The 54,807-nt window shown below is 74.5% G+C and carries 57 protein-coding genes, 2 pseudogenes and 1 riboswitch (1 of these 60 only partly in view); of the genes and pseudogenes, 25 read left to right on the top strand and 34 right to left on the bottom strand.

Annotated features, from left to right (window positions below; genetic code table 11):
- Positions 1–24, top strand: the end of a protein-coding gene (locus tag ACI784_RS13465) for a hypothetical protein (RefSeq protein ID WP_457013850.1). It extends 141 nt beyond the left edge of the window; only the last 24 of its 165 coding nucleotides appear in the window; the start codon falls outside the window, past its left edge; the stop codon is at positions 22–24.
- A 33-nt stretch (positions 25–57) separates the two neighbouring features.
- Positions 58–429 (top strand): lipopolysaccharide assembly protein LapA domain-containing protein, encoded by a 372-nt coding sequence (locus tag ACI784_RS13460; protein WP_457013811.1) that lies wholly within the window; start codon positions 58–60, stop codon positions 427–429.
- Positions 430–439: 10 nt separating this feature from the next.
- Here ACI784_RS13460 and ACI784_RS13455 read toward each other — a convergent pair whose 3' ends face one another.
- From ACI784_RS13455 to ACI784_RS13445, 3 genes and pseudogenes are all read right to left on the bottom strand, one after another.
- Positions 440–640, bottom strand: coding sequence for a hypothetical protein (locus tag ACI784_RS13455; protein ID WP_457013810.1), 201 nt, complete (start codon positions 638–640; stop codon positions 440–442).
- Positions 641–710: 70 nt separating this feature from the next.
- A pseudogene (locus ACI784_RS13450) lies at positions 711–1,046 on the bottom strand (DUF2182 domain-containing protein); the annotation flags it as partial.
- A gap of 226 nt (positions 1,047–1,272) precedes the next feature.
- Positions 1,273–1,872: a DUF1326 domain-containing protein gene (locus ACI784_RS13445; RefSeq protein ID WP_457013809.1), complete on the bottom strand. Its 600-nt coding sequence runs from the start codon at positions 1,870–1,872 to the stop codon at positions 1,273–1,275.
- A gap of 180 nt (positions 1,873–2,052) precedes the next feature.
- Between ACI784_RS13445 and ACI784_RS13440 the strand changes: the two genes are divergently transcribed.
- The 3 genes from ACI784_RS13440 to ACI784_RS13430 all read left to right on the top strand — a co-directional run bounded on the left by ACI784_RS13440 (position 2,053) and on the right by ACI784_RS13430 (position 4,496).
- Entirely contained in the window at positions 2,053–3,891 is a 1,839-nt protein-coding gene (locus ACI784_RS13440) for an acyl-CoA dehydrogenase (protein ID WP_457013808.1), read from the top strand.
- 173 nt (positions 3,892–4,064) lie between these two features.
- A complete protein-coding gene (locus tag ACI784_RS13435; RefSeq protein WP_456922331.1) occupies positions 4,065–4,280 on the top strand; it encodes a hypothetical protein in 216 nt (71 codons plus the stop codon).
- A gap of 24 nt (positions 4,281–4,304) precedes the next feature.
- Positions 4,305–4,496 (top strand): hypothetical protein, encoded by a 192-nt coding sequence (locus tag ACI784_RS13430; protein ID WP_456922330.1) that lies wholly within the window; start codon positions 4,305–4,307, stop codon positions 4,494–4,496.
- 61 nt (positions 4,497–4,557) lie between these two features.
- Here ACI784_RS13430 and ACI784_RS13425 read toward each other — a convergent pair whose 3' ends face one another.
- Positions 4,558–5,931, bottom strand: a complete 1,374-nt coding sequence (locus tag ACI784_RS13425) for an MFS transporter (RefSeq protein WP_456922329.1) — start codon at positions 5,929–5,931, stop codon at positions 4,558–4,560.
- Between the two features lie 95 nt (positions 5,932–6,026).
- On the opposite strand from ACI784_RS13425, the gene ACI784_RS13420 reads away from it, so the two are divergent.
- On the top strand, positions 6,027–6,782 hold the full coding sequence (locus ACI784_RS13420; protein ID WP_456922328.1) for a 3-hydroxybutyrate dehydrogenase: 756 nt from the start codon (positions 6,027–6,029) through the stop codon (positions 6,780–6,782).
- 16 nt (positions 6,783–6,798) lie between these two features.
- On the opposite strand, the gene ACI784_RS13415 is transcribed toward ACI784_RS13420, so the two are convergent.
- Positions 6,799–6,963, bottom strand: coding sequence for a hypothetical protein (locus tag ACI784_RS13415; RefSeq protein WP_456922327.1), 165 nt, complete (start codon positions 6,961–6,963; stop codon positions 6,799–6,801).
- A 67-nt stretch (positions 6,964–7,030) separates the two neighbouring features.
- Between ACI784_RS13415 and ACI784_RS13410 the strand changes: the two genes are divergently transcribed.
- Both ACI784_RS13410 and ACI784_RS13405 read left to right on the top strand, forming a co-directional pair.
- Complete coding sequence (locus ACI784_RS13410; RefSeq protein ID WP_457013807.1) at positions 7,031–7,957, top strand: 3-methyladenine DNA glycosylase; 927 nt, start codon at positions 7,031–7,033, stop codon at positions 7,955–7,957.
- Positions 7,954–8,784 carry a tyrosine-protein phosphatase gene (locus ACI784_RS13405; RefSeq protein ID WP_456922325.1) on the top strand — a complete coding sequence of 277 codons (831 nt, stop codon included), beginning with the start codon at positions 7,954–7,956 and terminating at the stop codon, positions 8,782–8,784. The genes ACI784_RS13410 and ACI784_RS13405 overlap by 4 nt, the downstream gene beginning before the upstream one ends.
- Positions 8,785–8,787: 3 nt before the next feature.
- Here the strand turns inward: ACI784_RS13405 and ACI784_RS13400 are convergent, their stop codons facing one another.
- Positions 8,788–10,848: a diguanylate cyclase domain-containing protein gene (locus ACI784_RS13400; protein ID WP_457013806.1), complete on the bottom strand. Its 2,061-nt coding sequence runs from the start codon at positions 10,846–10,848 to the stop codon at positions 8,788–8,790.
- Between the two features lie 215 nt (positions 10,849–11,063).
- Between ACI784_RS13400 and ACI784_RS13395 the strand changes: the two genes are divergently transcribed.
- The gene (locus ACI784_RS13395; RefSeq protein ID WP_457013805.1) at positions 11,064–11,558 is read left to right on the top strand and encodes a DUF4396 domain-containing protein; all 495 of its coding nucleotides are present in this window, start codon (positions 11,064–11,066) and stop codon (positions 11,556–11,558) included.
- 63 nt (positions 11,559–11,621) lie between these two features.
- Here ACI784_RS13395 and ACI784_RS13390 read toward each other — a convergent pair whose 3' ends face one another.
- Positions 11,622–11,804: a hypothetical protein gene (locus ACI784_RS13390; protein WP_457013804.1), complete on the bottom strand. Its 183-nt coding sequence runs from the start codon at positions 11,802–11,804 to the stop codon at positions 11,622–11,624.
- A 97-nt stretch (positions 11,805–11,901) separates the two neighbouring features.
- Positions 11,902–13,614, bottom strand: coding sequence for a phosphoenolpyruvate--protein phosphotransferase (locus ACI784_RS13385; RefSeq protein WP_456922321.1), 1,713 nt, complete (start codon positions 13,612–13,614; stop codon positions 11,902–11,904).
- Positions 13,615–13,773: 159 nt separating this feature from the next.
- Here ACI784_RS13385 and ACI784_RS13380 point away from each other — a divergent pair, with 159 nt between their 5' ends.
- Genes ACI784_RS13380 through ACI784_RS13365 form a run of 4 tightly spaced genes read left to right on the top strand, consistent with a single transcriptional unit; the run spans position 13,774 to position 18,037 of the window.
- Complete coding sequence (locus tag ACI784_RS13380) at positions 13,774–14,541, top strand: DeoR/GlpR family DNA-binding transcription regulator (protein ID WP_456922320.1); 768 nt, start codon at positions 13,774–13,776, stop codon at positions 14,539–14,541.
- Positions 14,538–15,599: a 1-phosphofructokinase family hexose kinase gene (locus ACI784_RS13375; RefSeq protein WP_457013803.1), complete on the top strand. Its 1,062-nt coding sequence runs from the start codon at positions 14,538–14,540 to the stop codon at positions 15,597–15,599. Before ACI784_RS13380 ends, ACI784_RS13375 begins: the two co-directional genes overlap by 4 nt.
- Before the next feature lie 22 nt (positions 15,600–15,621).
- Positions 15,622–17,733, top strand: coding sequence for a PTS fructose transporter subunit IIABC (locus tag ACI784_RS13370; protein ID WP_456922318.1), 2,112 nt, complete (start codon positions 15,622–15,624; stop codon positions 17,731–17,733).
- 43 nt (positions 17,734–17,776) lie between these two features.
- Complete coding sequence (locus tag ACI784_RS13365) at positions 17,777–18,037, top strand: HPr family phosphocarrier protein (RefSeq protein WP_456922317.1); 261 nt, start codon at positions 17,777–17,779, stop codon at positions 18,035–18,037.
- A gap of 79 nt (positions 18,038–18,116) precedes the next feature.
- Here ACI784_RS13365 and ACI784_RS13360 read toward each other — a convergent pair whose 3' ends face one another.
- The 5 genes from ACI784_RS13360 to pdhA form a co-directional block, all read right to left on the bottom strand.
- Complete coding sequence (locus tag ACI784_RS13360; protein WP_457013802.1) at positions 18,117–18,584, bottom strand: SRPBCC family protein; 468 nt, start codon at positions 18,582–18,584, stop codon at positions 18,117–18,119.
- A gap of 75 nt (positions 18,585–18,659) precedes the next feature.
- Positions 18,660–19,826, bottom strand: coding sequence for an AGE family epimerase/isomerase (locus ACI784_RS13355; protein WP_456922315.1), 1,167 nt, complete (start codon positions 19,824–19,826; stop codon positions 18,660–18,662).
- Positions 19,827–19,830: 4 nt separating this feature from the next.
- Positions 19,831–21,330 (bottom strand): dihydrolipoamide acetyltransferase family protein, encoded by a 1,500-nt coding sequence (locus ACI784_RS13350; RefSeq protein ID WP_457013801.1) that lies wholly within the window; start codon positions 21,328–21,330, stop codon positions 19,831–19,833.
- 2 nt (positions 21,331–21,332) lie between these two features.
- Positions 21,333–22,310, bottom strand: coding sequence for an alpha-ketoacid dehydrogenase subunit beta (locus ACI784_RS13345; protein ID WP_457013800.1), 978 nt, complete (start codon positions 22,308–22,310; stop codon positions 21,333–21,335).
- Positions 22,307–23,449: a pyruvate dehydrogenase (acetyl-transferring) E1 component subunit alpha gene (gene pdhA, locus ACI784_RS13340; protein ID WP_457013799.1), complete on the bottom strand. Its 1,143-nt coding sequence runs from the start codon at positions 23,447–23,449 to the stop codon at positions 22,307–22,309. Before pdhA ends, ACI784_RS13345 begins: the two co-directional genes overlap by 4 nt.
- Before the next feature lie 214 nt (positions 23,450–23,663).
- Here pdhA and ACI784_RS13335 point away from each other — a divergent pair, with 214 nt between their 5' ends.
- Both ACI784_RS13335 and ACI784_RS13330 read left to right on the top strand, forming a co-directional pair.
- The gene (locus ACI784_RS13335; RefSeq protein WP_457013798.1) at positions 23,664–24,137 is read left to right on the top strand and encodes an Lrp/AsnC family transcriptional regulator; all 474 of its coding nucleotides are present in this window, start codon (positions 23,664–23,666) and stop codon (positions 24,135–24,137) included.
- 257 nt (positions 24,138–24,394) lie between these two features.
- Positions 24,395–25,606: a DUF222 domain-containing protein gene (locus tag ACI784_RS13330; RefSeq protein WP_457013797.1), complete on the top strand. Its 1,212-nt coding sequence runs from the start codon at positions 24,395–24,397 to the stop codon at positions 25,604–25,606.
- Positions 25,607–25,724: 118 nt separating this feature from the next.
- Here ACI784_RS13330 and ACI784_RS13325 read toward each other — a convergent pair whose 3' ends face one another.
- Positions 25,725–25,976 carry a DUF3253 domain-containing protein gene (locus ACI784_RS13325; RefSeq protein ID WP_456925550.1) on the bottom strand — a complete coding sequence of 84 codons (252 nt, stop codon included), beginning with the start codon at positions 25,974–25,976 and terminating at the stop codon, positions 25,725–25,727.
- A gap of 222 nt (positions 25,977–26,198) precedes the next feature.
- Here ACI784_RS13325 and ACI784_RS13320 point away from each other — a divergent pair, with 222 nt between their 5' ends.
- Both ACI784_RS13320 and ACI784_RS13315 read left to right on the top strand, forming a co-directional pair.
- Complete coding sequence (locus tag ACI784_RS13320) at positions 26,199–27,269, top strand: M42 family metallopeptidase (RefSeq protein WP_457013796.1); 1,071 nt, start codon at positions 26,199–26,201, stop codon at positions 27,267–27,269.
- Between the two features lie 87 nt (positions 27,270–27,356).
- Positions 27,357–27,875, top strand: coding sequence for a hypothetical protein (locus tag ACI784_RS13315; protein ID WP_456925548.1), 519 nt, complete (start codon positions 27,357–27,359; stop codon positions 27,873–27,875).
- Between the two features lie 13 nt (positions 27,876–27,888).
- On the opposite strand, the gene ACI784_RS13310 is transcribed toward ACI784_RS13315, so the two are convergent.
- From ACI784_RS13310 to ACI784_RS13300, 3 genes are read right to left on the bottom strand one after another with little or no spacing between them, the layout of a single operon-like run.
- Complete coding sequence (locus ACI784_RS13310) at positions 27,889–29,214, bottom strand: serine hydrolase domain-containing protein (RefSeq protein WP_457013795.1); 1,326 nt, start codon at positions 29,212–29,214, stop codon at positions 27,889–27,891.
- Positions 29,215–29,265: 51 nt separating this feature from the next.
- Positions 29,266–29,592 (bottom strand): DUF3817 domain-containing protein, encoded by a 327-nt coding sequence (locus ACI784_RS13305; RefSeq protein ID WP_456925546.1) that lies wholly within the window; start codon positions 29,590–29,592, stop codon positions 29,266–29,268.
- A complete protein-coding gene (locus tag ACI784_RS13300) occupies positions 29,589–30,185 on the bottom strand; it encodes a hypothetical protein (protein ID WP_457013794.1) in 597 nt (198 codons plus the stop codon). The genes ACI784_RS13305 and ACI784_RS13300 overlap by 4 nt, the downstream gene beginning before the upstream one ends.
- Positions 30,186–30,212: 27 nt before the next feature.
- Here ACI784_RS13300 and ACI784_RS13295 point away from each other — a divergent pair, with 27 nt between their 5' ends.
- Positions 30,213–30,758, top strand: coding sequence for a hypothetical protein (locus ACI784_RS13295; protein WP_456925544.1), 546 nt, complete (start codon positions 30,213–30,215; stop codon positions 30,756–30,758).
- Here the strand turns inward: ACI784_RS13295 and ACI784_RS13290 are convergent.
- Positions 30,736–31,113, bottom strand: a complete 378-nt coding sequence (locus ACI784_RS13290; RefSeq protein WP_457013793.1) for a DUF2568 domain-containing protein — start codon at positions 31,111–31,113, stop codon at positions 30,736–30,738. The two genes, ACI784_RS13295 and ACI784_RS13290, sit on opposite strands and share 23 nt — an antisense overlap.
- 177 nt (positions 31,114–31,290) lie before the next feature.
- Entirely contained in the window at positions 31,291–32,346 is a 1,056-nt protein-coding gene (locus ACI784_RS13285) for a C40 family peptidase (RefSeq protein WP_457013792.1), read from the bottom strand.
- Between the two features lie 15 nt (positions 32,347–32,361).
- Positions 32,362–32,508: riboswitch (cyclic di-AMP (ydaO/yuaA leader) on the bottom strand.
- 199 nt (positions 32,509–32,707) lie between these two features.
- Here ACI784_RS13285 and ACI784_RS13280 point away from each other — a divergent pair.
- Positions 32,708–32,887: a hypothetical protein gene (locus ACI784_RS13280; protein WP_456925541.1), complete on the top strand. Its 180-nt coding sequence runs from the start codon at positions 32,708–32,710 to the stop codon at positions 32,885–32,887.
- Between the two features lie 28 nt (positions 32,888–32,915).
- Entirely contained in the window at positions 32,916–34,472 is a 1,557-nt protein-coding gene (locus tag ACI784_RS13275; protein WP_457013791.1) for a phytoene desaturase family protein, read from the top strand.
- A 49-nt stretch (positions 34,473–34,521) separates the two neighbouring features.
- Here the strand turns inward: ACI784_RS13275 and ACI784_RS13270 are convergent, their stop codons facing one another.
- A complete protein-coding gene (locus tag ACI784_RS13270) occupies positions 34,522–35,334 on the bottom strand; it encodes a mycofactocin-coupled SDR family oxidoreductase (RefSeq protein WP_456925539.1) in 813 nt (270 codons plus the stop codon).
- Between the two features lie 381 nt (positions 35,335–35,715).
- Between ACI784_RS13270 and ACI784_RS13265 the strand changes: the two genes are divergently transcribed.
- Positions 35,716–37,011: an ROK family protein gene (locus ACI784_RS13265; RefSeq protein ID WP_457013790.1), complete on the top strand. Its 1,296-nt coding sequence runs from the start codon at positions 35,716–35,718 to the stop codon at positions 37,009–37,011.
- A gap of 62 nt (positions 37,012–37,073) precedes the next feature.
- Here ACI784_RS13265 and ACI784_RS13260 read toward each other — a convergent pair whose 3' ends face one another.
- The 5 genes from ACI784_RS13260 to ACI784_RS13240 form a co-directional block, all read right to left on the bottom strand.
- Complete coding sequence (locus ACI784_RS13260) at positions 37,074–38,162, bottom strand: Gfo/Idh/MocA family protein (protein WP_456925537.1); 1,089 nt, start codon at positions 38,160–38,162, stop codon at positions 37,074–37,076.
- A complete protein-coding gene (locus tag ACI784_RS13255) occupies positions 38,159–39,145 on the bottom strand; it encodes an ABC transporter permease (protein ID WP_456925536.1) in 987 nt (328 codons plus the stop codon). The genes ACI784_RS13260 and ACI784_RS13255 overlap by 4 nt, the downstream gene beginning before the upstream one ends.
- Before the next feature lie 3 nt (positions 39,146–39,148).
- Positions 39,149–40,693, bottom strand: a complete 1,545-nt coding sequence (locus ACI784_RS13250) for a sugar ABC transporter ATP-binding protein (protein WP_456925535.1) — start codon at positions 40,691–40,693, stop codon at positions 39,149–39,151.
- Positions 40,694–40,702: 9 nt separating this feature from the next.
- The gene (locus tag ACI784_RS13245; RefSeq protein ID WP_456925534.1) at positions 40,703–41,884 is read right to left on the bottom strand and encodes a substrate-binding domain-containing protein; all 1,182 of its coding nucleotides are present in this window, start codon (positions 41,882–41,884) and stop codon (positions 40,703–40,705) included.
- A 99-nt stretch (positions 41,885–41,983) separates the two neighbouring features.
- The gene (locus tag ACI784_RS13240) at positions 41,984–42,814 is read right to left on the bottom strand and encodes a sugar phosphate isomerase/epimerase family protein (RefSeq protein ID WP_457013789.1); all 831 of its coding nucleotides are present in this window, start codon (positions 42,812–42,814) and stop codon (positions 41,984–41,986) included.
- Positions 42,815–42,894: 80 nt separating this feature from the next.
- Here ACI784_RS13240 and ACI784_RS13235 point away from each other — a divergent pair.
- Positions 42,895–43,731: pseudogene (locus ACI784_RS13235) on the top strand (YhjD/YihY/BrkB family envelope integrity protein); the annotation flags it as partial.
- 23 nt (positions 43,732–43,754) lie between these two features.
- Here the strand turns inward: ACI784_RS13235 and ACI784_RS13230 are convergent.
- From ACI784_RS13230 to ACI784_RS13200, 7 genes are all read right to left on the bottom strand, one after another.
- Positions 43,755–46,178: a transglycosylase domain-containing protein gene (locus tag ACI784_RS13230; RefSeq protein WP_457013788.1), complete on the bottom strand. Its 2,424-nt coding sequence runs from the start codon at positions 46,176–46,178 to the stop codon at positions 43,755–43,757.
- Positions 46,179–46,292: 114 nt separating this feature from the next.
- A complete protein-coding gene (locus ACI784_RS13225) occupies positions 46,293–46,967 on the bottom strand; it encodes an acVLRF1 family peptidyl-tRNA hydrolase (protein ID WP_457013787.1) in 675 nt (224 codons plus the stop codon).
- Positions 46,964–47,383: a rhodanese-like domain-containing protein gene (locus tag ACI784_RS13220; protein ID WP_456925530.1), complete on the bottom strand. Its 420-nt coding sequence runs from the start codon at positions 47,381–47,383 to the stop codon at positions 46,964–46,966. The genes ACI784_RS13225 and ACI784_RS13220 overlap by 4 nt, the downstream gene beginning before the upstream one ends.
- 7 nt (positions 47,384–47,390) lie before the next feature.
- Positions 47,391–48,605, bottom strand: a complete 1,215-nt coding sequence (locus ACI784_RS13215) for an MFS transporter (protein WP_456925529.1) — start codon at positions 48,603–48,605, stop codon at positions 47,391–47,393.
- Positions 48,606–48,789: 184 nt separating this feature from the next.
- Complete coding sequence (locus ACI784_RS13210) at positions 48,790–50,595, bottom strand: phosphoenolpyruvate carboxykinase (GTP) (RefSeq protein ID WP_457013849.1); 1,806 nt, start codon at positions 50,593–50,595, stop codon at positions 48,790–48,792.
- A 235-nt stretch (positions 50,596–50,830) separates the two neighbouring features.
- Positions 50,831–51,349: an SRPBCC family protein gene (locus tag ACI784_RS13205; protein ID WP_456925528.1), complete on the bottom strand. Its 519-nt coding sequence runs from the start codon at positions 51,347–51,349 to the stop codon at positions 50,831–50,833.
- Positions 51,346–51,675 carry an ArsR/SmtB family transcription factor gene (locus ACI784_RS13200; protein WP_456925527.1) on the bottom strand — a complete coding sequence of 110 codons (330 nt, stop codon included), beginning with the start codon at positions 51,673–51,675 and terminating at the stop codon, positions 51,346–51,348. The genes ACI784_RS13205 and ACI784_RS13200 overlap by 4 nt, the downstream gene beginning before the upstream one ends.
- A gap of 73 nt (positions 51,676–51,748) precedes the next feature.
- On the opposite strand from ACI784_RS13200, the gene ACI784_RS13195 reads away from it, so the two are divergent.
- The 3 genes from ACI784_RS13195 to ACI784_RS13185 all read left to right on the top strand — a co-directional run bounded on the left by ACI784_RS13195 (position 51,749) and on the right by ACI784_RS13185 (position 53,358).
- On the top strand, positions 51,749–51,988 hold the full coding sequence (locus ACI784_RS13195; protein ID WP_456925526.1) for a hypothetical protein: 240 nt from the start codon (positions 51,749–51,751) through the stop codon (positions 51,986–51,988).
- 77 nt (positions 51,989–52,065) lie between these two features.
- Entirely contained in the window at positions 52,066–52,308 is a 243-nt protein-coding gene (locus ACI784_RS13190) for an acyl carrier protein (protein WP_456925525.1), read from the top strand.
- 90 nt (positions 52,309–52,398) lie between these two features.
- Positions 52,399–53,358, top strand: a complete 960-nt coding sequence (locus tag ACI784_RS13185; protein ID WP_456925524.1) for an NAD(P)H-dependent flavin oxidoreductase — start codon at positions 52,399–52,401, stop codon at positions 53,356–53,358.
- Here ACI784_RS13185 and ACI784_RS13180 read toward each other — a convergent pair.
- Complete coding sequence (locus ACI784_RS13180; RefSeq protein ID WP_456925523.1) at positions 53,355–54,059, bottom strand: DsbA family oxidoreductase; 705 nt, start codon at positions 54,057–54,059, stop codon at positions 53,355–53,357. The two genes, ACI784_RS13185 and ACI784_RS13180, sit on opposite strands and share 4 nt — an antisense overlap.
- Before the next feature lie 124 nt (positions 54,060–54,183).
- Entirely contained in the window at positions 54,184–54,561 is a 378-nt protein-coding gene (locus tag ACI784_RS13175; RefSeq protein WP_457013786.1) for an FKBP-type peptidyl-prolyl cis-trans isomerase, read from the bottom strand.
- Between the last annotated feature and the right edge of the window lie 246 nt (positions 54,562–54,807).

Genomic DNA, 54,807 nt, shown 5'->3' with positions numbered 1-54,807 from the left:
AGCGAGCCCGACGCCGGGCGGTGACGTACACCGGGGGACGGCGGCAGACTCCTCGGCGTGACGTTCCCCGGTTCCCCCGTCGACCCCCTGGCCACCTCGACCGGGGCCGGTGCCGGCACGCCGGGCACCAGCTCCGGGACCACCGGCGCGCCGGGCGGCTCCCCGGCGCCCGCCGCTGCCGACCGCTCGACGCCCGCGCGCAGCACCGGCCGGACCATCGGGCGCACGCTGGCGCTGGCCCTCCTGCTGTTCGTCACCGTCATCCTGGTGCTGTTCGTCGTCTTCAACACCCAGACCGTCGACGTGAGCCTCGTCTTCGGCAACGTCGACGCCCCGCTGGTCGTGGCGCTGCTCCTCGCCGCCGTCCTCGGCGGGCTGGTGGGGTGGCTGAGCAGCCTTGTGCTGCGCGCCCGGCGGCGCAACCGCTGACCGGCCGGCGTCAGGAGCCCATGGCCGGCATCTCGCCGGCCATGTCGCCGCCGGGCACGGTGAGGGCCGGGACCACGTCGGGGGCGGCGAGCACCAGCACGCCGAGGGCGAGCAGCAGGGCCGCCGTCCCGTAGGTCGCCGTCCGGCGCCACGGCAGGGTCTTCTCGATCGCGATCAGGCCGGCGACCACCGCCATCCACACGACGCTCATGACCCCCCAGGGCGAACAGCGAGGCCATCAGCGCCCAGCAGCAGCCGACGCACCAGGCGCCGTTCTTCGCGCCCATGCGGAGCGCTCCCGACCGCCCCTCCCGCCACGAGCCGAGCAGGAAGCCGAGCGGGCTCCGGCACTTCCCGAGGCAGACGTCCTTGAGCGGGGTCAGCTCGTAGACGGCCGCGACGACGAGCGTGGCGCCCGCGACCCACCGACCCGCGCGGTCGAAGGCGAGCACGTCGCCCAGGAGCCGGTCCAGGGCGGTCAGGAGTCCGAACGCCACCAGGCCGGCGGCGGCCCACGTGAGCAGGTAGCCCGCCGTGATCAGCAGGGGCGAGAGCGGGGACCGCTGCCGGGTCATGCGCGAGTACGGGGCGACGGTCGGTGCGACCGACGGGAACATCATCGCGGCCATCATCACGACCCAGACCGCGAGGAACCAGCCCAGCGTCCCCAGACCGGTCCAGGGCCCGTCGTCCATGCCCCGCATCTGCCGGACCGTCCACCACCAGCCGACGCCGGCGAGGGCGAACAGCACGGCGACGAGCCCGACCCGGGCGCGGACGGCGGCGAAGGCGGGCGCGAGGCCGTCGCCGGGAAGGCGTTCTCGCGCCTCGACGCTCATCGGATCAGGCGGACCAGGAGAACTCGGCGGTGGACGGGCCGGTCTTGCCCTCGTACGAGATGCCGAAGGCATCGATGCGTGACCGCGCCTCTGCCGCCACCAGGTTCGACGCGACCGGGTGGAATGCGCCGTCGAAGCGGACCGGGCGCCCGTCCTCGGACCCGAAGGGGACGATGTCCTCGATCTCGAAGTCGATCGCGTCCCCGACGCGCACGCTGTGCAGCAGACCGTCGTCGCGCATCTCGATCGCCGCCCGCTCGACACCGACGACCTCGCCCACGAGCGGGGCCATCGCCGCCATCGGGCCACCGAGCTGACCCCCGAAGACCTTGACCAGCTCGTCGAACTGCTCGTCGCTGGCCTGGTCGTCGACGAACATCCCGAGCCGCCAGTTGCCGTCGGTCATGACCTCGGGGGTGTCGATGATCAGCACCACCCTGCGGCCCCGGACGTCGGTGCCGTCGACCTCGCCCTCGCGGATGTCGAAGCCGAGCGTCGCCCGGCAGTAGTCGTACGTGGCCCCGTGGTCGAACGAGAGGTTGCAGGGGCACATCAGCTCGCAGGAGCAGGTCTCGGCGTAGCTGCCCTTCAGGCTCCATGCCATGGCAGGTCCCCCTCCACGAGGCGGCCAGTGTCCAGCCGCCCGGAGGGAGGGGGTCAACCACCTCGTGAGCGGCTCGCGGGCACCCTCCGGGTGGAGTTGCTTGCTCCGGTTACCGGCCGGTAATACCGTTTGTTACCCGCGGGTACGAACCCGTCGGTCACCGACACGGGAGCACGACACATGGGCCACTACACCGCGAACCTGCGGGACCTCGAGTTCAACCTCTTCGAGTTCCTCGACACCAAGGAGCGGTTCGGCACGGGCCCGTTCGAGCAGATGGACGCCGAGACCGCGCGCGGCGTCCTCGCCGAGATCCGCCGGCTGGCCGAGGGCCCGATCGCGGCCTCCTTCGCCGACGCCGACCGCAACCCGCCCGTCTTCGACCCGGCGACGCACTCCGTGACCCTGCCCCAGTCGTTCAAGCAGTCGGTCCAGGCCCTGCACGCCGGCGAGTGGTACCGCCTGGACCTCTCCGAGGAGCTCGGTGGCTTCGGCGCCCCCGCCGCCCTGACCTGGGGCGCCTTCGAGATGGTCCTCGGCGCCAACCCCGCGGTGTTCATGTACGGCTCCGGCCCGGCCTTCGCCCAGACGCTGTTCGACCTGGGCACCGAGGACCAGAAGCAGCTGGCCCGCCTCATGATCGACCGGGGCTGGGGCGCCACGATGGTGCTCACCGAGCCCGACGCCGGCTCCGACGTCGGCGCCGGCCGCACCAGGGCGGTGCAGCAGCCCGACGGCTCCTGGCACCTCACCGGCGTGAAGCGGTTCATCACCTCCGCCGAGCACGACCTGTCGGACAACATCGTCCACCTGGTGCTGGCCCGCCCCGAGGGCGCCGGGCCGGGCACCAAGGGCCTGTCGCTGTTCGTCGTCCCCAAGTTCCACGTGGACCTCGCGACCGGCGAGCTCGGGGAGCGCAACGGCGCCTACGTGACCAACGTCGAGAAGAAGATGGGCCTCAAGGTGTCCACCACCTGCGAGGTCACCTTCGGCGACGGCCCGGTGCCGGCGAAGGGCTGGCTCGTCGGCGACGTGCACGACGGCATCGCGCAGATGTTCAAGGTCATCGAGTACGCCCGGATGTTCGTCGGCACCAAGGCGATCGCCACCCTGTCGGCCGGCTACCAGGTGGCCCTCGACTACGCGAAGACCCGCGTCCAGGGCGCCGACCTGACCGCGACGTCGAAGGACGCACCCCGGGTCACCATCACCCACCACCCCGACGTCCGCCGCTCGCTGATGCTGCAGAAGTCCTACGCGGAGGGCATGCGCGCGCTGTACCTGTACGCCGCCAGCTTCCGCGACCAGGTGACCGAGGCCGAGGCGGCGGGGACCGCCGGCAGCGAGGCCGCCACCCTGGCCGCGCGGGTCAACGACCTGCTGCTGCCGGTGGTGAAGGGCTTCGGCTCCGAGCGGGCCACCCAGCTGCTCACCGCCGAGTCGCTGCAGACCCTGGGCGGCTCGGGCTTCCTGCAGGACTACCCGATCGAGCAGTACATCCGCGACTCCAAGATCGACACGCTCTACGAGGGCACCACCGCGATCCAGGGTCAGGACTTCTTCTTCCGCAAGATCGTGAAGGACGGCGGCGTCGCGCTCACCTGGCTCGCCACGCAGATCAAGGCCACGGTCGAGACCGGCGACGACCGGCTCAAGGAGGAGCGGGCGCTGCTGGGCGCCGCCCTCGGCGAGGTCCAGTCGATGCTCACGGCGATGTTCGGCCACCTGACCGCCGCCCAGCAGGACGTCACCAACCTCTACAAGATCGGCCAGAACACCTCCCGCCTGCTCCTGGCCACCGGCGACCTGGTCACCGCCTGGCTCCTGGTCCGCCAGGCCGAGGTGGCGCTGACCGCCCTGGCCGGCGAGGTGGGCGAGAAGGACAGGCACTTCTACGAGGGCAAGCTCGCCGCCGCCCGGTTCTTCTGCAGCCAGGTGCTGCCCCGGCTGGCCTCGGACCGGGTCGTCGTCGAGCAGACCGACAACGCCCTCATGGAGGTCGACGAGGCCGCGTTCTGAGCACTTCGTCGTCCTCCGGACGACACCGCGGCCAGGTGCCGTCCCCGACCGCCGTGGAGCCGCGGCCCGTGTCCCGGCGGCCGTCGTCCCCCCGGACGGCGGCCGCCGGTCGTTTCGGGTGCTCGGCGACGGGCAAGGCTCCGGGTGACACCGCCGTCGCACAGGAGGCCACCGTGAGCGACCCACAGGGCAGCGACCGGATCCAGCAGGACGTCCCGACCGCGTCGGGCACAGGGGACAACAGCAGCACCGGGTCCGGTTTCGACGACGTGCCCCTCACCCGCGAGGAGGCGGTGGAACGCGACGCCGCGCAGCCCGACGACCTGCCCGCCAAGGCCGACAGCGACCCGGCGCGCGCCGAGCGCGGCGGGCCCGGCGGCAGCGTCTGAGCCACGACCACCAGGAGGAACAGCATGAGCGCACCCGACCCGACCGGCTACCACGAGGGCGACGACATCTCCGACGGCCCGAGCAGCGGCAACCTCGTCGACGGCGTCCCCGGCGAGGACCGCCCCGACGGCGGCGCGCAGGACACCACGCTGACCACCGACGAGGAGGCCCAGCGCGACGACACCACGGCCCGGCCGGGCAACGCGGCGTCCTGAGCCGCCGGCTCCACCCGGGCCGGCGCGCCGCCGTGGCGGCGTGCCGGCCCGGCCCGCGTCGTCAGACCGACGTGCCGGAGCGGTCCTTCACGACGACGGCCTTGTCCGCGGCGAGGTCGCGCCGGCCCGTCTCGCCGTAGGTGGCGACGGCGAGCAGCGTGACGACCGCGCAGGCGACGATGTACAGCGCCACGGCGAACTCGTTCGGGTCGTCGAAGCTGCCCAGCAGGGCCAGGGCGATCAGCGGAGCCGGAGCGCCGGCCACCAGGGAGGCGAGCTGGGCGCCGATCGAGACGCCGGTGTAGCGCGCCTTGGTGCCGAACAGCTCCGAGAAGAACGCCGCCTGCGGCCCGTACATGGCGCCGTGGAACAGCAGCCCGACGGTGATCGCGACGACGGCGAGGAAGAAGTCGCCGGTGTCGAGCAGGCCGAAGAAGGCGAACGCCCACACCCCGACGCCCAGGGCACCGAAGAGGTAGACCGGCTTGCGGCCGATCCGGTCCGACAGCGCCCCCCACAGCGGGATGGTCACCAGGTGCACGGCCGAGGCGATGAGCACCGCGTTGAGGGCGAATGAGGAGTCCATCCCCTCGACGTTGGTCAGGTAGGTGAGGCTGAAGGCGGTCAGCAGGTAGAAGGAGACGTTCTCGGCGATCCGTGCCCCCATGGCGGTGAGCACCTCGCGCTTGTACCGGGTGAGCACGGTGACGATCGGCGCCTTCTCGGCCACCCCGCTAGCGGCGGCCTTGGCCTCGGCCTCCCGCTGGGCCTCGAGGAAGACCGGCGACTCGCTCACCGTCAGCCGCACCCACAGGCCGACCAGGATCAGCACCGCGGAGAGCAGGAACGGGATCCGCCAGCCCCAGGCCTCGAACGCCTCGTCGGACTGGAAGGTGGCCAGCAGCGCGAGGACGCCGGTGGCCAGCAGGTTGCCCGCCGGTGCGCCGGCCTGCGGCCAGGAGGCCCAGAAGCCGCGGTTCTCGGGCTTCCCGTGCTCGGAGACGATGAGGACCGCGCCGCCCCACTCGCCGCCGAGGGCGAAGCCCTGGACCAGCCGCAGCGCGATGAGCAGCACCGGCGCCAGCACGCCGACGGAGCCGTAGGTGGGCAGCAGGCCGATGCAGAAGGTGGCCCCGCCCATCATCATCAGCGAGATCACCAGCAACTTCTTGCGGCCGAGCCGGTCGCCGAAGTGGCCGAAGACGAGCGCACCCACGGGACGGGCGAAGAAGCCGACGGCGTAGGTCGCGAACGCGGCGAGGACGCCGACGAAGTCGTCCTGCTCCGGGAAGAAGAGCGGGCCGAAGACGAGCGCGGCGGCCGAGCCGTAGAGGAAGAAGTCGTACCACTCGACGGTCGTGCCGATGATGCTCGCACCGACCACCCGGGCGAAGTTCGAGCCCGAGGGTGCGGCGGACTGCGCGGGCGCGGACATGCGGTCTCCTCGTCGTGCAGTTCCGGAACGGTCGGGATCGACGCTAGGGCCCCGTGACGTGGCCCACCATCCGAGGCTGTGCCACGGTGACGGTCATGGAGGCGACGGGCACGCTGGCGGGACGACGGGCACTGGTCACGGGAGGGGCGTCGGGCATCGGCCGCGCCTGCGTGGAACGACTGGCCGCGGCAGGGGCGTCCGTCGTCGTGCTGGACCGGGACGCCCAGGCGGCGAAGGACGTGGCCGCGACGGTCGGCGGCACCGCGCTGGCCGCGGACCTGACCGACCTGGACGGCATCGACTCCCTCGACCTGGACGTCGACGTCCTGGTCAACAACGCGGGCCTCCAGCACGTCGCCCCGCTGCACGAGTTCCCCGTCGACCGGTTCTCGCTGATCATCCGGCTGATGCTCGAGGCGCCGTTCCGGCTGGTCCGCGGCGCGCTCCCGCACATGTACGGCCGCGGCTGGGGCCGGATCGTGAACGTCAGCTCGATCCACGGGTTGCGGGCCTCGGCGTACAAGAGCGCGTACGTCACCGCCAAGCACGGCCTGGAGGGGCTGTCGAAGGTCATCGCGCTGGAGGGCGCCCCGCACGGGGTCACCTCCAACTGCGTGAACCCCGCCTACGTCCGGACGCCGCTGGTGGAGGGGCAGATCGCCGACCAGGCGAAGGCACACGGGCTGAGCGAGGACGAGGTGGTGGAGCAGGTGATGCTCGCCCCGGCCGCGGTGAAGCGGCTCATCGAGCCGGCGGAGGTGGCCGAGGCGGTCGCCTACCTGTGCTCCCCCGCGGCCGCCTCGGTCACCGGCAGCTCGCTGGTCATGGACGGCGGGTGGAGCGCCCACTGACGAGGGGCGCGCCGGGTCACCCGCCGACGAAGCCGGGCGGGACGCCCTCGGTCGTCAGGTGCCGCTGCCGCCCGCACGACCGACACACCTGGTGGTCGGGCCCCTCGGCGCGTTCCCCCGGCGGGTGCCGGCGGACGTAGGCGTGGAAGCCGAACCGGCAGCGGAGTGGCTTGGTCGCCATGGGTCGAGGGTCGGCGTGGCCGCGTGAGCCGGACAGGGGCGAAGGGCTCCCCGCCTACCCTGGACGGGTGCGCCCCGAGCCCGTCCACCTGCCCCCCGAGGTCTGGCAGGAGCGGGCCCGGGTGCACGCGGAGCGGGCCGACGCGCTGACCGCCGGCCACCGCGCCCGCCGGGTGACCGGCCAGCGGCACGCGGTGGAGGACTTCCTCTACGAGTACTACGGCACCCGCCCGTCGGTGCTGCGCCGCTGGCACCCCGGCGCCGGCACCACCCTGGGGCCGTCGGACGGCGTCCCCGCTCCGCATGCGGCGTGGCGCTGGTACCGCACCGACGACGACGGGGCCGCCACCCTCGACGGGACGGCGTTCCTGGCCGACCGCGGGGACACCGTCGGCTTCGTGCACCGGCTGCTGGCCGCCACCGCCTCGCGGCCGGCCCACTCCGGCTGCTTCGGGCTGCACGAGTGGGCGATGGTCTACCGGCAGGAGCAGCACCGGCACCCGCTGCCGCTGCGGCTGGGCCAGGCCGGTACGGACGCCGTGGTGGAGGCGCACCCGGTGCGGTGCACCCACTTCGACGCCTTCCGCTTCTTCACCCCCGCGGCGGTGGGCCTCAACCAGCTCACACCCACCCGCGCGACCCAGCCGGAACTGGAGCAGCCGGGGTGCCTGCACGCGAACATGGACCTGTACAAGTGGGCCGCCAAGCTGGGTCCCGCCGTCCCCGGCGAGCTGCTGCTGGACTGCTTCGAGCTGGCCCGGGACGTGCGCGAGCTGGACATGCGCGCCTCCCCCTACGACCTGCGCGGCTACGGGCGCGCGCCGGTCCGCATCGAGACGCCGGAGGGGCGGGCGGAGTACGCCGCCGCCCAGCGCGGGTTCGCCCGTCGCGGCGCGGTCCTCCGCGAGCGGCTGCTGGGCGTCACCGCGGCGTTGCTCGCCGTCCCCGGCGGTGTCGCCGCGGCGTCCCCGGCGGGTCGTACCGTCGGGAGGTGACCACCACGCGCACCGACCGCTGGCTGCGGCTCGACGGGACGACGAACACCCGCGACCTCGGCGGCCTGCCCACGCACGACGGCGGGACGACACTGCCCGGGCGGGTGCTGCGCAGCGACAACCTGCAGACGCTGAGCGACGCCGACGTCCGCCGGCTGGTCGACCAGGTGCGGCTGACCGAGGTCATCGACCTGCGCACCACCGCCGAGGTGCTGCTCGAGGGCCGCGGCCCGCTGCGCGCGCTGCCGGGCGTCACCCACCGGCACTTCACCCTGCTGCCCGAGCGTGGGCACCACACCGACGTCTTCGCGGTGGAGGAGGCCGAGGTGCCCGACCTCCCCGCGGACTGGGCGGAGTCGCTCCTGCCGCGCCAGGTCGCCGAGCACGACGCGGACGAGCCGCCGGCGGTGCGCTCCTACCTCGGCTACCTGGCCCACCGGCCGGAGAACGTGCTGGGTGCGCTGCGCGCGCTCGCCGCGGGCACCGGGGGCGCCGCCGTGGTGCACTGCGCGGCGGGAAAGGACCGCACCGGCGTCGTGTCGATGTTCGCGCTGGCCGCGGCCGGCGTCCCCCACGAGGAGATCGTGGCCGACTACGCGCTGACCGCCGAGGTGATCGACGCCCTCGTCGCCAAGCTGGCCGCCTCGCCCACGTACGCGGAGGACATGACCCGCCGCGACGTCGCCGTCCACACGCCGCGGGCGGAGACGATGGACCGGCTGCTGTCCCTGCTCGACGACCGGCACGGCGGCCCGCTGGGCTGGCTCACCGAGCACGGCTTCGGGCCGGAGGAGCAGGCGGCGCTGCGCGCCCGGCTGCGGTCGTAGGGCTCAGCCCTCGGAGTCGTCCGCGCGGGCCCGTCCCGCGTGCTTCTCCCGGTACATCGCCGCGTCGGCGTCGCGCAGAAGCGCGTCGGGCCGGCCCCACTCCCCGCTGTGGACGGCGACCCCCACGCTGGTGCCGACGGCGACCTGGGTGCCCTCCAGCCGGAAGGTGTCGTCGAAGCAGCGCAGCACGCGGGCCACGACGCGGTCGGCGTCCTCGGGCTGGGCGAGGCCGGGCAGGAGAACGGCGAACTCGTCGCCGGAGAGCCGGCCCACGGTGTCGCCGGGGCGGACCGCCGCCCGCAGCCGGGCCGAGACCTGGCGGAGCAGTTCGTCGCCGGCGGCGTGACCGAGCGAGTCGTTGACCGCCTTGAACCGGTCGAGGTCGCAGAAGAGCACCGCCGCGTGCTGGTCGGGGCCGGTGGCGGCCAGCGCGCTGCCCAGCCGCTCGAGGAAGAGCACCCGGTTGGGCAGGCCGGTCAGCGCGTCGTGGGTGGCCTGGTGTCGGACGGTCTCCAGCAGCCGGGCCTTCTGCAGCGCCGTCGAGGCCTGGTCGCCGACGCCGCGCAGGCGGGCGAGCACGTCGCCGTCCAGACGCGCGGGGTGCCGGCCGGCCGCCCAGCCGGCGGTGGCGACGCCGAGGAAGGTGCGCCCGGCCAGGAGTGGGACGGCGACGACGTGGGTGACGCCGAGCCCGTCCAGCAGCGCGCCCAGGCCGGGGCTGCAGGCCGCGGCGTCGAGCACCAGCGGCTCCCGGTCGGTGAGCATCCCGACCAGCTCGGGGGTGTCCTCCGCGCGCAACGTGCTCGCCAGCAGGAGCTCGTCCCCGCGCCCGAGGTGCCCGGTGGCCGCCGCCGGCACGAGTGAGCCGCTCCCCGGCTCCCAGAGCAGCATGGCGCCGCTGTCGGAGCCGACGATGCGGGGCAGAGCCTCGGCGACGACGGTGCAGACCGCCGCGGCGTCCTCCGTGCCGGCCAGCTCGTGGGCCAGCGTCAGCAGCGCGCCGGCCCGGTGCGCCTCCCGGCGGGTGTCGTCGAGGGCGAGCAGCAGGTCCAGCGCGGCCGCGGCGTGGCCGGCGTAGGCGGCGAGCATGTCGCGCTCGTGCCCCAGGGCGCCGTCCCCGGGCGGGAAGACGGCCGCGAGCCGGCCGTGGGTGCGGCGGGCCGAGGCGACGTCGACCGCCACCACGTTCGGCCCCGGGGCCGCCCCGGACAGCAGCACGGCGGTGAGCGCGTCCACCTCGTCCGGCGGCAGGCCGGCGCTGTGCACCAGGCCGGGGCCGCCGGTCGGGTCGGCCACCGCGAGCACGTAGCCGGGGGCGAGCACCGCCTCCGCGGCCCGGCTGACGATGCGGTGCAGCACGGTGGCGACGTCGTCGCTGGCCACCAGGTCGGTGGCCGCGGACTGGAGGATGCGCAGCTGCCCGCGCAGCGCCTGCAGCTCGGAGGCGACCTCGGACGCCCGCCGGCGCCGGCGCCACCGCCGGCGGTGTGCCCAGGTCAGGTGGTAGACGCAGGCGGGGTGACCGTCGGACTCGCACTCGTCGTGCAGCACCTCCGCCGGGGCGTCCCCGAAGATCGTCGGCACCATGCCGATGAGGCCGCGCGCGTAGTCGCAGTCCAGCCGCGAGTGGGCGTAGCCGGGGTTCAGGGTGTAGCGGATCGTGGCGTGGCCGGGGCCGATCTCGACGATCTCCATCGTGGAGGTGGTGGAGAACTTCGCGACCGCGCGCGGCAGCTGCCGGTAGACCTGTTGCGGCGAGCCCATGGCCCGGACCACGAGGACCAGCGCGGGGTTCACCCCGTGGGCGAGCGCCTCACGCCCGACCCGGAACATGGTGTCGGGCGCACCGAGCACCTCCGTGGCGGCCACGAACAGGCGCACGCGCGTGGCGTAGCTGGTCCAGTGGGCGGCACTGGAGAGCTGCTCGGCGGTGGACGTGACCCCCGCCCGGCGCAGGACCTCCTGGACCGCGGCCTCGCCCGCGCGGGTGCGGACGTACCCGAGCAGGAGCCCGGTGGTCGCCCCGGAGGTCTCGCGGGCCTCCGGCGGCGGGACGACGCTCATCGGGCCCCCGCCGGCGGGCGGCACCCTGCGGCGCGCGTCCGGCGCCGGCCTTCGGTCCTCACAGGTGGTCGATCGGCACCCCGGCGCCGGCGGTTGAGGGGGACGACCCGAAGGGGGGAGGCGCTTCCTCTTGCCCCGCCGTCCGGCCGGGAGTACAACGGTTGATACCCCATGGGGGTATGAACCGACCGACACGGACGAGGAGGTGGGTCTCGATGGAGACCGCCCCGCACCACCACTCCGACCAGCAGGCCGCCGGGCAGGACCACGGGTCCGGCGCCTCCTGGGCGATGGCCGCCTCCGCGACGCTGCACTGCCTGACGGGGTGCGCCATCGGCGAGGTGCTCGGAATGGTCATCGGCACCTCGATCGGCCTGCACGACGGCGCCACCGTCGCCCTGTCGGTGACCCTGGCCTTCGTCTTCGGCTACGCCCTGACGATGCGCGGGGTGCTGCGCGCCGGCCTGCCGTTCCGCCGCGCCCTGCGGATCGCCCTGGCCGCCGACACCGTGTCGATCGCCGTGATGGAGGTCGTCGACAACGCGGTCATGGTCTCGGTGCCCGGCGCCATGGACGCCGGCGTCACGAGCGCCTTCTTCTGGCTCACGCTGGCCGGCTCGCTGGCCGTCGCGTTCGTCGTCACCCTGCCGGTGAACCGCGCCATGATCGCCCGCGGCCGGGGGCACGCCGTCGTCCACGGCGTGCACTGAGCCCGGACAGCAGACGACCCCGGTCTCCAGACGGAGGCCGGGGTCGCGTGTGTCGCGGCTGGTTCAGCGGGCGTAGCCGCTGCCGTTCGCCATCGTCAGCAGCTCGTCGCGCATCGACGGGCTGCTGCTGCGCGCGAGGGCACGCTCCAGCGCCCGGCGCGTGCGCGCCACCTGCCGACGCCGCCGCCAGCTGGAGGTCACGGTGTTCATCGCCTGGTGCCTTCTCTCGGTGTCGGGGTCTGTCACCTGTAGTAAAGCAGGTAGTAGCCAGAGTATTCCGACGATCCGTAGGAAGACGGCGTGACACGGTGACGGATCATCACCCGCCGGGGTGATGTCGCCCTCACTCCACGGTCAGCACCGCCCGCGCCGCGGCCCGCGCCGCCTGGGGATCGTCGGTGGCCAGCGCCGCCTCCGCGGCCCGCCGGCAGGTGTCGAGGTCGACCGTGGCCAGGCGGGCACCGACGCCCGCGATCGACGACGCCGCGCACGACAGCGAGGTCACGCCGAGGCCGACGAGGACGCACCCCAGCAGCGGATCGGCCGCCGCCTCGCCGCAGACACCCACCGACCGGCCGGCACGGGCCCCGGCGGCCGCGGTCAGCCGGACCAGCTCGAGCAGCGCCGGCTGCCAGGGGTCGGTGAGGTCGGCGAGGTCGGCGGAGAGCCGGTCGGCGGCGAGCGCGTACTGGGACAGGTCGTTGGTGCCGATCGACAGGAAGTCCACGTGCTGCAGCAGCCGGTCGGCCTGCAGGGCCGCCGACGGCACCTCGATCATCACGCCGGGGACGAGCCCGCGGTCGCGGACCAGCCGGGCGAACTCGGCCGCCTCCGGGACCGTGGCCACCATCGGCGCCATCACCCAGGGCTCGGCGCCGGTCCGCCGGGCGGCCTCGGCGATCGCGTCGAGCTGCCGCTCCAGCAGGCCGGGGTCGCGGCGGGCGACGCGCAGCCCGCGGACGCCGAGCGCGGGGTTGGCCTCGTCCGGGGCCGTGGCGAAGGCCAGCGGCTTGTCCGACCCGGCGTCCAGGGTGCGCACGACGACGCGCCGCCCCTCGAAGGCGGCGAACACCTCGGCGTAGCCGCGGGCCTGCTCCTCCACCGAGGGCTCCTCCGCGCGGCCGAGGAAGGCGAGTTCGGTGCGGAGCAGGCCGACACCCTCGGCGTGGGCCTCGACGGCGGCCCGGGCCCCGGCGCCGTCCTGCACGTTGGCCAGCACCTTGACCGCCACGCCGTCCCGGGTCGCGCCCGGACCGCGGTAGCCGGCCAGCGCCGCGGCCGCCGCGCGGGCGGCCGCCACCCGACCGCGCGCCTCCTCGGGGTCGGGGTCGACGGTGACCGTGCCGTGCTCGCCGTCGAGCAGGACGGTCGCCCCCGCGGGGACGTCGTCGAGGCCGCCCACCGCGACCACGCAGGGCAGGCCGAGCTGGCGGGCGATGATCGCGGTGTGGCTGGTCGTGCCGCCCAGGCGGGTGGCCAGTCCGATCACGCGGGTCGGGTCGAGGCCGGCGGTGTCGGCGGGCGCCAGGTCGTCGGCGAGCAGGACCGACGGCACGGCCGGGCTCGGCACACCCGGCTCACCCTGCCCGGTGAGCGCGGCGACGATCCGGTCGCGGATGTCGCGGACGTCGGTGACCCGCTCGGCCATGAGCCCGCCGAGGCCGGTGAACAGGTCGACGAACTGCTGGGCGGCCTGCACGGTCGCCACCGCGGCCGGGGTGCCGGCGGCGATGCGCTGCTCCACGGCCGACAGCAGCCCGCGGTCCCGGGCCAGGCCGGCGGTGGCGGCCAGCACCTCGGCGCTCACGCCGGTCGCCCCGGACGCGCGCTCGGACAGCCGCTCGGCGACCAGGCCCGCGGCTGCGGTGAAGCGCTCCTTCTCCCCCGCGCGCTCCTCCTCGCGGACGACCTCCCCCTCGTCGGCGGGCAGGAGCACCGCACCGGAGGGCCGTACCACGGGGCCGTACGCGACGCCGGGGACGACGGGCGTACCCGGGAGCACGGTGGGCCCGCCGGTGGGCGAGGGGGTGACGGTGGTGGGAGCGGTGGTGGACATGGGTACCTGCCTTGGCGGACGAGGGGACAGGAGCGCGGCGGCCGGAGCCTTCTGGTGACCACGGTCACGGAAATGTGTTGACTTGTCAATGGATCGGACGTAGAACAACACCATCACAACCGCAAACCCACACAACCGGGCACGGAGAGGAGGCGGGTCGTGTACGCAGAGGAACGGCAACAGGCCATCGCCGGGCTGGTCGCCGATCGTGGCCGCGTCGCGGTGACCGCGCTCGCCGAGGAGTTCGGCGTCACCACCGAGACGGTGCGCCGCGACCTCGCCGTCCTCGAGCGGGCCGGGATGCTCCGCCGCGTGCACGGCGGCGCCGTGCCGACCGGGGCGCTCACCTACGTCGAGACGGCGCTCGGGGAGCGGCACGGTACCCGCAGCGAGCAGAAGCGCAAGATCGCCGCCGCCGCCCTCGACCTGCTCCCGGGCGCCGACGGCAGCCTGCTGCTCGACGGCGGCAGCTCCACCGCCGCGCTGGCCGAGCTCCTGCCGAGCGACCGGCGGCTGTTCGTGGCCACCCACTCGGTGCCCATCGCCGCCCGGCTGGGCACCATGCCGGGCCTGTCGCTGTACGTCGTCGGCGGCCGGGTCCGGGGCATCACCCAGTGCGCGGTCGGCGAGCAGGCCGTCACCACCCTGGCCGACCTGCGGGTCGACGTCGCCTTCCTGGGCACCAACGGCATCTCCCCCGACCACGGCTTCTCCACCCCGGACGAGGCCGAGGCGTCGGTCAAGCGGGCCATGACGCGGGCCGGGCAGAAGGTCGTCGTCCTGGCCGACAGCAGCAAGCTGGGCCGGGAGCACCTGGTCCGCTTCGCCACCCCGGCCGACGTCGACGTGCTGGTCACCGACTCCGACGCCGACCCCACCGCGGTCGCCCGCCTGGAGGACGCCGGCGTCGAGGTCGTGGTCGCATGAGCGCCCAGCTCGCGCGGCCCGCCACGGGCCCGGTCGCCGGCCGGATCGTCACCCTGACCGCGAACCCGAGCCTCGACCGCACCCTCGCGCTGCCCGGGCCGCTGGAGCGCGGCAGCGTCGTCCGCCTCGCGCCGAGCTCCACCGAGCCCGGCGGCAAGGGGGTCAACGTCGCGCGGGCGGTCGCCGCGGCCGGCGCCGACGTCGTGACCGTGCTCCCCGCGGGCGACGACGACCCGATCGTGGCCGCGCTGCACCGGCTGGGCCTCCCGCTGGCCTCGGTGCCGATCGGCAGCCCGGTGCGCACCAACTACACCCTCGCCGAGCCCGACGGCACCACCACGAAGCTCAACGAACCCGGCGCCGAGCTCGACGCCGGCACCCGGGCCGCGCTGGCCGCCGTCCTGCACGAGCACGCCGCCGGCGCGCGCTGGGTGGTGCTGTCCGGCTCGCTGCCGCCGGGCACGCCGGTCGACTGGTACGCCGACCTGGTCCGCTCACTGCGCGACACCGGCGCCCGGATCGCCGTCGACACCTCCGAGGCCCCGCTGCTGGCCCTGCTGGCCGCGGGCCCGGACGCCGCTCCGGACCTGCTCAAGCCCAACGCCGAGGAGCTGGCCCAGCTGGCCGGGGCCACGGAGGCGGAGCTGACCGCCGACCGGGACGCCGCCCTGGCCGCCGTCGCCACGCTGCACGGGCGCGGTGTCGGGGAGGTGCTGCTGACCCTGGGTGCCGACGGCGCCCTCCTCTCCGGTGCCGAGGGGGTCTGGTCGGCGACCCCGCCGCCGATCGCCGTCCGCAGCACCGTCGGCGCCGGGGACTGCAGCCTCGCCGGCCACCTGCTGGCCGACCTGACCGGCGCCCCGGCGGACGAGCGGCTGCGCTCGGCCGTCGCCTACGGGGCGGCCAGCGCGTCGCTGCCCGGGTCCGCCGTCCCCACCCCGGCCCAGGTCGACCGTGCCGCCGTCGCGGTGCACGCCGTCCGCGGCCCCGCGTCTGCTCCCGTACCGCCCGGCACGTCCCGCACCACCGTCCCGGCCGCCGGCCGCGACGTCCGCTGAGGCCCTCCCGGAGAGGCAAGCCATGCCCGACCTGATCACCCCCGACCTGGTGGCACTCGACGCCGATCTCGGCGCCGACAAGCACACCGTCGTCCGCCGGCTGGCCGCGCTGGTAGCCGATGCCGGCCGGGCCACCGGCGCCGACGCGCTCGCCGACGACGCCCTGGCCCGCGAGGCCCAGGCGGCCACCGGCCTGCCCGGCGGCATCGCCATCCCGCACTGCCGCTCCGAGGCGGTGACCGAGGCGTCGCTGGCCTTCGCCCGGCTCTCGCCCAAGGTCGACTTCGGGGCGCCCGACGGCCCGGCGGACCTGGTCTTCCTGATCGCCGCCCCCGCCCACGGGGACGCCGACCACCTCACGCTGCTGACCGCCCTGGCCCGGGCGCTGGTGCGGCCGGAGTTCGTCGCCTCGCTGCGTGACGCGGGCTCCGACGCCGACGTCGTCCGTCTGGTGCAGGAGGTCGTGGCCCCCGAGCCGGCCGCCGCGCCCGTCGGGTCCCCGGCCGGCGCCCCCGCGCCCACCCCGGCCCCGGCCGCCCAGCCCGAGGCGGCCGCCGCCCGGCGCAGCGTGGTCGTGGTCAGCGCCTGCCCGACCGGCATCGCGCACACCTACATGGCCGCCGACAAGCTCACCGCCGCCGCCGAGGCCGCGGGGGTGGACGTCCACGTCGAGACCCAGGGCTCCTCGGGCTCCACGCCGCTGGCGCCCGACGTCATCCGCGCCGCCGACGCCGTGATCTTCGCCGTGGACGTCGGCGTGAAGGACCGCGAGCGGTTCGCCGGCAAGCCGCTCGTCCAGTCCGGCACCAAGCGGGCCATCAACGAGCCCGACGTCATGATCCGCGAGGCGCTGGCCGCCGCCGACGACCCCAACGCCCGCCGGGTGCCCGGTGGCGCCGCGGCCGGCGCGGACACCGGCGCTGCGGCGGCCGGGAAGCCGAGCACCGCCGCGGAGATCCGCCGCTGGCTGCTCACCGGCGTGAGCTACATGATCCCGTTCGTCGCCGCGGGCGGCCTGCTCATCGCGCTGGGCTTCGCCCTCGGCGGCTACCAGATCGTCAACGACAACCCGGACGTCGAGGGCCAGAGCTACGCCCTGAGCTGGGTGCTCAACAACTCGCTGTTCGACCTCCCCGTCGGCTCGAACACCGAGGAGCTCCGCTTCGGGATCCTCGGCTACCTGGGCGCGGTCTGCACGGTGCTCGGCCAGGCGGCGTTCGGCTTCCTGGTCCCGGCGCTGGCCGGGTACATCGCCTACGCGATCGCCGACCGGCCCGGCATCGCGCCGGGGTTCGTCATCGGCGCGGTGTCGGTGACGGTGGGCGCCGGCTTCCTCGGCGGCCTGGTGGGCGGCATCCTGGCCGGCCTGGTGGCGCTGTGGATCAGCAAGTGGAAGCTGCCCGCCGGCGTCCGCGGCCTGCAGCCGGTGGTCATCATCCCCCTGCTGGCCACACTCATCTCCAGCGGGATCATGGTGATGGTGCTCGGCCGCCCGCTGGCCGCCGCCCTCGTGGGCCTGGGCAACTGGCTCAACAGCCTGACCGGCACCTCGGCGGCCCTGCTCGGGATCATCCTCGGCCTGATGATGTGCTTCGACCTCGGTGGCCCGGTGAACAAGGCGGCCTACCTGTTCGCCACCGCGGGCCTGGCCTCGGCGACCACCGGCTCGTTCGTCATCATGGCCACGGTCATGGCCGCCGGCATGGTCCCGCCGCTGGCGATGGCGCTGAGCACCGCGATCCGGCCGAAGCTCTACACCCCGGCCGAGCGGGACAACGGCAAGGCGGCCTGGCTGCTGGGTCTGTCCTTCATCTCCGAGGGCGCCATCCCGTTCGCCGCGGCCGACCCGGTCCGCGTGATCCCGTCGATGATGCTCGGCGGCGCGACGACCGGCGCCATCGTGGCGGTCCTGGACATCCAGGCGCGGGCTCCGCACGGCGGGGTGTTCGTGTTCTTCGCGATCAGCAACTTCCTCCTGTGGCTCCTCGCGATCGCCATCGGCGCCGTCGTGGGCGGCATCGCGGTCACTATCGCCAAGAGCATCGGCAAGTCCGACGCCGAGGAGGCGCCGGAGGACGCCGTCGACCTCGAGCACGCCCACGCCGCCGTCCACACCCAGCCGGCCCGCGCCTGACCGGGCACGCTAGTCCTGACCGCCCCAGCAGCGAGGAGATCTCATGCCCAGTCAGACCGTCACCGTCGGATCCCGCGTCGGGCTGCACGCCCGCCCGGCCGCCCTCATCGCCGAGGCCGTCGGCAAGGCCGGGGTCCCGGTCACCCTGGCCACCGAGGGCGGCATGCCGGTGGACGCCGGATCACCGCTGATGATCATGACGCTCGGCGCCAAGCAGGGCACGTCGGTCGTCGTGACCACCGACGACCCCGCCGTGCTGGAGCAGATCGCCGGCCTGGTCGCCCAGGACCTCGACGCGGAGTAGCGGCCGGCGGCCCCACGAACGACGGCGCCCGTCCCCTGCAGAAGGGGGCGGGCGCCGTCTCGTGCTGTGGGGCGGACTTCTACGGCTGGTCGGGCCGCGAGACCTCACCGCGCCAGGCACCGGTCTCGGTGCCGCGGCTCTCGATGAACTCCTTGAACCTCTTCGCGTCGGCCTTCACCTGGCGGTCGTCGAAGCCGAGCGCCGCGCCTGCCTTCTCGACGATCCCGGTCGGCTCCCAGTCGATCTGGATTATCACGCGGGTCTTGGTGTCGTCGAGCCGGTGGAAGGTCACCACGCCCGCGTGCTTGGCCTCGCCGCTGGTGCTGGTCCAGGCCACCCGCTCCTCGGGGCGCTGCTCGGTGATCTCCGCGTCGAACTCGCGCTTCACGCCGTCGATGCTGGTGACCCAGTGGGTGTGCCGGTCGTCGAGCTGGGTGATGCGCTCCACCCCGCCCATGAACTGCGGGAAGGTCTCGAACTGCGTCCACTGGTCGTAGGCCACGCGGATCGGCACGTCGACGTCGATGGCTTCCTGCACGCTGGCCACTGTCAGCTCCTCTGCTCGGGTACTGGTCGCGTCCGACCTACCCGCGGGAACCGGACGGGACACGTCCGTCTCGGTTCAGCGCAGCGCGGCCGTGACGCTTCCCCGCACCGGCCGGCCCTCCGCCAGCAGCAGCATCTGCACGAGGTGGTAGGCGTCGGGCTGGCCGTCCCAGGTGCCCGAGGCGACCTCTCCCGCCGGCGTCAGCTCGTGGTGCCAGCTGCCGGTGACCGGGTCGGCGAACCGCTGCTCGCCGTGCGCCCGCCACCGTCGCGCCAGCTCCCCGTAGCGGGGCTCGCCGGTGACCGCGGCCAGCGCCGCCGCGGCGGCCACCGCCTCGCAGACCACCCAGTGCATGCGGGCACCCACGACCGGCCGGTCGTCCCAGTCCAGCGTGTACGGGAAGCCGTCGTGCCCGTCGGCGGCCCACCCGCGGGTCGCCGCCGCGTCGAACAGCGCGACGGCGTCCTCGAGCAGCCAGGACGGCGGGTCGGGCGTGACCGCGGCGAGGTGCAGCGCGAGCCGGGACCACTCGAACTGGTGCCCGATCGTCACGCCGTACGGGCGGAAGGGGTGGGCCGGCTCGTCGCGGTTGTAGCCGGGCAGCGGCGTCCAGTCGGCGGTGAAGTGCTCGGGCAGCCGCCAGTCGCGCTCCCGTGCCTCGCCGTGGACCAGCCGCTCGGTGGCGCGCAGGGCCTGGGCGCGCAGCCGGGTCGCGCGCGGGTCGTCGCCCAGCGCGTCGGCGGCGGCGAGCGACGCCTCGACGCCGTGCATGTTGGCGTTGGCGCCGCGGTAGTCCGACAGCGTCGTCCAGCCGGCGTCCCACTCCTCGACCGCGAGGCCGGCGTCGTCGTCCCAGAAGCGGGTCTGCCAGACCTCGAGCGCGTCGTCGAGCAGCTCCCGGCCGCCCGGGGCGCCGACCGCGGTCGCCGTCGCCCCGGCCAGGACGACGAAGGCGTGCACGTAGGCGGACTTGGTGTCGTCGTCCGCCGTGGCGTACCAGCCCCCGCGCGCGGCGTCCCGCAGCGGCCCGTCGGTGAGGGCCTCGACGCCGTGCGCCACGAGGGCGGCCGCCCCGGGCCGTCCCAGCAACTGGGCCAGCCCGAAGACGTGCGTCTTGCGGGCGGTGATGAAGGTCATCAGCGGCCGCTCGGCGAGGACCTGCCCGTCCCCGCCGAGGAAGCCGAACCCGCCGGGCACCGCGGAGCGCTCGGCGAAGTCCAGCAGCCGCTGCAGGTCGGTCATGCGCTCAGAACGCCAGCGCGGTGCCGGGGTCGGAGAGCAGCGCACCGACGTCGGCGAGGAACCGGCTGCCCAGTTCGCCGTCGATGACCCGGTGGTCGAACGACAGCGCCAGCTGCGTCACCTGCCGCGGCCTGACCTTGCCCTTGTGCACCCACGGCATCTCGCGGACCGCCCCGAAGGCCAGGATCGCCGACTCCCCCGGGTTGAGGATCGGCGTGCCCGTGTCGACGCCGAACACCCCGACGTTGGTGATCGTGATCGTGCCGCCGGCCATGTCCGCGGGGGCGGTGCGCCCCGCGCGCGCGGTCTCGGTCAGCTCGGTGAGCGCGCCGGCCAGCTCGGGGAGGCTCAGCCGGCCGGCGTCCTTGACGTTCGGGACGACGAGCCCGCGCGGCGTGGCGGCGGCGATGCCGAGGTTGACCTGCCCGTGGACGACGATCTCCTGCGCGGCCTCGTCCCAGGAGCTGTTCACCATCGGGTGCCGGCGGGCCGCCAGCAGCAGCGCCTTCGCGACGAACAGCAACGGGCTGACCTTGAGCCCCGCGAACTCCGGCCGGGCCGCCAGCCGCGAGCGCAGCTTCGTCATCCGGGTCACGTCGACGGTGAGGAACTCGGTGACGTGCGGCGCGGTGAACGCGCTGGCCACCATCGCCGCGGCGGTGTGCTTGCGCACGCCCTTGATCGGGATCCGCTGGGCCAGGCCCGCGCTGCCGGTGTCGAAGGCTCCCTGGAGCGCGGCGGCCGCCTCCTGCGCCGGCGTCGTCGGGCCGGCGGCCGCCGCCTCGACGTCCGCGCGGGTGATGACGCCGCCGGGTCCACTGCCGGTGAGCGCGGTGAGGTCGACGCCGAGGTCCTTGGCGAGCTTGCGCACCGGCGGCTTGGCCAGCGGGCGCGGCCGCCCGCGACCCGGTGCGGCGACCAGCGCGGTCGCGGCCTCCTCCGCGGCGGCATGCGCCTCGGCGGCCCGGCCGACCTCCAGCCCGCCGTGCCGCACCGGCTTGGTGCGCGCGTCGGGTGCGGTGGTCAGCAGCGGGGTCCCGCGCGAGCCGTCGTCGGCCGACCCGGCCAGCGAGGTCGGCACGGGGGGCGCGTGGACGGCACGCCGCGGGCGCCGGCGGGCCTCGGTGGTGCGGGGGCCGTAACCGACGAGGACCGCGGTCCGCCCGCCGGGCGCGGCGCCGCCGATCAGCCCCGCGGCCGGCTCGCCGGCGGGTTGCGCGGCGGGCGGGGCGGTGTCCCCGGCGGGAGCCGGCCCGTCGCCCCCGACGTCGATGGTGATGATCGGCGTGCCGACGTCCACCATGTCGCCCGCCTCGTGCAGCAGCGCGGTGACCGTGCCGGCCCACGGCGAGGGCAGCTCGACGGCGGCCTTCGCCGTCTCCACCTCGCACAGCGGCTGGTTGACGGTGACCGTGTCACCGACGGCGACCAGCCACTGCAGGATCTCGCCCTCGGTCAGGCCCTCGCCGACGTCGGGCAGCTTGAACTGGCGCAGCTCACCCATCCTCAGAACCCCATCGCGCGGTCGACGGCGTCGAGCACCCGGTCGAGGTCGGGGAGGTACTCCTCCTCCAGCTTCGACGGCGGGTACGGGGTGTCGTAGCCGCCCACCCGCAGCACCGGCGCCTCCAGCGAGTGGAAGCAGGTCTCGGTGACCCGCGCGGCGATCTCGGCACCGAGGCCGAGGGTCACCGGCGCCTCGTGGACGACGACGCAGCGCCCGGTGCGCCGCACGCTGTCGTACACCGGCTCCAGGTCCAGCGGACTCAGCGCGCGCAGGTCCACCACCTCCAGCGAGCGGCCCTCCTCCGCGGCCGCCTCCGCCGCCTGCAGCGCCGTCTTCACCATGGGCCCGTAGGCGAGCACGGTGACGTCGTCCCCACCGCGCACGACGCGGGAGGCGAACAGCGGCTCCGGCGAGGCGTCGGTGTCGACCTCGGCCTTCTCCCAGTACCGCCGCTTGGGCTCGAGGAAGACGATCGGGTCGTGGTGGGCGATCGCCTGCTGGATGCCCCAGTAGGCGTCGACCGGGTTGCTGACCGCGACCACCTTGAGGCCGGGGGTGTGCGCGAAGTACGCCTCCGGGCTCTCGCTGTGGTGCTCGACCGCGCCGATGCCGCCGCCGAAGGGGATGCGGATGACGATCGGCATGGTCAGCTTCCCGCGGGAGCGCGCGTGGATCTTGGCGACCTGGGTGACGATCTGGTTGTAGGCGGGGAAGACGAAGCCGTCGAACTGGATCTCGCAGACCGGCCGGTAGCCGCGCATGGCCAGGCCGACCGCGGTGCCGAGGATGCCGGCCTCGGCCAGCGGGGTGTCGACGACGCGGTCCTCGCCGAAGTCCTTCTGCAGGCCGTCGGTGATGCGGAAGACGCCGCCGAGCCGGCCGATGTCCTCGCCCATGAGCAGGACCTTGGCGTCGTCCTCCATGGCCTTGCGCAGGCCGAGGTTGAGCGCCTTGCCGATGGTGAGCGTCTGCGTCATCGCTCCTCGCCCCCCTCGAAGCTCGCCTGGTACGCCTCGAACTCCGCCTGCTGGGCGGCCAGGTGCGGCGTCTGCTCGGCGTAGACCTGGTCGAAGATGGCCGAGCCGGGCGGGTCGGGCATCTCGACGGTGCCGCGGCGGATGCGCACGGCGAGCTCGTCGGCCTCGGCCTCGACCGAGTCGAAGAAGGCGGCGTCGGCCGCGCCGGAGCGCGACAGGTACGCCTTGAGCCGGGCGATCGGGTCGCGCAGCTTCCACTCCTCCAGCTCGCTGGCCAGGCGGTAGCGGGTGGGGTCGTCGGAGGTGGTGTGCGCGCCCATGCGGTAGGTGAACGCCTCGATGAACGTGGGGCCCTGCCCCTCGCGGGCGGCCTGCAGGGCCGCCCTGGTCACGGCGAGGACGGCGAGGACGTCGTTGCCGTCGACCCGGACGCCGGGGAAGCCGCAGCCGGCCGCCCGCTGGTAGAGCGGCACCCGCGACTGGCGCTCCAGGGGCACGCTGATCGCGTACTGGTTGTTCTGGCAGAAGAAGACGACGGGGGCGGAGAAGCTGGCCGCCCAGATCATCGCCTCGTTGACCTCGCCCTGGCTGGTCGCGCCGTCGCCGAGGAAGGCGATGGTCGCGGTCTCCGCACCGTCGCGCTGCAGGCCCATCGCGTAGCCGGTGGCGTGCAGGGTCTGCGCGCCGATGACGACGGTGTAGAGGTTGAAGCCGGTGGCGACCGGGTCCCAGCCGCCGTTGTCGACGCCGCGGAACAGGCTGATGACGTCCAGCGGGTCGACCCCGCGGGTCCACGCCACCCCGTGCTCGCGGTAGGTGGGGAAGGCCATGTCGTCGGGCTGCAGCGCGCGGCCGGCGCCGATCTGGGCGGCCTCCTGGCCGAGCAGCGAGGCCCAGATGCCCAGCTCGCCCTGCCGCTGCAGCGCGGTGGCCTCGACGTCCCACCGGCGGACCAGCACCAGGTCGCGGTAGAGGCCGCACATCTCGTCGGGCGCGAGGTCGAGGGAGTACCCGGGGTGCTCGACCCGCTCACCCTCCGGCGTCAGGAGCTGCACCAGGTCGGGCTGCTGCGGCAGGTGGGGCGCCTCGGCCCCGGGGACGGGGTCGACCACCTCGGTGGTCGCGCTCGACACGCTCACGCACTCACTCCTCCGTCGACCGGGCCGCCGGGGTCGCCGGCCGTGCTCGGTGGTGGACGCCTCGTGGCACCGGGGTGTGGCGCCACTCACACATCGTGGCACGTCCCCCGCCCTGGCGAGAAGATCACCGCTCCGCCGGGATGCGCAAGGGGCGTCCCACCTGGTGCGCAGATTGCTCGGTACTAGGACGTCCTCGCATGTCAGACTGAGCACCGTGCCGGTCCTCGACGCCACCGACGCCCGCCTGTTGCGGGCCCTGACCGAGGACCCCCGCGCCACCGTCATGGCGCTCTCGCAGAAGCTCGGCCTCGCGCGCAACACCGTGCAGGCGCGCCTGGCCCGGCTCGAGAGCAGCGGCGCCCTGGCCCCGTTCGACGCCCGGGTGCAGCCCGAGTCGCTGGGCTACCGGCTCGGCGCGTACGTCACCGTCCAGGTGGTGCAACGCAGCCTGGCCGACGTCGGGGACGCGCTCGCCCACATCCCCGAGGTGCTGGAGGTGACGGCGCTGTCCGGGGTGGCCGATCTCCTGGTGCGGGTCGTGGCCACCGACGCCGACGACCTGTGGCGGATCACCGAGCGGGTGCTCGCCATCCCGGGCGTCCAGCGCACCGACACCGCGCTCGCCCTGCGCCGGCTGGTCGACCACCGGATGGCCCCCCTGCTGGACCGGACCGCCGGCGCCGACTGAGCCTGCCGGTCGTCACCCCGCACCCCGGGACATCCCGCACTCGCCCGGCCACCCGCTTCGCATCGCCGACAGGCGCCCCGGTGAGACGTTCCCGCCGTGCGCCGCACCTGACTTCGCCTCTGGAGGCCAGCCGATCGGCCCCACTTGCGCAAGGGGGCTCCGCGATCTGTGGACAGCGCTCTGAACTGGGAATTCAGGTGGTTAGGGGTCTCCTGCGGCGGTAGACTTCGAACATCTGATCGAAGGTGAGAGGTGTCGTGGACGGCTTGCCGTCGGTGCTCGACGCCGTGGTCGGTGAGGAGCTGGCGCCGCTGGGCGCGGCGGAGTTGCTGGACCGGCTGCGCGGGTTGCTGGCTGCGTCGAACCGGCTGGCGGCGGAGGTCGCCCGCACCGTGCGGGCGTGCGAGGTGAGCGGGGCGGCCGAGCACGACGGGCTGAAGAGCATGCAGTCGTGGCTGCGGGGGCACGGGCGGTTGTCGCCGGCCGAGGCCGGGCGGGTGGTGCGCAACGGCCGCGCCCTGGTCCAGCTGTCGGCGGTGGCCGCGGCGTGCGCCGACGGGCACGTCAGCGCCGAGCAGGTCGCCGTCATCGCCCCGATCACCAAGGACGACCGGCTGGCCGCCGCCGTCGAGCAGGGCGTGGACCTGGCCGAGGTGGACGGGGTGCTGGCCGGGGTGGCCGCGGGCCGTCCTTACACCGTGCTGCGGCGGGTGGTCGGCCACTACCTGGCCCGGCTGGAGCCCGACGGGGCCGAGCCCGATCCCACCGAGGCCCGCGCGGTGTGGCTCGCCCGGCACGCCGACGGCGGCCTCACCGCCCGGGTCGAGCTCGACGCCGTGGGCGGGGAGAGGTTCTGCACCGCGCTGGAGGCCCTGGTGCAGGCCGGCCGCGGCGCCGGGGATCTGCGGACCCGCGCCCAGCAGCTCGGGGATGCGCTGGTGCAGCTGTGCGACCTGCAGCTGGCCACCGGCGGGCTGCCGGTGCTGCGTACCGTCAAGCCGCAGGTGATGGTGCGCATCGACCTGGCCGACCTGATTGACCCGAAGGCCGCCCCCGGCGCCGGGGAGACCGGCTTCGGGACCGCGATCTCCGCCGCCCGCGCCCGGTGGCTGGCCTGCGACGCGGCCGTCTCCCGGATCGTGATGACCCCCGACGGCACCCCACTCGACCTCGGCCGGGACAAACGCGTCGTGCCCCCACACCTGCGCAAGGCGGTGGAGGCCCGCGACCGGGGATGTGTGTTCACCGGCTGCCAGGCGCCCACCTTCTGGTGCGACGTCCACCATGTCGTGGAGTGGATCAACGGCGGCGAGACGTCACTGCAGAACTCCGCGTTGCTGTGCGAACGCCACCACACCAAGGTCCACCACGGCTTCCGCGTGCACCGCCAACCCGACGGCCACTGGCGCACCTGGCGACCCGACGGCACCGAGATCGTGATCGGCCCACCCCTGCTCACCGCCGCATGACACCGCCGACGCGGACAGCGCCAACCGGCGTGCCCCGGCACGGGTCGGGCGCCGGGAGACGAGGCGCGGCGCTGGCGGTGCGGGCTCGAGGCAGTACCCCGGGATCCGCCGCGGCGGACTACTGCGGCCGGCGCACCCGCACGGGTCCGCGGGCGGTGGCGACCTCCACGACCGCGCCGCCCTGGGTCACCTCCGCGCGGCCGGCGGCGGCCAGGCGGCCCGCGGCAGCCCGGGCGGCGGGCATGAGGTCGCGCCAGCCGGCGGCGTCGACAGCGCGGGCGGCCTCCGAGGGGCAGATGGAGGCGCCGGCCCGCCGGGCGTCGAGCAGGTCCTCGATCGTGCGTTCCAGCCGCGCGTCGACGTCCTCCACACCGGACAGCGTGCGGGGCGATCCACGCCTCCGCCACTGGCCGACGAGGGTCACACGCGGGACGCTGCCGTCGTGCGCCGCGCGACGACCTGCTGCTCGCGGCCATGGTGCTGCTCACGACCGGGTGGGTCCTGGCCGCCCGGCGGCGGCGCCCCGTACGACGACTACCCGGACGAGGGACGGGGGTAGGAGGGCGGGCCCGTCGCCGCCCCGAGGAGATCCGTGTCCCCCGCTGATCGTGCCCTGCTCCAGGACCTGCTCGCCGCCTACGGACCCGGTGGTCAGGAGGACGAGGTCAGGGAGGTCTGCCGGCGGTCTCTGGAACCGTTCGTCGACGAGCTGACGGTGGACGCGGCGGGCAACCTCGTCGCGCTGCTGCGCGGGACCGGCGGGCAGGACGCCCCGGTCGTGCGCGTCATGGCGCACATGGACGAGCTCGCGATGATCGTCAAGCGCGTGGAACCCGACGGCACCCTGCGGCTGTCCCAGCTCGGGATCATGTACCCGGGCAACTTCGGTCTCGGCCCGCTCACCGTGCTGGGGGACACCGAGCAGTTCACCGCCGTCCTGCTGCTCGGGTCGGAGCACACCACCCAGGAGACACCGAAGGTCTGGCAGACCAAGCCCGACGGCGGCGACCGGGCCATGGAGTGGACCGACGTGCACGCCTTCACCGGCCGCGACGTCGAGTCGCTCCAGGCCGCCGGGGTGCACCCGGGCACCCGCGTCTGCGTGCACTCCAGCCGCCGCAGCCTCGTGGGGTTCGGCGACTTCGTCGGCTCGTACTTCCTCGACGACCGCACCGCCCTCACCGCCCTGGTGGGCGCCGCGCGGCTGCTCCGGGAGCAGGACCGGCGCCCGCCGGCGGACGTCTACCTGGTCTGCACCGTGGGTGAGGAGATGGGCGGCATCGGCGCCGCCCACGCCAGCCGCACGCTCCCCGGCGACGTCACCCTCGCCCTGGACATCGGTCCGGCGGAGGCCGAGTACCAGGTGCCGGTCGACTCGGGGCCGGTCGTCGCCTACGCCGACGACGCCGTCGTCTACGACAAGGCCATCAGCGACCGGCTGATGGCGCTGGGACACGAGCTCGACCTCGCTCCCCGCGCGGCGGTCTGGGAGTCCTTCGACTCCGACGCCTCCCAGGCACGCAGCAGCGGCCAGACCGCCCGCGCCGCCCTGCTGTCGCTGCCGACCCTGAGCACCCACGGCTACGAGGTCCAGCACACCGAGACGGTGGGACGCTGCGCCCGCCTGCTCGCCGAGTTCCTGTGCCGGCCGGTGGCCGGCTGACCGGCCGTCGGCCGGTGGCCGGCGGCTGCCCCCTCGCCGCCCGCCGGCCTGGTGTGGCCGCCGGGGGCCCGCGGGTAGGGCGCAGCCATGGCGAAGCGCACCCCGGTGGGGACGATCGGCAAGGGCCGGCGCGGCATCAGCGTGCTCGGCTGGGCGCTGCGGGGGGCCGCCGCCGGCGCGGCGGGCAGCACCGCCCTCAACGCCGTCACCTACCTGGACATGGCGGTGCGCGGCCGCGGCAGCAGCTCCACGCCCGAGCAGACCGTGGAGACCCTGGCCGAGAAGGCGCACGTGCCCATCCCGGGGGACGACGAGACGCGGCAGAACCGGGTGCAGGGCCTGGGCCCGCTGACCGGGCTGGTCGCCGGGATCGGGGTCGGCGTCGTCGTCGGCCTGGTGCGGGCGGCGGGCTTCCGGTCGCAGCCGGTGGTCGGCACCCTGCTCACCACGGCCGGCGTCCTGGTGGCCGCCAACGGGCCGATGACCGTGCTGGGCATCACCGACCCGCGCACCTGGTCGGCCACCGACTGGGCCAGCGACCTGGTGCCGCACCTGGTCTACGGCGCGGTGGTCAAGACGACGATGGACGCCTTCGACCGGCCGTGACCCGCGGGGCGGCTCAGTGCCGCCAGCCACCCTCGTCGACGCCGCCGGGCACCGGACCCATGGGGTCGTAGGGGGTGCGGGTGAACACGAAGGTGCCGAGGTCCAGGTGGTCGGCGGCGATGGTCAGCGGCTCACCGGCGTAGTAGCCGTCCAGCCCGACCCAGCTCCCGTCCTCCCGCCGTGCGAAGCGGCTGGCCCGCCCCGCCCGCCCGGGCATCGGCCCGAGGTGCAGCAACCCGCCGGGCAGCGCCCGCAGCACGTGGGGGGCCGGGCCCCAGAACCAGATGCCGAGGTCCTCCAGCGGCACGGGCGACGGCGCCGGCTGCCAGGGGTCGACGATCCGGGGCTCGGCCGCGCGCAGGTCGGCCAGCAGGCCGAAGACGACCGGTTCCGGGCCGCTGGTGGCGTTGGCGAGGGACACCGCACCGGTCCGCTCCTCGCGGTCGACGAACACCCCGGCGAGGAACCCGGGCATCGACCCGCCGTGCCCGACGAGCGTGCGCCCCTCGACCCGCATGACCTGCAGCCCGAGGCCGTAGGCCGACCAACCCGGCGCCGAGGAGTCCACCCCGGCCGGCACGGTCATCTCCTCCAGCGTCGCCGGGTCGAGCACGTCGCCGGTGTCGCCGAGCAGGAAGACCGCGAACCGGGCGAGGTCGGCCAACGAGGCCCACAGCTGCCCCGCGGCGGCCATCACCCCGGCGTGGTGCTCGGGCTCCGGCAGGACGACGTCGGCCCACGGGTACACCGCGTGCCCCTCGGCGGCCGGGGCCATCGGACGCGGGGTCGTGCGCGTCATGCCCAGCGGCGCCAGCACCTCGTCGTGGACGACGTCGTCCCACGGGCGGCCGCGCAGCCGGGCCACCAGCTCACCGAGCAGCCCGAAGCCGAGGTTGGAGTAGTGGAACCGGCGTGCGGCGCCGAGGACGGCGTGCTCGTCGGCGAGCCCCAGATCCTCCAGCGACCCGCCGGGCGTGCGCTCCCACCAGCCGCCCGGGCTCTCCGCGGCGGCCCCGCCCAGGTGGGCCAGCAGCTGCCCGACGGTGCGCTCCCCCACCGGCGTCCCCGGCACGTGCAGCTCCAGCGGGTCGTCCAGCGCCAGCCGCCCCTCGTCGCGCAGCCGCAGCACCGCCACGGCGGTCACCGTCTTGCTGATCGACCCCAGCCGGTACTGGACGTCGGTGTGCGGCTCGGGGACGTCGCCGCGCCCGGCCGACCAGGCCAGCCCGTCCTCCCGGACGACGCCGGCGACCAGGCTGGGCGCGCGGCCGTCGCGCTGCACCCGCGCGACGCGGGCGAGGAGGGTGCGGGCGGTGGAGGGCAGGACCGGTTCGGGCACGACCGCGAACCTAGACGCGCCCGCCCGGGGCGCGGGCGGGCAGGGCTCGCGTCAGGCGCTCGGGACGGGCTCGGGCAGCGGCAGCCGCTCGGTGCGGGTCGCCCAGCGGTCGAACCACAGGGTGGCCAGCGGCGGCACCGATGCGGCGAGGGCGAACAGCGTGGTCAGCGCGTTCCAGCGCAGCACGCGGGCCGCGAGGAGCGAGACCAGCACGTAGGCGACGAAGATGCCGCCGTGGATCGGCCCGAAGATCTGCACGCCGCGCTCGGAGGACGCGAGCACCCACTTCACGAACATGCCGAACAGCAGGCCCACCCAGGAACAGGCCTCGGCGAGGGCGACGGCACGGAAGGCGAGGGCGACGGCGCGGGGGTTCATCGCCCCCCATCCTCCCCGATGCGCGGCCCGAGGTACGCCGCGCCCCGCGGGGAGAGCTCGTAGCCGACCGCGAGGCTGCGGGTCAGGCCCAGCTCCTTCAGCCGGCGGACGTCGCGCTTGAACGGCAGCGCCTCCCGGCCCAGGACGGCGGCGAGGTCGGGCGCCCGCACCCCGGGGCGTTCCGCGATCAGGCGCAGCACGGTGCGCGTCCACGGTCCGGCGGCGCGGGCGGCGTCCCACCGGTCGAGGCACGCGTCGAGCTCGGCCCGCTCCGCCGCGGAGAGGGCCCCCTGCTCACGCAGCGCCACCCGCGGGTCGGCGCCCGCCCCGCGCACGTGCATCCGGTAGACGTGCGTGCCGGGGCGGCGGTCCAGCAGCCGGAGCAGCCGGTCGCGGGAGGGGACGCCGGCGGCCACGGCGTCCGCCTCGGTGATGTCGGCGGGGTCCACCTCGGTGACGTCGACGACCTCGACCACCCCCGCCGCCGTGCGCTGGGTGCTGCCGGGGCGCATGCGCGGCCGGTCCCAGCGGCGGAACGCCAGCGTGACCACCCCCTCCATGATCGCGGCGGCGGTGGCCGGTGGGATCAGCACGGCCGGATGCTGGCAGGGTCGACGCCCGTGCGGGGACTGGCGCGGCGGGAGTTCTGCCTCGTGCTGCTGCGGCGGATGGCCGACCTGCGCCCCGACCTGGTCGCGGAGGCGCTGCCCCGGCTGGGGGCCACCCGCGCCGAGGCGCACGCCGCGCACACCCGCTGGCAGGCGCTGCAGCACTCGCCGCGGGCCCCGCGGGGGCTGGCGCTGCGCAGCGCCGTCCTCGGGCCGCCGGACGAGCTCGAGGACCGCCGGTTCGGCGACCTCGACGTCCAGGTCCGCCGGTGGCCGGTGCCGCTGTGGCCCCACCTCTACTGGGAGGTGCTGTCCGGTCCCGGCGGGTCGGTGCTCAACGAGCACCTGGTCCGGGCGCCAGGCTCACCCGTCCCACCCGCGTCCGCGGCGCGGCTGCTGGTGTGGGAGCACGTGCTCGACGACGTCGTCGGCCTGCCCGGGGCACGCAGCGTCGACCCCGGCGTGGTCACCCGCTGGGAGGTCGCGCTGCCCGGCGGGGCCCGGGCGCGGTTCGTGTGGGGGCTGCTGCAGGAGGTCAGCGGAGGGCCGGGGCGCTGACGGCGTCCGCCGACGCCGGGGAGGTGAGGGGCCCGGAGAGCACGGTGCCGAGCACGGCCGCCGCGGCGAGGACGACGGCCAGCCGCGGCGAGCCGCTGACCAGCAGCGCGGCCACCGCGCCCCCGAAGACGACGACCTTCACGAGGACGGCGAGCGCGGCCACCTGCACCACGGCCTGCGGCGCAGCGAACACGCCCCACAGGACGGCCACCCCCAGGGGTAGGCCGAGACCGAGGAGCCAGCGGCCGGCCGTCGTCGCGCCGGCGGTGGCGCCCCAGTACCCGAGCGCACCGAGCGCGCCGAGCTCCGCGGCGAACGCGACGCCCGCCCAGGCCCACTGCCATGCCTGCGCCATACCCACCTCCTGTTGTGAACAGTGCTCTCTTTCGAGATCAGTGTTCACGAGCGCGTCGGCGCGGTCAAGGTCCGGAGACGCGCGGAGCCCCGGTCGCGTCGTGCGACCGGGGCTCCGGGATGACCCCGTCCAGGGCACCGCCCCGAGCAGGCGAGGGGGAGAGGACGGGGCCCTTTCTCAGCCGGCGATGCGGTTGAACCGCGGCGTGGCGCCCATGGCGTCGACGCTGGCGACCTTGACGACGTCGCCGGAGGTCGGCGCGTGCACCATCTGGCCGTTGCCGAGGTAGATGCCGATGTGGCTGACCGGGCTGTAGAAGGCGACCAGGTCACCGGGGCGCGCCTCGGCCCGGGACACCTGGGTGCCCATGGACGCCTGCATGCGGCTGGAGTGCGGCAGGCTGATGCCGGCGGCCTTGAAGGCGTACTGCACGAGCCCGGAGCAGTCGTAGGAGCCCGGCCCGGCCGCCGCCCAGACGTAGGGCTTGCCACGCTGGGCCATGGCCGTGTCGATCGCGGTCTGGACAGCCCCGCTACCGACCACCACCGGCGCGGAGGCCGCGGGCGCCGGCGCGGAGCGCTCGGCGCGGCTGGCGCGCTCGGCCCCGCCACCGTGGGCGGTCGCGGCCGCCTCGAGGGCGGCCCGCCGCTCGTCGGCGGACAGCCGGGCGTAGTCGGCCTGGTAGGCGTTGATCTGCTCCTGCAGGTCGGCCTGCTGCGCGGCGACGGCGTCGTACTGCGCCTGGGCCTCGGTGGCGGCGCGGTCGGCCACCGCCTGGGCCTCCGCGGCGACCTCGCCGGCCGCGACGGCCTGGTCCAGCAGCACGTTCTGGTGGCCGGCGACGGTCTCCAGCAGCGTGACCCGGTTGACGAACTCCTCGGCCGAGCCGCTGGTCATGAGCGCCTGCAGCGAGCCCATGCTGTCGCCGGTGAAGGCACTGCGGGCGATGCCGCGGACCTGCTGCTGGGCCGCGGTCACCGCGCCCTGCGCGTCGGTCACCGCCGCGGCGGCCTGCTGGGCGGCGGCCTGCTGGGCGGCGAGGGCCTCGCGGGCCTCGTTGAACTCCTCGGTGACGACCTCCAGCTCGTGGCCGCGGGCCGCGACCAGGGCGGCGGCCTCCTGCGCGGTGGCCGGCTCCTCCGCTTCGGCGGACGACGGCACGAGGGTGATGCCGAGGGCGCCGGTGACGGCCAGGACGAGGGCAGCGCGGCGGGCGGTGCGAGGGGACGCCATGGGGCGGCGGCACTCCGTTTCTTCCACGGCCGCCTACCGGGTTAGCTGACGGGTTCGGGCGGGAAGGCGCCCGGCGCGCCGGCCACGGCCGTGCGCGCTTCACCCCAGTGCTGCGGTGGGTCCCCGGCCCCGCGCCCCCGGGGAGGAGGGCGCGTGCTCGGCGGCGTCCTCGGGGTGTCACCCAGGTTGGTGACGGAGCGCCCCGCCGGACACACACACCGTAAGGGCCGTGACGCTGCCGTGACAATTACCTGGATGTGATTTGGTGGACTCTCGACTCCATCCGCCACACACGCGGGACCGGTGGGTCCGGTGGTGCCGGTGGGGTTTGGCGACCGCTCCCCGCGAGCACGTCCAGCGCATGGACCTCAGACGCCCCCTGGCCGCCCTCCTCCTCGCCGGGGTGCTCGCCGGGTGCAGCAGCACCGAGACCGGCGGGAACACCGACGTGAACCGCAACGAGCAGGACTGCGGCACCGCCGAGCAGGCTCCCGGGCAGGGCTGCGAGGAGAGCGAGGACGCGCCCGCCGAGGGCAGCTGACGGTGCCGGCACCGGCTACGGTCCGCCGGTGAGCGGAGCGGGCGCGTACGACGCCGTCGTCGTCGGTGGTGGGCACAACGGGCTGGTGGCCGCGGCCTACCTGGCCAGGGCCGGCTGGTCGGTGCTGGTGCTCGAGCGCCGCGAACGGGTGGGCGGCGCCGCGGTCAGCGAGCAGGTGTTCCCCGGCGTCGACGTCCGGCTGTCGGCCTACTCGTACCTGGTGAGCCTCCTGCCCGACCGGATCGTCGCCGACCTCGACCTGGAGGTGACCCTCGCCGACCGCGCCGTGGCCTCCTACACCGCCGTCCCCGGGGGCGCGGGGCTGCTCGTGGAGCGGGACGAGGGGCCGGCCACGGCCGCCTCGTTCCGCGCGCTGACCGGCTCAGACGCCGAACTGGCCGGCTGGCAGCGCTTCTACGGCCGCCTGGCCACGCTGGCCGAGGACCTCGCCCCCACCCTCATCGAGCCGCTGCTCTCCCCTCAGGAGCTGGCCGGCCGGCTGCGCGACCCGCAGCTGTGGCAGGACCTCCAGCAGCGCCCCCTGGCCGACGTCGTGGGCGACCACCTGACCTCGGACGTGGTGCAGGGCGTGGCACTGACCGACGGGCTCATCGGCACCTTCGCCGACGTGCACGACCCCGGCTCGGCCGCCGGCCGCTGCTTCCTCTACCACGTGGTCGGCAACGGCACGGGGCGCTGGCGGGTGCCGGTGGGCGGCATGGGCGCGGTCACCGGCGCCATGGCCGCCGCGGCCCGCGGGGCCGGCGCCGAGCTGGTCACCCGCGCCACGGTGACCGCGCTGGAGCCGCGCGCCGACGGCGTCACGGTGCACTGGACCGACGACGACGGCACCGAGCGCGCGGTGGACGCCGGGCACGTGGTCTGCGGCGCGGCGCCCGCGGTGCTCGACCGGCTGACCGGCGCACCGCCCCGGCCCACCACCGACGGCGCCCAGCTCAAGGTCAACATGGTGCTGGCGCGGCTGCCCCGGCTGCGCTCGGGCGTCGACCCCGCCATCGCCTTCGCCGGCACCTTCCACGTCGACGAGGCCGCGGGCCAGCTCGACGCGGCCCACGCGCAGGCCGCCGCCGGCCGGCTGCCCGACGTCATCCCGTTCGAGGTGTACTGCCACTCGCTGTCCGACCCCTCGATCCTGGGGCCGGCCGAGCAGGCGGCGGGGTACCAGACGCTCACCCTGTTCGGCCTGCACACACCGGCGGCGCTGTTCCGCGACGACCCGGTGGGCACCCGCCGGGAGGCGGTGCGGCGGGTCGTCGCCCAGCTCGACGCGCACCTGGCCGAGCCGCTGCTGGACTGCCTGGCCCGTGACGGCGACGGCGAGCTCTGCCTGCAGGCGGCGTCCCCGCTGGACGTCGAGGAGTCCCTCGCGATGCCCGGCGGCCACATCTTCCACGGCGACCTCGCCTGGCCGGTGGCCGCGACCCCGGACGAGGTGGGCACCTGGGGCGTCGCCACGGCCCACCCGCGGGTGGTCGCCGCCTCCTCGGGGGGCACGGTCCGCGGCGGGGCGGTCAGCGGCCTGGGCGGCCACGCGGCGGCCCGCGCCCTGCTGGACCGCCGCTGACCCGGCCCGCCTTCCGCACGGGCGGAACGGCGGGCCGGGCTCGCGTCGGCTACTTGAGCATGAAGCCGGCGTCCACCTGCACAGTCGAGCCGGTGATCCACTTGGCCTCGTCCGAGCAGAGGAAGGCCACGACCGCCGAGACGTCCGCCATCGGCATCGCGTCGACCGGCATGAGGTTGAACCGCATCGCGTTACCGAGCTCCTCGTGCTCCTCCAGCCACTTCGGGAAGTAGTCGTTGTTCGACATGGGGGAGTCCACTCCGGTCGGGTGGAGGGTGTTGACGCGGATCATCTCCGGCGCGAGCTCCCGGGCCAGTGTGCGCATGAGGCCGACGATGCCGTGCTTGGCGGCCGTGTAGTGCGTGCAACCGGCGACACCGCGGAGCCCGGCAATGGACGACGTGATGATGATCGATCCACCGTTGCCCCCGGCGCGCATGTGCGGGACGACGGCTCGACAGGCCTTGAACACACCCGTCAGGTTGATGTCGATCATGTCGTCCCACTGCTCGTCGGTGAGCTCCCAGGTGCTGTCCGACAGGCTGAGGATGCCGGCGTTGGCGAGCAGGAAGTCGATCCGACCGAACTCGCTCATCGCCGTGTCGGCGAGGCGCTGCATGTCCGCGGTGCTGCGGACGTCGGCCTCCAGGGCGACGCAGCGACGGTCCAGCTTCTCGACCTCCGCGACGGTCTCCTCCATGTCGCCGGGGCGCCCGGTCTCGAACGGCACCGAGCCCACCTGCTGGGTGATGTCACAGATGACGACGTCGGCACCCTCGCTCGCCAGCCGCACTGCGTGGGAGCGGCCCTGGCCGCGCCCGCCCCCGGTGATGACGGCGACCTTGCCATCCAGCTTGCCCACGTGGGGCTCCTCTCCTGTCGTCGCTGCGAAGCAGCGCTCCTGCTCGACGGGGCGGCCGGGCGGCTCACCCCCGGGGTCCATGGCGGACCGTGCTGCCGGGTCTCATGCCTCCGGCAGCGGGCTGTGGGACCGAGGATCGGTCGGGTTCCGGACGGGGATGGCCGATCGCACCGCCGCCGGCTCGCTGCCCGCATCTGACGGGGAGCGGGGCTCCGCGGGGGCTCCGGCATGGGCGACGGACACGGCCGCCTGGGCCACAATCCAGGGGCGGAACCTCCACTGGCCCAGCAGCTTTCCCCCTCGGCTTTTGTCCGGGATACCGGTATGTTGTGCTTCGCTCATGCAGAAGTCAAGTGCTGAACTGTCGAAGGAGGGGTGGAGGTGAGCACGGCATCCGGGGTCGCCACCCGCGCCCCCGTGAGCACCGACCAGCTCGACGGGCTGGTCACGGTGCTCGACCTGGTGCGCTGCGGACGGGCTCGTTCGCGACCGGAGCTGGCCCGGGTCTCGGGGCTGGGCCGGGGAGCGGTCACCCAGCGCGTCACGCAACTCCTCGACAGTGGCCTGTTGGAGGAGAGCGAGCTGGGACGCTCGACCGGCGGCCGCCCACCCCGCGAACTCGCCGTCCGGGCCACCGCCGGGCTGGTCCTCGTCGCCCCGCTGGGCGCCACGCACGTCGCCGCCGGCGTCACCGACCTCACCGGCCGGGTACTGGCGTCCGTCCAGGAGCCGGGGTCCATCGCCGCCGGGCCGGACGCGACCCTGAACCGGGTCGCCGAGCTCTTCGCCGACCTGCTCGCCGACGAGTCCGTCCCCGACGCACCCGTGTACGGCATCGGCGTCGGGCTGCCAGGACCGGTCGAGTTCGCGACCGGTACCCCCGTCAGCCCTCCGATCATGCCGGGGTGGGACGGCTACGAGGTCCGGGCCCGGCTGGCCGAGCGGTTCGACGTGCCCGTGTGGGTCGACAACGACGTGAACCTCATGGCGCTGGGCGAGTTGCGGATGGGCGCGGCCCAGGACCACCGCAACGTGGTGTACGTCAAGATCGGCACCGGCATCGGCGCCGGCCTCATCTCCGACGGTCACCTGCACCGCGGCGCCAACGGGGCCGCCGGCGACATCGGGCACGCCAGCGTCGACGTGGCCAGCGGAGTCGTGTGCCGCTGCGGCAACGTCGGCTGCCTGGAGGCACTCGCCGGCGGCGCAGCCCTCAGCCGGGACGCGACGACGGCGGCCGAGGAAGGACGGAGTCCCCGCCTCCTGCAGGTGCTCACCGCGACAGGCCAGATCACCGCGGCCGACGTCGCCACGGCCGCTCAGCACGGGGACGCGCTCGCCGTCGAGCTGCTCGGCCGCTCCGGACAACTGGTGGGCGACACGGTGGCGACCCTGGTGAACTTCTTCAACCCGTCCCTGGTGCTGCTGGGGGGCGGGGTGGCGCTGGCCGGGGACGCGATCCTCGCCGGCGTCCGCCAGGCCGTCTACCAGCGCTCGCTGCCGCTGGCCACGCGAGACCTGCGGATCAGCCGCTCGACCCTGACACCGGACCCGGCCCTGCCCGGTGCGGCGCACATGGTCCTCGACGAGCTGTTCAGCCGCCAGCGGCTCGGCCGCTGGCTGCCGGCCGGCTCCCCGGCGGGCTTCCCGGAGCTCGCCGACGAGCCCGCCGCGTGAGACCGCGCCTCCCGGGGACCGGTGGTCGCGACGACGACCGGTCCCCGGGGACGCACCGACGCTCAGGCCCCGACCTCGACCCAGGTGCCCGCCGCCGCCGACTCCACCACCGCCGCGGTCAGGCGGGCCGCCCGGAGCCCGTCGTCGAAGGAGGGCAGTCCTGCGACCTCCCCTCCTGCCACCGCCGCCGCCAGGTCGGCGTAGAAGGCGTTGAAGCAGTCCTGGTAACCCTGGGGATGCCCCCCTGGCAGGACGGCGTACCGAGCCGCGCCTGATGACAGGAGCGCCGGGTCGCGCTGCAGGACTCGGTCCTCGTCGACGCCGCCGATGACCAGCGTCTCGGGGCGCTCCTGGTCGAAGGTGTACGACGCCTCGGTGCCGTCGAAGGTGAAGGTCAACCCGTTCTTGCGCCCCGGCGAGGCCTGGCTGACCAGCATCGACCCGGTCGCCCCGTGGTCGGTGCGGAACACCACGCAGGCGCCGTCCTCGGTGGTCACCGGCTCGCCGGCCTCCCCGCGGGACTCGTGCGCCCGGGCGGTGGTCGCGGTCAGCGCGACGATCCGGTGCCCGGTGACGAACTCCATCAGGTCGCACCAGTGCACGCCGATGTCGGCGAAGGCTCGGGACACCCCGCCCAAGGCCGGGTCGACCCGCCAGTTGGTCGCCTCCGGCGCAGCCAGCCAGTCCTGCAGGTACGAGCCGTGCAGCAGCCACAGCCGCCCGGCGTCGCCCCGCGCGATCCGTTCCCGCGCCTCGCGCACCGTCGGGTAGTAGCGGTAGACGAAGGGCACCGCGTGCACCCGCGCGGCGCCGGCGGCCAGCTCGGCCAGCCGCTCGGCGTCGTCCGTCGTCACCGCCAGGGGCTTCTCGCAGACCACGTGCCGGCCGGCAGCGAGCGCCTGCTCCGCCATGGGCAGGTGCAGGTGGTTGGGGGTGCAGACGCTGACGACGTCCACATCCGCCGACCCGATCAGCTCGTCGACGGAGGCCGCGGCGCGCTCGGCGTGCAGCAGCGGCGCAGCCTCTTCCGCCCGCGCGGCCGAGCTGCCGGCCACGGCGGACACCACCCCGCCCATGGCCCGGACGGCGTGGGCGTGAACCCGCGCCATGAAGCCCGTGCCGACGATCCCGAAGCGGAGAGGAGCGCTCACTTCCGCCGCGCCAGGGCGACGGCGAGGATGATGATCGCCCCGCGGACGACCTGCTGCTGGCTGCTCTCCAACCCGGCGAGGATCAGGCCGTTGTTGATCAGGCTGATCATGAGCGAGCCGAACAGCGTGCCGACCACCGAACCCGCTCCACCGAACAGGCTGGTGCCACCGAGGATCACCGCGGCGATCGCCGACAGCTCGTCCCCGGCCCCCCACTGGAACCGCCCGGACTCCAGACGGCCCGCGTAGAGCATGCCGGCGATGGCAGCGACGACGGACGCCAGCAGCATGACCTGGAACTTGATCCGGCGGGTCCGGACGCCGCTGAACTCGGCAGCGGTGCGGTTGCCGCCGGTGGCGAGCACCTGCCGCCCGAACCGGGTCTTGGCCAGGACGACCGCGCCGATGGTCACGAAGAGCGCCATCCACACCAGCAGGCCCGGGATCGGCCCGAAGTTCCCGCCACCGAAGACCAGGTTGTAGGTCTGGTCGAGGATCGGCTGCGGCGCGGAGTCGGTGATCCACTGGGCGACTCCGGCCGCGATGCCGAGCATGCCGAGGGTCACGAGGAACGACGGGATGTTGAGGAAAGCCACCAGACCGCCGTTGATGGCGCCGATGACGACCCCGACGGCGAGTCCGGCCAGGATCCCGGGGACCAGCCCCCACGTCGCGATGCCCATCGCGGTGGCCACGCTGGCCAGACCCGCGACGGAGCCGACGCTCAGGTCGATCTCCGCACAGGCGATCACGAACGTCATGCCGACGGCGATGATCGAGATGGTCGCGGCCTGCCGGAAGATGTTGAGCAGGTTGTTCGTCGACAGGAAGCCCTGGTCGCCCAGCGTGACGGCGAAGGCGATGAAGACGACGACGAACCCGATGTAGATGATGTAGCGGCGCCAGTCGAGCCTCGCCAGGAGGGAGCGCGAGCCCGAGGCTGCCGCCGGCGTCTGGGTCGCCGAACCGGTGGTCGTGGACATGGCTCAGGCTCCTTGGACTGCGAGTTGGAGGTTGTTCTCGTCCGGGATGTCGGCTCTGTCCAGGACGCGGTGGACGGCGCCCTCTCGGAGCACGACGACCCGGTCGCTGACGGCCAGCAGCTCGGGGTACTCCGAGGAGATGACGAGGACGGCCATCCCCTGGTCGGCGAGGTCCCGGATGGTCTGCAGGATCTCGTTCTTGGTGCCGATGTCGACGCCGGCGGTGGGCTCGTCCATCACCAGGACGGCGGGTTCGGTGCCCAGCCACTTGGCGATGACGACCTTCTGCTGGTTGCCGCCCGAGAGCAGCCGCACCGGACGGTCCGGGTTCGCGACCTTCACCGCGAACCGCTCGATGAGCCCGCGGGCCAGCGACCGGCCCTTGCGGTCGTCGACCAGCGGGCCGCGGCGCATCCGGTCCAGCAGCGGCAGCGTGAGGTTCTCCCGCACCGAGTGCTCGAGCACCAGCCCCTGCGCCCGCCGGTCCTCGGGGATGAGCGCGATGCCCGCGGCGATCGCGTCCGGCGGCCCGGAGAGGCGCAGCTGCCGGCCCTGCAGCACGATCTCCCCGCTCTGCAGCGTGTCGATCCCGAACAGCACGCGGGCCAGTTCGGTGCGCCCGCTGCCCATCAGCCCGGCCAGGCCGACGATCTCGCCGCGCCCGACGGTGAAGGACACGTCACGGACACGCGGTCCGGCGCTCACGCCGCGCAGCTCCAGGAGCGGCTCCCGGGTGGCGCCGCCGGCGACCGGCCGCTCCTGGTAGGCGAGCTGCCCCTCGATCTCCTGGCCGACGATCCCCTCGACGATCTCTTCCGGGGTGACGTCGGAGAGGGCCTGCGTGAACAGCCGCCGGCCGTCGCGCAGGATGGTGATCCGGTCGGCGATCCGGTACACCTCGTCCATCCGGTGCGAGATGTAGATGACCGAGATCCCGCGCTCGGTGAGCCGGCCGACCAGCTCGAACAGGACGTCGGCCTCGTGCTTGGCGAGGCTGGCCGTCGGCTCGTCCATGATCAGGACGCGGGCGTCCTGGGACAGCGCCTTGGCGATCTCGGTCAACTGCCAGTAGGCCGTCCCGAGGTCCCCCACGACGGCCCGCGGGTCGACGTCCACCTCCATCTCCGCGAAGACCTCACGGGCGCGGCGCACGGCCTCCCGGTCCCGGATGAGGCCGCCGCGGCCGAGCGGCTCCACCCCGAGCGAGATGTTCTGCGCGACCGTCAGCGTCGGGACGAGGCTGAACTCCTGGAAGACCATCCCGATGCCGGCGGTCCGGGCGTCGTGGATGGACGACAGGCGCACGGGCCGGCCGTCGATCTCGATCTCGCCGGCGTCGAGGCTGTAGACCCCCTGGAGGATCTTCATGAGCGTCGACTTCCCCGCGCCGTTGCCCCCGGCGAGGGCGTGCACCTCACCGCGGAGGACCTCGAAGTCGACGTCGGCCAGCACCCGCACGCCGTCGAAGGACTTGGAGATCCCGCGCATCCGCACCGCGGCGGCCCGGCCCTCCGGCCGGGCCGCCGCGGTCTCCCCCACGTGGGTCATGACGAGAGCTCAGTCCTTGAAGGATTCGGTCAGGTCTGCCGGCGGCTCCTGGTGGTAGACCTGCTCCCACGCCTCGAGCACGTTGTCGTGGTCGACCGGGAGCGCCGGGAGGGCGACGTACGCCGGGGTCGGCTGACCCAGCAGGGACAGCGCGGCCAGCCGCGCCTCGGTGACGCCCTGGTCGTACGGGCGCTGCGCACCCAGGCCCACGACCAGTTGGTCACGGGCGAGGGCGATGCCGACGTTGAGCCCGAGGTCCTCGGTGGCCACCTTGAGGTCGGTGCGCCCGGCGGCACGCGCCGCGGCGAGGACACCCTCGGCCGGGACGTCCCAGACGGCCCAGATGCCGTCCAGGTCGGCGTTCTGGCTCAGCATGGCGTTGGAGACGGCCTGGGCGTCACCGGCGAAGTCGGGACCGGCGATCCCCTGCTCCGCGACGATCTCGATGTCGGGGTACTCCTTCTCGATCGTCTGCTTGAAGCCGTCGTAACGCTGCTGGGTCACGAAGAAGTCGGCCTCGTGGTAGATCAGCCCGATTTTCCCGGAGCCGCCGAGCGAGCGCGCCATGAGGTGGGCGGAGATCACGCCGTTGCCGAAGTTGTCCGCCGACACCGCGGACACGTAGTCCTGCCCGGCGACGAAGCCCTCCGGCACGTTGTCCATGAAGACGAGCTTCGCGCCGGCCTGCGTCGCCGCCCGGTACGCGCCGGCGGTGGCCACCGGGTCGGTGGGCAGCGAGACGAGGACGTCGGGCTGCTGGGCCATGACGGTCTCGATGTCGGAGACCTGCTGGGCCGGGTCGAAGTCCGCGTCGGTGCTGGCGATGACCTCGATGCCCAGCCGCTCGAACTCCGAGCGCAGGCCGTCGATCTGGGCCACTGACCAGTCGTCACCGCTGTAGTGCATGACGATCGCCGCGGTGGCGCCGAGCGCCTGGACCTGGGCCACCTGCTCGTCGGTGAGCTGGACGTTCTCGGCGGGCTCGGGCTGTTCGCCGTTGGGCCCGGTGCTCAGGACCTGCCCGGTGACCTCCTCCAGGGCCGCGTTGGCGCGGTCCACTGCCTCCTGGTCGACGTCCCCCGCGGGGGACGAGGCTCCCTCGGACGCCGACGAGCAGGCGGTCAGGACGACGGCCGCGAGGGTGGTGAACAGAACGGCGCCCGGGCGCCGGATGGGACGACGTCGTCTCATGTCTCTCTCTCCAGGGGGACGAGCGGGGAGTGGTGCGGACGGCGGTGCGGGTGCCGGCCGTGCGGGATGGGCACGGCGCTTCGGCGACGGTCGGACCGGTCAGGCGCCGAGGTCGTCGAGGAGCGCGTTCAGGTAGGCGAGGCTGGACTCGGCCGCCTCGCGGGGGTGGCCGTCGTAGGCGTCCAGCTCGACCACGAGCCAGCTGTCGTAGTCGGCCTCGCGCACGGCACGGACGATGTCGGGGAAGTCGAGGTCGCCGTGGCCCAGCGGCAGGAACTGCAACGTCACCCGGTCGAGGTCCTTGAGGTGCACGTGCCGCAGGCGGTCGGCGTACTGCCGGATCTGCGCGGCGGGGTCCCCACCCCCCGCGGCCAGGTGCGCGGTGTCGGGGCAGAAGCCGATCCGGGTCTGCTCCATCAGCCGGTCCAGCTCGGCCGGGCTCTCGACGATGGTGCCCAGGTGCGGGTGGTAGCTGGCCTCCAGGCCGTGCTCGGCAGCGAGGTCGACCACCGAGTCCAGCCCCTTCGCGAGGCGGCGGTAGTCCTCATCCGTCGTGCCCGCGGCGCGCCGGGCTCCGCCACCGACGACGAGGCGGGAGGCGCCGAACGTGCGGGCCAGCTCGCAGGCCGAGCGGATGCGGTGCATCTCGTCGGGCAGGACGTCGGCGTAGACGAAGTTGGCGCCGGTGTAGACGCTGACCAGCTCCACCCCGGTGGACCCGAGCAGCTCGGTCAGGACCTCCGGGCGGTCCGCGTAGGGGAGCAGGTTCCCGTCGAAGACCTCGACGCCCTCGTAGCCGACCGACGAGATGTCATGGACGGCGGTCTCGATGGAGCCGTTGGACAGGTAGTAGAGGTCCTTGATGCTCGTGACCCCTTGCGGGGCGCCGATGACCCCGCCCCAGGTGATGCTGTGGTACCCGAGTCGCATCGTTGCGCCTCCCCTTCGGAACGTGACGCGCACACTAATGCTCGTGACAGACGTAAGTCAACGGATCGCAGGCCGAACGCGTGGCGTGCACCACTGACGCGGCGGAAAGCGCCCGGACCTGGTGGCATGGGCCGGTGGACCTGCGCCGGGAGACCCGTGCCCTGCTCCGGGCCGCGGGGCGGCGGCTGCGCGGGCGGGACCTCGCGCTGATCGCCGCGGGGCTGACCTTCTACGCCGGCGTCGCGGTGGTGCCGCTGCTGCTGGTGGCGTTCCGGCTCACCGCGCTGCTGAGCTCACCGGAGACCGTCCGCGAGCTCAGCGACCGGCTCGGGGACCTCCTGCCGCCTCAGCTGGGCGCCCCGGAGGCGCTGCGGGCGCTGGCCCGGGCGGGCGTGGGCATGGGCGTGCTCGACGTCGTCCTTGCCCTGCTGCCGCTGTCGCTCTACGGCGAGGGGCTGCGGCGGGCGCTGCTGCGGTTCACCCCCAGGCAGGACACGCTGACCGGCTGGCGCGGGCGGCTGCTCGGCCTGCCGCTGGCGGCGGCCACCCCGCTGCTGCTGTACCCGCTGCTGCAGGCCGCCGCCGCGATGGCCGACCTCACCGAGCGCGGGCACCGGCTGGGCAGCATCGCCGTCGGCTACTACTCGGTGCTGTTCGCGCTCACCGTCCCGCTGCTGTGGGGCTTCGGCGTCGTCGCGGCCGGCCGGGTGCGGTGGCCGGCCCTGCTGTCCGGCGCGCTGTTCACCGCCGCCTGCCTGTCGGGCTTCCTGCAGGGCTTCGTGCTCTTCCTGTCCCTGCCGCTGGCCCTGGGGGCACCGTTCGGCGGCCTCACGGTCGTCGGGGCGGTGGTGGCGATCAGCCTCTGGCTGTTCCTGCTGCACCTGGTGCTGATCGGGGGGTGGCTGCTGACCCAGGCCCTCGACGAGCGCGTCCGGGCCGGTCAGGCCGGCGCCGGCTCCTCGGGTGCCGGGGGTGCGGGCTCGGCCGGCTGGGGGGCCGGATCGGCCGGGGGCTCCGCGGGCTCCGCCGGGGGTTCCGCCGGGGGCTCCGCGGGCGGTGCCGGCTCCGCGGGCGGCGGCGGCGCCGGCGTGCCCGGCGCCGGGCGCTCGGGCGCCGGTGGCGGTGGCGGTGCGGGGCGCGGCTCGACGTAGTCCGCGCCGTTGCTCACCAGGATCGACACGACCTGGCCCGGGACGGCACGGCCGCCGCGCGGCGGGCTGGTGCCCAGCAGGACCCCGGCCGGGCGGGCACTGTCGACCCGCACGGTGGTGTGCTCGAACCCGGCGTCGGACAGCGCCGCCTGGCAGGCCCGCACCGATCCGCACCCGGGGACCGCACGCGTGTTGCCGTTCTGCACCACCTCGTCGGGCGGCGAGAACTCGCCGCTGCCCCGGGCCTCCAGGATCGGTGCCATGGCGTCGTGCCACACGGTGGCGGCCTTGCCACCGCCGAACCCGCCGACGTTCTGCTTCCGCTTGGGGTTGAACACCATCACGCTCGCGGCGATGTCGGGGGTGTATCCGACGAAGGCGATGGAGTCGTTGTCCTGCGAGGTACCGGTCTTGCCGGCGATCTGGTGGCCGGGGACGTGGGCGCGGGCCCCGGTCTGGCCGGGGTTCCCGGGCGCGACGTCCTTGACCAGCATGTGGTTGAGGGTGTTGGCCACCCCCGGCGGGATCGCCTCGGGGGTGCACCGGTCGCCCACCTCGATCGGCTCGCCGTCGGCGTGGGTGGCGGGGTCCCCGTGCTGGTCGAGGACGGCGGTCACCGGGACGACGTCGCACTGGGTGCCGCTGGCCGCGAGGGTCGAGTACGCGCTGGCCAGGCCGAGCGGGCTGGTGGCCTCGGCGCCGAAGGTGAACGACCCGCGGTTCTCGTCGATGACCTGCTGCGGCAGCGCGGGGTCGCTGAACTGGAACAGCCCCATCCGCTCGGCCATCCGCACCGGCTCCTCGACGCTGCCGAGGGCGTCCTCGAGGGCGAGGAAGTAGGTGTTGGACGACTGGTAGAGCGCGGTCGTGAGGTCCAGCGTGGAGCGGTACGTGCCGGCGTTCTCGACGTCGTAACGGCGGGCGCCGTCCCGGTAGACGCGGGAGACGTAGGGATCGCCCGTGGTCAGCGTGTAGTAGCTGGAGTACCCGCGGGCCAGCGCCGCGGCGGCGGTGAACACCTTGTAGGTCGAGCCCGACCCCTTGCTCGGGGCGACGTTGAGGTTGAACGACTCCTGGGCCGGGTCCTCCTTGTCGTAGCCGAACACCCGGTTGACGCTCATCGCCAGCAGGTGCCCGGTGCCCGGCTCGACGGCGGTGAACGTGCCCGCCAGGGAGTTGCCCATCGACAGCGTCTCCAGGACGGCGGCGTCACCGGCCCGCTGCAGCTCGACGTCCAGGGTGGTCTGGATGACGTAGCCGTTGTTCTCCAGGTCCGCCTGGGTGAGGCCGAGCTCCTGGATCAGGTACCGCTGCACGAAGTCGCAGACGAAGGGGCCCACGCTGGCCTCGACGCAGCCGCGCGGCGGGGCCGGGGCGGGCGCGAGGCCCAGCGGTGCGGCCTGCGCCGCGGTGGCCTGCTCGACGGTGACGTAGCCCTGCTCGGCCATGCGGGAGAGGACCTCGTTGCGCCGCTGGGTCGCCGCCTCCGGGTTGGTGAACGGGTCGTCGGCGGTGGGGCTCTGCGCGAGTCCGGCCAGGAGGGCCGCCTGCGGCAGGTCGAGGTCCGCGGCGTCGATGCCGAAGAAGGCGCGGGCGGCCGGCTGCACGCCGTAGGCGTTCTGCCCGAAGTACACGATGTTGAGGTAGCGGGCGAGGATGTCGTCCTTGGAGTAGGCGTCCTCCAGCGCCAGCGCCAGCCGGGCCTCGCGGAGCTTGCGGCCCACGGTCTGCTCGGTCGCCGCCTGGCGCTCCTCGGGCGTGGTCGCGGTCTGCAGCAGCGTCTGCTTGACCAGCTGCTGGGTGAGCGTCGACCCGCCCTCCTGCACCCCGCCGGCGGCGAGGTTGGTGACCAGCGCGCGCAGCGTGCCCTGGACGTCGAGACCGTGGTGGTCGTAGAAGCGGGCGTCCTCGATCGCCACCATCGCCTGCTTCATGACCTCGGCGATCTGGTCGTGCGCGACGGGGGCCCGGTTCTCGTCGTAGAAGTAGGTGATCGGCTCACCGTTGGCGGCCAGCAGCACGGTGTTGGCGGCCGGCGGGTCGATGGTCAGCTCGGTGGGCAGGTCGCCGAGCAACCCGGTCGACCGCTGTGCGGCCACGGCGGGCCCACCGACCCACGGGAAGAGGAGTGCTGCGACCAGGGCCCCTGCCGCGACGATCGTGGCGGCCAGCTTGAGCAGCGTCCTGACCCGTGCGTCCGTGCGCAGGTCCATGGGCCCCCTTCCGTGGAACGCCCCACTGGAACAGGAAACGTGGTGGTCCACAACCACCCGCGCCGTACGCGCCCGGCCTCGATGCCGAAGCGTGAGGTTGCGGTCACCGCGCGGTCAGGCCGACGGGTGCTCGCCGGGCTCCACGATGTGCACCCGCACCGCCCGGAACTGCTCCGGCGTCGCCAGCAGCACCGCCTTGGTCGGCTCCCCCACCTCCAGCGCCGGCTCCCGGCGCAGCGCCGCCAGCGCCCGGAGCCGGGGGTCGGCCAGGACGGCGTCGACCAGCCCGCGGTCGCCGCCGGGGAACAGGGCGGCCACCTCGCCGGCGTGCGGCAGCAGCACCCGGACGGCGGTGTCCGCGGCCGCCGTCACCACGGCGTCGGTCTGGTGGCCCCGACGGCGGGCGAACCGCTGCTGGCTCCACCCGCCGGCGGCGGTGCGGCCCTGCACCTGGCGGGCGTCGACCTTGGACACGACCAGAGCCGCGCCGTCGAAGACGCCGACCGCCCAGCGCCCGCGGCGGACCAGCAGGACGGCGGCCCGGTGCGGCTGCCGGACGCCGGCCGTGAACGCGCTGAGCAGGGCTGGCCCCGGCCGCCAGTCGAACGGCGCCCGCAGGGTGAGGGTGGTGGTGTCCGCGCAGGTGACCCGCACGGCGCCGTCGGCGTCCTGCGTCACGTCGAGGAAGCTGCCGTGCCGCTCGGCGACGCCGTCCAGCCAGCGGCCCAGGCGCTCCGGCGGCACGCCGAGGGTGCGGCCACCCCCGGCGGCGGGTCGGGCGCGGGTCATCCGGCGGCGGCGTCGTCCCTCGTGGTGGGCAGTCCCGCCGCCCGCCAGGCCTGGTAGCCGCCGACGACGTCCGTGGCGCGGGAGAGGCCGAGGGCGCGCAGCGAGGCCGCGGCCAGGCTGGAGGAGTAGCCCTCGTTGCAGAGGACCACGACCTCCACGTCGTAGCCGGTGGCCTCGGGCAACCTGGCGTCGCTGGCCGGGTCGAAGCGCCACTCGAGCACGTTGCGCTCGACGACGAGCGCCCCCGGCACCTCGCCGTCGGCCTCCCGCTGCGCGGCCGGCCGGGTGTCGACCAGCAGCGCCCCGGCGGCCATGCGGGCGGCGGCCTCCTCGGGCTCGAGCCGGTCGAGACCGCTGCGGACGTCGGAGAGGACCTCGTCGATGGTGCGTGCCCCCGCGGGGCGCCGGCTGCTCATCGGCCCATCATCGGGCCATGGCCGGAACGGCGGCGTGCTCGGCCGGCACGTGCAGCACCCGCTGGGTGGCGCCGACGGTGACCGCGGCGATCGCGGCGGCGATCGTCGCCACGAGGAAGGCGGCGTTGGCGCCGATGGCGTCGACGATCTTCCCGGCCACCGAGGTGCCGACGGCGACGCCGACGGCCAGCGCGGTGCCGATCCAGGTGAAGGCCTCGGTGGTCGCCGAGCGGGGGACGAGGAGCTCGGCGAGGGTGAACGAGCTGATCAGCGACGGTGAGACGGCGACCCCGGCGACCACCACGAACGGGATCATCAGCCAGATGTCCTCGATGAGCAGCAGCGGGATGCTCAGCACCGTCAGCATCACGAGGGCGACGGCCAGCCGCAGCCGCAGCGGCTGGCGCCAGTGGATCGCCCCCCACCCGATGCCGCTGGCCATCGACCCGAGGGCGAGGGCGGCGATCAGGACGCCGGACAGCGACTTGGCGCCCACCTCGTCGGCGAAGGCGACCAGGGCGATCTCCAGGGTGCCGAGGATCGCGCCGACCGCCGCGCCGACCACGAACAGCACCCGGATGCCGGCGGCACGGATGGCGGCCGGCCCGGTGCGCGCGGCGTGCCCGTGCGGCGGGGGCTCGGTGGCACCCTGCGCGGCGAACAGCAGGCTGCCGACGACGGCGAGGGCGAAGGCGGTGACCACGCCGCTGGTGGAGTGCCCGGTGGTGGACAGGAAGGTGACCAGCACCGGGCCGACGATGAAGACGAACTCGTCGAGCACCGACTCCATCGCCAGCGCGGTCGGCAGCCGGTGCGTGCCGCGCAGCAGGTGCGTCCAGCGCACCCGGATCATCGAGGAGACCGGGGGGATGCAGGCGCCGGCGACCCCGGCCGAGACGAAGACGGTCCACAGCGGCCAGCCCTGCTTGACCGCCGGCAGGAACACGCACCCGGCGGCGACGAAGAGGGCGACGACCGGCAGCAGGGTGCGCCGCTGCCCGTGCGTGTCGGCCCAGCGGCCGATGAGCGGCCCGGAGATCGCGGTGGTGACGGCCCCGGTCGCGGCGACGACGCCGCCGAGACCGTAGGAGCCGGTCTCCGACGCGATCAGCAGGACCGAGCCCAGACCCACCATCGACAGCGGCAGCCGCCCGACGAACGCGGCCAGCACCATCGGCAGCGCGTGCGGCGTGCGGAGCACGTGCAGGTAGGGATTCGGCACGGGACCTGTCGTCTCAGGTGGCGGTCGGTCGGGGGGTGTCGTCACGCTAACCGACCCGACGGACCGTGGCCGGGCGGCCGGCATCGGGCCTGGTCAGCCCGCCTGCGGACACGAACGGGCCCCGCACCGGTCGTCGTTGACCGGTGCGGGGCCCGTCGAGCCGGCTTCGACAGCCGGCGCCGGCTCAGGCGAGCCGGTGCTCCAGGATGGCGAGCTCGTCCCACATCGTGCTGGGCAGCTTGTCGCCGAACTTCTCGAACCACTCGGTGATCTGCGGGATCTCCGCGCGCCACTCGTCCTTGTCGACGGCGAGGGCCTTCCGGACCTGCTCGTAGCTCAGGTCCAGGCCGGAGACGTCCAGCGAGTCCGCGGTGGGGACGTGCCCGATCGGCGTCTCGACGGCGGCCGCGGTGCCCTCGAGGCGCTCCACGACCCACTTGAGGACCCGGCTGTTCTCACCGAAGCCCGGCCACAGGAAGCCGCCGTCCGCGTCGCGACGGAACCAGTTGACGTAGAAGATCTTCGGCAGCTGGGCGGCGTCGTGGGCCTTGCCGGTCTCGACCCAGTGCCGGAAGTAGTCGCCGGCGTTGTAGCCGATGAACGGCAGCATCGCGAACGGGTCGCGGCGGACGACGCCGACCGCGCCGGTGGCCGCGGCGGTGGTCTCCGAGGAGAGCGTGGCCCCCATGAAGACGCCGTGGTTCCAGTCGCGGGCCTCGGTGACCAGGGGGATCGTCGTCTTGCGGCGGCCGCCGAAGAGGATCGCCGAGATCGGCACGCCCTGGGGGTCGGCGTACTCCGGCGCCAGGATCGGGCACTGCGTGATCGGCGTGCAGAACCGCGAGTTCGGGTGCGACGAGGGCTCGTCGCTGTCCGGCGTCCAGTCCCGGCCCTTCCAGTCGGTGAGGTGGGCGGGGGCCTCGTCGGTCATGCCCTCCCACCAGACGTCACCGTCGTCGGTCAGGGCGACGTTGGTGAAGACCGAGTTGCCCTTCTCGATGGTGCGCATGGCGTTGGGGTTGGTGTCCCAGCCCGTGCCCGGGGCGACGCCGAACAGGCCGTACTCCGGGTTGACGGCGTAGAGGCGGCCGTCGGCGCCGAAGCGCATCCAGGCGATGTCGTCGCCGAGGGTCTCGACGGTCCAGCCGGGGATGGTCGGCTCGAGCATCGCCAGGTTGGTCTTGCCGCAGGCCGAGGGGAAGGCCGCGGCGACGTAGTACGTCTTCTGCTCGGGGCTGGTCAGCTTGAGGATCAGCATGTGCTCGGCCAGCCAGCCCTCGTCGCGGGCCATGACCGAGGCGATCCGCAGCGAGTAGCACTTCTTGCCCAGCAGCGCGTTGCCGCCGTACCCGGAGCCGTAGGACCAGATGGCCCGCTCCTCGGGGAACTGCACGATGTACTTGGTCGAGCTGCACGGCCACGACACGTCGGCCTGGCCCGGCTCCAGCGGGGCGCCCAGGGAGTGCATCGCCGGCACGAAGGACCGGTCCTCGCCCATGGCCTCGAGGATCCGGCTGCCGATGCGGGCCATGACCCGCATGGAGACGACGACGTACTCGGAGTCGGTGAGCTCGACGCCGAACATCGGGTTCTCCGCCTCGACCGGGCCCATGCAGAACGGGATGACGTACATCGTCCGGCCACGCATGCACCCGCGGTACAGCTCGGTCATGACCGACTTCATCTCGTCGGGCGCCATCCAGTTGTTGGTCGGCCCCGCGTCGGCCTCGTCGACCGAGCAGATGTAGGTGCGGTCCTCCACTCGCGCCACGTCGCTGGGGTCCGAGGCGCACCAGAAGGAGTTGGGCTTGGCCTCCAGCCGGGTGAAGGTGCCGGCGTCGACCAGCTTCTGGGTGAGGCGCTCCCACTCCTCGTCGGTCCCGTCCACCCAGACGACCTGGTCGGGGGTGGTCAGCTCCGCCATCTCCCGCACCCAGGCCAGCAGCCGGGTGTGGGTGGTGGGGGCGTTGTCGAGACCGGGGGTGGCCACAGAAGTCAAGACGTCTCCATCCGTCGGGTACGCGGGGGCAGGGAGCCGCCGACGTGGGTGCTGCTCAGTGGGGTCCGGCCCGCCGTACGCCACGGGCGCCGGCCGGGAAACCGTGCGCCGAAGGCTACCGGCGCACGTCCGAACTGTAACCGTGAGACAGATTACGTATAAGACGTCTACCCGAAGGGACCGAAGGCCCTGGCCACGGGGGCACCACCCGGTCGGGGGACGCCGCTCAGCCGGCCCCGCCGCGGCCGTAGAGCGGCCCGACCCGGGCCCAGAAGGGCTCCCACTCCCCCGGCCCGGCCGCCCCGGTGACCTCCGCATCGAGCATGTCGAGGTACCAGTGCCACCCCCCGGCGATGTCCCCGGCCTCCATCCCGGGCGCGAGCGCCTGGGTGAACACCAGCGTGGTGGCGTCGCCGTCGGAGGTCAGGTCCAGCTCGACCCGCCAGCCCTGCTCCTCCGCGGTCCACTCGACGACCAGCCGCCGGGGCGGGTCGCACTCCACGATCCGCACGGCCGAGCCGGCGTGGTCGCCCTCCTCGTGGGTCATGGTGAAGGTGCCGGTGCCGCCCGGACCGCGCTCGCCCTCGTACCGCCCGATCCACCGGGCCAGCCGGTCGGGCTCGGTGAGCGCCGACCAGACGTCGTCCACCGGGTCGGGCCACGTCCGGCGGAACTCCAGCCGCTTCGTGCCGTCGGCACCGGCGCTGACGACGCCACGGCGGGCGTGCAGGTCCTGCTGGGTCATGTCGGGCCTCCGCCCTGCCTGGCCCGCCGGCCGCGGGCGATCTCGGTGTCCAGTGCGTCCAGCCGCTGGGCCCACAGGTCGCGGTAGGGCTCCAGCCACTCGTCGAGCTCCCGCAACGGGCGCGGGTCGAGCGCGTAGAGCCGCCGGCGGCCCTCGACGCGGCTGGAGACCAGCCCCGCCTCCCGCAGCACCCGCAGGTGCCGGCTGATCGCCGGCCGGCTCACCGGGAAGCGACCGGCCAGCTCACCGGCGGCCAGCTCGCCCCGCGAGAGCAGGGCGACCAACTGCCTGCGGGTGGGGTCGGCGAGCGCCGCGAGCGCCTCCACGGGTCATGCGTAACACATGTGTTACACATTCGGCCAGGGGTTGGCGGGTGCCCCCGGCGGGCAGGGCCGGTCCATGACCGTCACCGATCCCGACGTCCCCGACCCGCTCAACGACCCGCGCACCCTGCAGGCCGACCCCGGCGCCTACGGCGAGGGCGAGGACCTCGCCTCGGGCGAGGACGACCCCGCCGTCAGCGGCGAGGAGGAGATGGCCGAGCAGGAGAACGTCGCCGGGCGCACGGCGGCCGACGACGCCGGCGGCGGGGACGTCACCGGCGGCGCGGCCGGCGCGATCGGCGCGACGTCGGACTGAGACGGATCGGTCCGTTTCGGAGCGCGCAGGGAGGGAACGAGAGTGCCCCCACACGGTTCCGAGACGAGGAGGCTGCCATGGCCACCGGTGAGACCGGCTTCGAGGACGTCACGTACGACCTGATCTCGGTGCAGTACCACTCGCTGAAGGCCGGGCACGACTACGGCCAGTACGTCCGCGACGCGGAGAACGCCGGGCTCGACGACATCGCGGGCTTCTTCCGCGAGGTCATGGCGGAGGACTCCGCACGTGCGAAGCGGTGCCACGAGTTCCTCCGGAAGATCTCCGGCACCGCGCAGGGCGGGCCCGCCACCCAGTAGTCGAAGGACCCCCTCCCACCCACCCCTCGCGAGCTCGGGGCGGTGCCCTGGAGGGGGCCGTCCGGGCACGAAGACGCCAGTATGGGCGGCGTGATCCGGACGCCGCTCACCCGCTGGTTCGACCTCGCCGCACCGGTCGTCGGCGCCCCGATGGCCGGTGTGGCCGGCGGGGCGCTGGCCCGCGCCGTCTCCCTCGGCGGCGGTCTCGGGATGATCGGCGTGGGCAACGCGACCACCCCCGAGTTCGTCGCCGAGCAGGCCGCGATCCCGGCCGCCGACGACCTGCCGTTCGGCATCGGGCTGATGGCGTGGGTGCTCGAGACCCGACCGGAGCTGCTCGAGGCGACGATCGAAGCGCGACCGGCACTGGTCTCGGTCTCCTTCGGCGACCCCGCACCCGCGGTCGGCCCGCTGCACGACGCGGGGATCGCCGTGGCCACCCAGGTCAACACCGTCGCCGACGTCGCCCGCGCCTCCGAGGCCGGCGTCGACGTGCTGGTCGCCCAGGGCACCGAGGCCGGCGGGCACACCGGTCACCGCGCCGCGCTGCCGCTGCTGCAGGAGGTGCTCGGACTCACCGACCGGCCGGTGCTGGCCGCCGGGGGCATCGCGACCGGCGCCGGGATGGCCGCGGCCCTGGCCGCCGGCGCCGCGGGGGTCTGGATCGGCACGCCGCTGCTGGCCTGCCCGGAGGGGCTCAACTCACCGGCGGCGCGGGCCCGGGTCACCGCCGCCCGCGGCGAGGACACGGTGCTCACCCGGGCCTTCGACGTCGCGCAGGGGCTGGCCTGGCCGGAGCGCTGGCCCGGCCGCGCCCTGGTCAACGAGTTCAGCCGCACCTGGCACGGCCGCGAGGCGGACCTGCCCGGGCACCCGGACTGCGCGCGCGTGGTCGAGGGCCGCCGGACCGGTGACCTGGACGCCGCACCCCTCTACGCCGGGGAGTCGGTCGGCCTGGTCACCGCCGAGCGGCCCGCGGCCGACGTCGTCCGGGAGCTGGCCGAGGCGGCGGAGCAGCGGTTGCGCGCGGTGGCGGAGCTGCTGGACTAGACCGCGCAGCTGTCGTCGGTGCAGCCGTCGGCGGCGGGCACCGTCACCAGCGGGTGCGCGTCGGCCCAGGCCCGCTCGAGCACCTGCAGCAGCAGCTCCGCCGGCTGGGCGCCGGCCGCCCCGTACTTCCGGTCGACGACGAAGAACGGCACACCGGTCGCGCCGAGGGCCTGCGCCGTCCGCGCGTCCTGGGCGACGGCGTGGCGGTGGCGGGAGTCGGCGAGGGCGGCCCGCACCTCGGCCTCGTCGAGGCCGACCTCGACGGCGAGCGGGACGAGCGAGTCGACGTCGAACACCGACCGCGCCTCCTCGAAGTGGGCGTGCAGCAGGCGCTCCTTCATCTGCCCCTGCAGGCCGTGCTCGGCGGCGAGGTGGATCAGCTCGTGGGCCAGCCGGGTGTTGCCGCTGACGCCGTCGGCCAGGGAGTACTGCAGGCCCTCGGCGGCGGCGGTCTCCTCGACGTGCCGCATCGAGGCGCGCATCTCCTCCTCGCTGCGGCCGTACTTGGCCGCCAGCGCGGGCAGCGTCGGGTGTGTCTCCCCCTCGGGCGCGGTGGGATCGAGCTGGTAGGAGCGCCAGACCACCTCGACCTGGTCCCGGTGGGGGAACCGCTCGAGCGCGGTCTCCAGCCGGCGCTTGCCGATGTAGCACCACGGACAGACGACGTCGGACCACACCTCGATGCGCACGTCGCCGGTCAACCGCGCACCGCCCGCGGTCATTCCGGCCGGTGCGCCTGGACCTGGGCGCGCCCGTCCCCCGGGCGGCCGGTGCCCATGCGTGGCGGGTCGCCCGGTGACGCCGCCGGTCACCGGGCGACCGCGCTCAGCGGACGCCGACCAGGTCGACGACGAAGACCAGCGTGGCGCCGGGCTTGATGACGCCGCCCGCGCCGCGGTCGCCGTAGGCCTTGTGCGGCGGGATGGTGAGGCGGCGGCGACCACCCACCCTCATGCCGGCGATGCCCTCGTCCCAGCCCTGGATGACCATGCCCACGCCGAGCCGGAACTCCAGGGGGTCGCCGCGGTCCCAGGAGGCGTCGAACTGCTCACCCCCGTCGTGGGTGACACCGACGTAGTGGGCGCTCACCAGGTCGCCGGCCTTGGCCTCCGGACCGTCGCCGACGACGAGGTCCTCCATCACCAGGTCGTCGGGCGCCGGGCCGGTCGGCGGCTCGACGTCGGGGCGGGTCAGCTCGGCCACGGGGTCTCCTCGGGGTGGGGGTGCCGGGTCGGTCCCGACGGGTCGTCCCCATCCAAACAGCGGCCCGGGCCGGTCGCCGCCCGGGTCGGAGGAGCGCCGCGGCCCCGGGGACGCCGCCGGCCCGGGGGGGGGGGGGGGGGGGGGGGGGGGGGGGGGGGGGGGGGGGGGGGGGGGGGGGGGGGGGGGGGGGGGGGGGGGGGGGGGGGGGGGGGGGGGGGGGGGGGGGGGGGGGCGGGGGGGGGGGGG

The organism is Geodermatophilus sp. SYSU D01186, from assembly GCF_054050215.1.
This window is presented reverse-complemented; position numbering and strand designations above follow the sequence as displayed.

Bases quoted from the DNA above. Each gene is read 5' to 3' on its own strand.
- ACI784_RS13455 (WP_457013810.1), bottom strand. From the start codon at position 640: ATGAGCGTCGTGTGGATGGCGGTGGTCGCCGGCCTGATCGCGATCGAG.
- ACI784_RS13445 (WP_457013809.1), bottom strand. From the start codon at position 1,872: ATGGCATGGAGCCTGAAGGGCAGCTACGCCGAGACCTGCTCCTGCGAG.
- ACI784_RS13440 (WP_457013808.1), top strand. From the start codon at position 2,053: ATGGGCCACTACACCGCGAACCTGCGGGACCTCGAGTTCAACCTCTTC.
- ACI784_RS13430 (WP_456922330.1), top strand. From the start codon at position 4,305: ATGAGCGCACCCGACCCGACCGGCTACCACGAGGGCGACGACATCTCC.
- ACI784_RS13425 (WP_456922329.1), bottom strand. From the start codon at position 5,931: ATGTCCGCGCCCGCGCAGTCCGCCGCACCCTCGGGCTCGAACTTCGCC.
- ACI784_RS13420 (WP_456922328.1), top strand. From the start codon at position 6,027: ATGGAGGCGACGGGCACGCTGGCGGGACGACGGGCACTGGTCACGGGA.
- ACI784_RS13415 (WP_456922327.1), bottom strand. From the start codon at position 6,963: ATGGCGACCAAGCCACTCCGCTGCCGGTTCGGCTTCCACGCCTACGTC.
- ACI784_RS13400 (WP_457013806.1), bottom strand. From the start codon at position 10,848: ATGAGCGTCGTCCCGCCGCCGGAGGCCCGCGAGACCTCCGGGGCGACC.
- ACI784_RS13395 (WP_457013805.1), top strand. From the start codon at position 11,064: ATGGAGACCGCCCCGCACCACCACTCCGACCAGCAGGCCGCCGGGCAG.
- ACI784_RS13385 (WP_456922321.1), bottom strand. From the start codon at position 13,614: ATGTCCACCACCGCTCCCACCACCGTCACCCCCTCGCCCACCGGCGGG.
- ACI784_RS13375 (WP_457013803.1), top strand. From the start codon at position 14,538: ATGAGCGCCCAGCTCGCGCGGCCCGCCACGGGCCCGGTCGCCGGCCGG.
- ACI784_RS13370 (WP_456922318.1), top strand. From the start codon at position 15,622: ATGCCCGACCTGATCACCCCCGACCTGGTGGCACTCGACGCCGATCTC.
- ACI784_RS13365 (WP_456922317.1), top strand. From the start codon at position 17,777: ATGCCCAGTCAGACCGTCACCGTCGGATCCCGCGTCGGGCTGCACGCC.
- ACI784_RS13355 (WP_456922315.1), bottom strand. From the start codon at position 19,826: ATGACCGACCTGCAGCGGCTGCTGGACTTCGCCGAGCGCTCCGCGGTG.
- ACI784_RS13350 (WP_457013801.1), bottom strand. From the start codon at position 21,330: ATGGGTGAGCTGCGCCAGTTCAAGCTGCCCGACGTCGGCGAGGGCCTG.
- ACI784_RS13345 (WP_457013800.1), bottom strand. From the start codon at position 22,310: ATGACGCAGACGCTCACCATCGGCAAGGCGCTCAACCTCGGCCTGCGC.
- ACI784_RS13315 (WP_456925548.1), top strand. From the start codon at position 27,357: ATGGCGAAGCGCACCCCGGTGGGGACGATCGGCAAGGGCCGGCGCGGC.
- ACI784_RS13305 (WP_456925546.1), bottom strand. From the start codon at position 29,592: ATGAACCCCCGCGCCGTCGCCCTCGCCTTCCGTGCCGTCGCCCTCGCC.
- ACI784_RS13290 (WP_457013793.1), bottom strand. From the start codon at position 31,113: ATGGCGCAGGCATGGCAGTGGGCCTGGGCGGGCGTCGCGTTCGCCGCG.
- ACI784_RS13285 (WP_457013792.1), bottom strand. From the start codon at position 32,346: ATGGCGTCCCCTCGCACCGCCCGCCGCGCTGCCCTCGTCCTGGCCGTC.
- ACI784_RS13280 (WP_456925541.1), top strand. From the start codon at position 32,708: ATGGACCTCAGACGCCCCCTGGCCGCCCTCCTCCTCGCCGGGGTGCTC.
- ACI784_RS13255 (WP_456925536.1), bottom strand. From the start codon at position 39,145: ATGTCCACGACCACCGGTTCGGCGACCCAGACGCCGGCGGCAGCCTCG.
- ACI784_RS13250 (WP_456925535.1), bottom strand. From the start codon at position 40,693: ATGACCCACGTGGGGGAGACCGCGGCGGCCCGGCCGGAGGGCCGGGCC.
- ACI784_RS13245 (WP_456925534.1), bottom strand. From the start codon at position 41,884: ATGAGACGACGTCGTCCCATCCGGCGCCCGGGCGCCGTTCTGTTCACC.
- ACI784_RS13240 (WP_457013789.1), bottom strand. From the start codon at position 42,814: ATGCGACTCGGGTACCACAGCATCACCTGGGGCGGGGTCATCGGCGCC.
- ACI784_RS13230 (WP_457013788.1), bottom strand. From the start codon at position 46,178: ATGGACCTGCGCACGGACGCACGGGTCAGGACGCTGCTCAAGCTGGCC.
- ACI784_RS13225 (WP_457013787.1), bottom strand. From the start codon at position 46,967: ATGACCCGCGCCCGACCCGCCGCCGGGGGTGGCCGCACCCTCGGCGTG.
- ACI784_RS13220 (WP_456925530.1), bottom strand. From the start codon at position 47,383: ATGAGCAGCCGGCGCCCCGCGGGGGCACGCACCATCGACGAGGTCCTC.
- ACI784_RS13205 (WP_456925528.1), bottom strand. From the start codon at position 51,349: ATGACCCAGCAGGACCTGCACGCCCGCCGTGGCGTCGTCAGCGCCGGT.
- ACI784_RS13195 (WP_456925526.1), top strand. From the start codon at position 51,749: ATGACCGTCACCGATCCCGACGTCCCCGACCCGCTCAACGACCCGCGC.
- ACI784_RS13190 (WP_456925525.1), top strand. From the start codon at position 52,066: ATGGCCACCGGTGAGACCGGCTTCGAGGACGTCACGTACGACCTGATC.